The sequence below is a fragment of the Stutzerimonas kunmingensis genome, from assembly GCF_900114065.1.
Classification (GTDB): domain Bacteria; phylum Pseudomonadota; class Gammaproteobacteria; order Pseudomonadales; family Pseudomonadaceae; genus Stutzerimonas; species Stutzerimonas kunmingensis.
Genome location: NZ_FORS01000009.1, coordinates 113,539 through 159,418 on the forward strand (window position 1 = coordinate 113,539; position 45,880 = coordinate 159,418).

Here is a 45,880-nt window from a genome sequence, read left to right on the forward strand (position 1 = left end):
CCAGCGGCCCTTCGCTGGCCTTGCGCAGCGCCATGGAGATGGCCGGCTCAGCCAGCAGGGCATGATCGGTGCGGCGCATCAGCAATAGCTGCATGGCGTCGATGGGGGTGGCGACGTAGCGCAGACGCAGGTCTTTACGCACATCGATGCCGGCACGCTCGGCCAGCAGGCCGAAGAGGATGTCCGGCATGTCGCCACGGAACGGCATGGCGATCTCCTTGCCGCGCAGGTCGTCGAGGGTGCTCAGGCCCTGTTCGCGGGACACCAGCCAGAGCAGCCCCCAGGTCGAAACGTTGAGCATGCGCAGCTTGGCGCCGCGGTTGTACAGGTTGGCGGCGACGTTGACCGGCATGGCCAGCACGTCCGCCTGCTGGTTAAGCGCCAGCAGGCGCAGCTGGTCGGGATCGCGCCAGCTGACGAATTCCACCTTGTCCGCTAGGTCGTCCAGTGCGCCGGATTCGACCATGTGGATCAGCGGGTTCGATACCGACGAGGAAGGGCCGGCCAGGACCAGGCGCGGCAGCTTGTCCGCCAGCGCTGGTGCTCCAGCCGCCAGCAGAATGACCATCAGCAGATGGCGCAGCATCAGAAGCTCCCGCTCAGCGCGACGGTGATGCCGCGCCCGGGTGCTTGCAGCTCGTTACCGCTGATGCCGTCGGCCAGATGCTCGTGGTAGGCCTTGTCGAACAGGTTGCTCAGGCGCGCGTCGAGGTTGGCAGTCTGCAGCACGCCGATCCTGCCGAAGCCCCAGCCGAGGCTGGCATCGGCGGTAACGAAGCCTGCGGTACGATCCTCGCCACCGCGGGTGAACTCGGTCGCTACACGATCCTGCTCGGCGACCGCGCGCAGCTGGGCATGCCAGTAGAGGCCGCGTTCGGCCGGCTGGCCAATGCCCAGGGTCAGCTCGTGGGCCGGCATCTGGTGCAGTGGTTCGTCGTCCTGTTTGTTCTCGCCGCGCAGCCAGGTGAAGCTGCCGTCCACCACGAAGGCGCCGACACCCTTGCTGGCACTGCCTTCGAGACCGTAGATCACCACCTTGTCGAGGTTCTCGGTGCGCTTGATCGGCAGCCCGTTGGGCGCGTTGGTGCCGGTCACGCGGCCGGCGATGTAATCGTCGATGCGGGTGTGGAAGGCCGCCAGCTGATAGGTGAAATCGCCATCGCTACCCTTGAGGCCGAGCTCGAAACTGGTGGAGCGCTCCGGGTCCAGCTGCGGGTTGCCGACGTGGAAGTAGCCGTCGCCGCGCGGCGCGTCGTCGTAGCGCTCGCGCATGTCGGCGGCGCGGTAGGCCTGGCCGACGTTGGCGTAGAGGTTCAGGGTGTCAGTCAGCGGATGCAGCGCGCCCAGCGACCACGACAGGTTGTGGTCGGTGCTGTCCAGGCCGCTGGTTGTAAATGAAGGACCGTTGCCCTTGGCGCGGGCGTCAGCGCTGATGCGGTCGTAGCGGGCGCCGGCCGTCAGGCGCGTTTGGCCGAGGTCGAATTCGTCCTGCACGAACAGCCCGTAGGATTCGATCTCGGCATCCTTGAAGGGGTCGTTGCGCTGGTTGTTGTTGAAGGTCGGCGGGCCATCCACGTAGCGCTCCGGATCGCCGGTCATCTTCCAGCCGTCGACGCCCACCGTCAGCAGGTGATCGGCTACTGGCACCACCCAGCTCGAGCGCAGCCCGTGGGTGATGAAGCTGACGTCGTTGCGTACATAGTCGCGGTCGAGCCGCTCGGAGTAGGCGCGGATCTCCCGGTAGACCTCCTGACGATAGAGCTCGGTGGTCAGAGTGCCTTCACCGAGGCCGTTTTCCAGGCCGATCTGGAACAGCTCGCGCTGCTGTTCCGGCGAATGGATGGTCGCGGTGCCGAGTGGTACCGGGATGCCGGCGCCGCCGGGCTGCCCGCCGGTACGCGCCGAGCCCGGGTACCAGACGTCGCGGTCGGTGTGGCGCTGGACGTTCAGGTTGACGCTGACATCCTTGGCCAGACGCTGCTTGTACTTGAGCAGCAGGGTATCGGAGCTGTAGCCGGTGTTCTCTTCGGTACCGTTGGGGCTCTTGTAATCGTTGACCTTGCGCCCGGCAACGCCCAGCACCAGGGCATGATCGGAGCTGGAGTCGCGCAGCAGCGTAGCGCCGGTAAAGCCCTTGTCGACGCTGCTGGCGCTGGTGGAGAAGCGACCGCCGCGTTCGTCCTGCTCGGTGAAGCGTGCCTGTGGCGTGATCAGGTTGACCACCCCGCCCATGGCGCCGCTGCCGTACAGCACCGAGCCCGGACCCTTGACCACTTCGGCGCGTTCCAGCAGGCCGAGATCGAGCATGGAGGCCAGCGAGCCCTGTGGCTGGCCGGAATTGACCCGCACGCCGTCGACCATCAGCACCACGCTTTCCTTCTTCATGCCGCGCAACACCGGGTTCTGCCCCCAGGCGCCGTCGCTATGCACGGCGAGCCCGGGCTTGCCGCGGAACAGGCTGCCGACCGGCGCTGCCGTTTCGGCTGGCTGAGCCTGCAGCACCTCGATGGCTTGCGGAATGTCCCGCGTTGCGGCCTCGTAGCCCTTGGCGGTGACGACGGTTTCCTGCAGCTCCAGCGGAGCGGCGAAGGCGGACGCGCTGCTGACGGCCAGGCAGGCCAGGGCGAGTGGGTGAAGGCGGAGTATCATCGAACGGCTCCCGGATAATTCGTCGGCGGTGATGCCGACTTGGATGGGAGCAATTCTCGTTTAGGTGATAATAATTATCATTTGATCGCGATCAAGTTTACCTGTCGCAAGGGCGCTACTGCTGCCAGTCGCAGAAACAGGCCACCGCCAGCGAATGGGTGGCGCGCACCTTGCGCCCGGCCAGCACGGCATCAAGGATAGGCTCGACGAAGCTGTTGTCCGAACTGCACACCGCACCTTCACTGTAGGGGCCGATATAGACCAGCTCCCCGCTTTGATCCCAGATGCCGACAGCGGGGCTGGCCGGTAGTTGCTCGGAGCCGGGCGGGGCACTCAGCGGTTTCAGCGCTGCCAGCGGCTGCGGCAAGCGGCCCTTGCTGCCCGGCTTGCGTACTTCGTAGAAGTCCACGGGTTGTCCGGCAAAGCGCTTGAGCAGTTTTTCCAGGTGCTGCTGATTGCCGACGTTGCACGGGCATCCCGGGTCCCAGAAATGCACGAAGCGCACTGGTCCCGGGCCCTGCAGCTCGGCCGGCAGGCGAAGGGCGTCGCCGGAGAACAGCTCGGCGCGCTCGCCGTCGAAGGTGCGCAGGTAGCGCGCCTCGAACCACCAGAACGCAGCCAGCATGGCGCCGCCCCAGAGCAGGGTGATCAGTGCGGCGATCAGGTATTTGCGACGAGCACTCATGGCGGGCTCCGATGTGGGTGCGCAAGCTTGCCATGGGGCGGCGCAGAGCTGAATATCCCAGGTCAACGCAATCGAAGAATTTCCATGCCCTCGCGTATCGATCCCGAGCGCCTGCGTAACAGCCTGCCCGCCCTGTCCGAGGCGGTCGCCGCAAGCGCCGAAACTCTCCATTACCAGACCTATTACGGGCTCGACCTGCCGCATCGCACGCAGGTCCAGCGTCGCCTGGGGCGCTTTCGCGTGCATGACTACGATGTCGTCGCTCAGGCCTGGTGGCCGGAGCAGCCCCACGCCAGCCTGCTGATCCTGCACGGCTACTACGACCACATGGGCCTGTATCGCCATGTGGTCGACTGGGGACTGGAGATGGGGTTCGCCGTGCTCGCCTGCGACCTGCCGGGCCATGGGCTGTCCAGCGGTCCCCGGGCGAGCATCAACGAGTTTGCCGAATACCAGGCGGTGCTGAGCGGTCTGTTCGAACAGGCACGCCAGCTCGATCTGCCGCGTCCCTGGCACCTACTTGGCCAGAGTACCGGCGGTGCCATCGCACTGGATCACCTGTTGCATCAGGCCGAAAACCCCGACCTGGGGCGCACCATCCTGCTGGCGCCGTTGGTTCGCCCGCGCGCCTGGCTGCGCTCGCGCATCAGCTACGAGTTGCTGCGGCGCTTCGTTCAGCAGATCCCACGAACGTTCAGCGAGAACTCCGGCGACCCGGCCTTCCTCGAGTTCGTCCAGAGCCAGGACCCGCTGCAGCCGGACATCCTGCCCACAGCCTGGGTCGGCGCCCTGTCACGCTGGATTCCCCGTATCGAGGGTGCGGCTGACAGCAGGCACGCGCCGTTGATCATTCAGGGCGAGGCGGACATGACCGTGGATTGGCAGTACAACCTGCCGATTCTGCAGCGCAAGTTCCCAAGTGCTGAGGTGCTGCGACTGCCCGAGGCGCGCCACCATCTGGTGAACGAGCGCGAGGAATTGCGCCAGGCGTACTTCGACTTCCTGCGCGAGCGCCTCAGATAGCGGGATCAGATGCCCTGCTGCGGCTCCAGCTCGGCGCCGCTCATGCCAACCGCCAGGCCGGCGCGTAGCGCCTGCAGCGCGGCCTGGTAATAGGCCTTGCCTTCGTCCGACTGGGCGAATGTCACATATTCCTCCAGTTCGGCATCGGACAGGTCGCGATAGACGTACAGCAGCGTGTTGTCGAGATCGGCCTCTATCTGCTCGATCATGCGTTGGCGCTGGCTGCTCAGCAGGCTCTGCGCCTGATTGCCACCGAGCAGGCCGGGAATCATCTGGCTGAGACTGTCGGCGGCGACACCGGCCAGTGCCAGGCTGACTTCCGCGCCCGCTTCGCTGGCTGGCAGCGCCTGGGCCAAGTGGCGGATCAGCAGTTGTCGGTTGCTGCCGGCTTCCACCCGCGGCAGGCCGGCGGCGTGCTTGGCCAGCTGTTCGCGCCGTGCGGCGAGCACTTCGGCCGAGACGATCTTGCGTCCCAGGGTCGACTGGAAGAATTCCAGCGCCGGCTGCGGCTCGGCCAGGTTGCCGCGCAATGCCTGCTGCGCGCGCTGGTCGATGGCATGGGCGGCGAAGCGGCGGTTGCTGTTGGTCACCAGTGCCTGGAATACCGCCGGTGGCAGGGTGTCCTTGTAGCGTTGCTGGGCCGCGGTCAGGGCATCGCCGAAATTGGCGCGCTGTTCGGTCCAGCCGGCGGTTTCGTAGAGTTCCTGATAGGTGTCGGCGAAGCTGCTGACGCTCAAGGTCAGCAGTACACAGGTCAAGAGGGCGCGCATGGAAGCTCCTGTCTGGCGGGCGGTTCATTTTCCGTGCGTCGACGCGTGCTTGTCGAGGCGCACGGTTACTGCTGCCATTTGGCGCAGCGACGCAGCTTGTAGCGGAGTCTCAACAGACCCTAGACTCCTGCGGTATCACTTCGGAGTCACTTCCTTGCCGTTCTCTTCGATCATCGACGACCTGGCCGAGCGCGGCTGGTCGGTGCAGAGTTCTTTCCTTCCCAGTGATGTGACCCACAAGCTGGCCGACGAGTGCCGCAGGCGGGACGCCGAGGGTGCGCTGGCACCGGCAGGGGTCGGCCGCGGCGAGGCGCAGGCGGTGCGCGAAGGCATTCGCAGCGACCATATCCAGTGGCTCGAACCGGGCCAGTCTGCAGTCTGCGACGACTATCTCGAACTCATGGACGGCTTGCGCCAGCAGCTTAACCGCGAGCTGTTCCTCGGGCTGGAAGAGTTCGAGTGCCATTTCGCCTTCTACCCGCCGGGCGCCTTCTATCAGACGCACCTGGACCGCTTTCGCGATGACGACAGCCGCTCGGTGACCGCCGTGCTCTATCTGAACCCGGACTGGCAGCCCGGCCATGCCGGCGAACTGCGCATGCACATGCCCGACGGCTCGCAACTGGACGTCCCACCGCTGGCGGGTAATCTGGTGGTCTTTCTCTCTGGCGATTTCCCCCACGAAGTGCTGGTCACCCAGGCCGACCGCCTGTCGCTGACCGGCTGGTTCCGTCGGCGGCCGGCGGACGTGCTGGCGCTCTGACGAGCCCGCGTCGACATTCGCGCGGACGAAAAAAAGCCCGGCGCAGGCCGGGCTAAAGGGAAGTAACTGCTTCGGGCTACATGCCGAGCATGTTCGGCAGCGCCAGAGAGATCGACGGCACGTAGGTGATCACCACCAGGAAGCTCAGCATCAGTGCCAGCCATGGCAGCACCGCGCGAATCACCTGGGTCACCGGCATGCCCGTCACCGCTGAGGCGACGAACAGATTCAACCCCACCGGTGGCGTTATCAATCCGATCTCCATGTTCACCACCATGATGATGCCAAGGTGGATCGGGTCAATGCCCAGCTGTATGGCAATCGGGAACAGGATCGGCGCCAGGATCAGGATGATCGCCGACGGCTCCATGAAGGCGCCGGCCACCAGCAGCACGATGTTCACCACCAGCAGGAACATCCACGGCTGCAGACCTGCCTCGATGACCCAGGCAGTGATCGCCTGCGGAATCTGCTCGGTGGTCAGCACGTGGGCGAAGAGCATGGCGTTGGCGATGATGAACATCAGCATGATGCTCAGCTTGCCCGACTCCAGCAGTACCTTCGGGCATTCGCGCAGCTTGAGGTCCTTGTAGACGAAGATCGCGACGAAGGCCGAATACACCGCCGCGACCGCTGCCGCTTCGGTGGGCGTGAACATGCCCGAGTAGATGCCGCCGAGGATGATCACCATCAGCAGCAGGCCCCAGACCGCCTTGCGCGCGGCGGACAGCCACTCGCGGAAGCTGGCGCGCGGCAGTGCCGGCAGGTTCTTCTTCACCGCGATGATGTAGATCGCCAGCATCAGCGCGCCGCCGAGCATGATGCCCGGGACGACACCGGCCATGAACAGCTTGCCCACCGAGGTCTCGGTAGCCGCGGCGTAGACCACCATGACCACCGACGGTGGGATCAGGATGCCCAGGGTACCAGCGTTACAGACGATGCCGGCGCCGAAGGCCTGCGGATAACCGGAGCGCACCATGCCGGCGATGGCGATGGAGCCCACCGCGGCCACGGTGGCTGGCGACGAGCCGGACAGCGCTGCGAAGAGCATGCACGCCAGCACCGCACCGATCGCCAGGCCGCCACGGATGTGGCCGACACAGGCGTTGGCGAAGTCGATCAGGCGACGCGCCACGCCGCCGGTGGTCATGAAGGCGCCGGCCAGGAGGAAGAACGGGATCGCCAGCAGGGTGTAGTGCTCGGAGGTCTCGAACAGCTTGATCGCCAGCGAGCGCACCGAGTCCTGGCTGAAGATCATGATGGTCAGGGAGCCGGCCAGGCCGAGGGATACGGCCACCGGCACGCCGATGAACATCAGCACGAAGAGAGCGACGAACAGGAACAGGATGGTCATTACTTGGGCTCCTCTTCGCCGTGCTTGAGCGCATCGGCCGCTTCATCGGCGAGGCCGAGGCCGGTCTGCTCGTTGCGCAGGATGCGCACGAAGATTTCGGCGAAACGGATGAACACCATGGCGAAGCCGAACGGCACGATCATGCCGATGTGCCATTGCTTGACGCCGACATGGCCCAGGTCTTCCGCGCCGATGTTGGCAACGAACAGCGCCTGGATCCACTCGAAGCTGGCCACGGTCAGCAGACCGGCGTAACCCAGGCAGAGCAGGCAGGCGATGATGCCGATGACGCGCTGGATGTGTCGCGGCGCCAGCTTCACCAGTGCATCGACACCGATGTGGCCGGCGGTGCGCACGCCATAGGCGAGGCCGGAGAAGATCAGCCAGGCGAACAGCGCCTTGGTCAGCGCGGTGCTCCAGGTCATGGACTGGGCCAGGCCGATGATGAAATCACCGATGGCGAACCAGAAGTCGGCGCTTCCCTCGAACCGGTCGCCCAGGTCGTAGAAAAGTGTGTAGAGGTTGTTGAGGATCACGTAGACGAAGGTCACCAGTGTCATGGCGGCCAACAGAAAGGCGATGAAACCTTCCTCGAAGTGGTCCCAGACGCGCCAGAGGGCGTTCATGGATGACATCTCCCGATGGACTGCTTGTTGTATCGAAGGCAGCACGGAGGTGCGCCGTGAACCAGCCGGTGCAGGCTGGGAGACAGAGCAATGAAAAACTCTTGTTGTCGCCATCGAAGCGGCTCAGCCCGGGATCGCCTTGGCCTGACCTGTCTGCCCTTGGTGCGGGCTTCGTCTTCGCTAGCTGCTTTGTTTTTTCACTGAGCTGTCGGGTATCGCTGGGTGGTGCAGCAAAGGGGCGGAGTGTCCGCCCCTCGGCAAAGGCTTATTTAGCCTGGTTGGCAGCTTCGGCAGCCTTGATCAGGTCAGCACCGATTTCGCCTTCGAACTTCTTCCAGACCGGCTTCATTGCTTCGCGCCACTTGGCACGCTCTTCCGGCGTCAGCTCAAGGATTTCAGTAGTGCCGGCGGCAAGAATGTCAGCCTTGGCCTTCTGGTTCAGGGCGTCGGCCTGCTTGTTCACTTCAACAGTGACTTCTTCCACGATCTTTTCCAGCTCGCCACGTACATCGGCAGGCAGGCCGTCCCAGAACTTGGTGTTGGTGATCAGCATGTAGTCCAGCAGGCCATGGTCGGACTCGGTGATGTGCTTCTGCACTTCGTGCATCTTCTGCGAGTAGATGTTCGAGTAGGGGTTCTCGGCACCGTTGACCACGCCGGTCTGCAGGCCCTGGTAAACCTCGGCGAAGCTCATCTTGCGCGGGTTGGCACGCAGCGCCTTGAACTGCTCGTCCAGCACTGCAGAAGCCTGTACGCGGAACTTCAGGCCGCGCGCGTCTTTCGGCTCACGCAGTTCCTTGTTGGCCGACAGCTGCTTCATGCCGTTGTGCCAGTAGCCCAGGCCGGTGATGTTCTTGTCTTCCATGGAACGCAGCAGGCCTTGACCAGCTTCGCTCTTCTGGAAGCGGTCGACTGCCGCGATGTCGTCGAACAGGAATGGCAGGTCGAAGACCTGAACGCCCTTGGAGTAGTGTTCGAACTTGGCCAGCGACGGAGCGATCAGCTGAACGTCGCCCAGCAGCAGGGCTTCCATTTCCTTGCCATCACCGAACAGCGAGGAGTTCGGGTAAACCTGCACCTCGACCTTGCCGGGCAGACGCTCTTCCACCAGTTTCTTGAACATCAGGGCGCCCTGGCCTTTCGGCGTGTTTTCGGCGACCACGTGCGAGAACTTGATGGTGATCGGGTCAGCCGCGTGGGCCAGACCGGCGATGCTCAGCGACAGGGCGCATGCCAGCGCCTTGGCAGTCAGTTTGAACATTGATGTTTCCTCTTGTTGTGGGTGGGAGGCCACACGGCATCCCGGCAGTAACCAGCTGGACAAGTCTAGGCGCTGAAGCCCGGGTGCGATGCTCTATCGCGACTCGTTCCGTCCGGTTCATTGAGTTTCAGGAGCAATGCCTGTGCCAAGAGCTGGCAGAGCCGCCTGAGGGCAGCGAGTTTACCCAGCAATAGATGAAGGTTTGAATGGCCAATTGCCAACAAGCGCGTCTAGGTCGCACCTTAGCGCGGGATCGCCGGTGCTGGCGCGGGCCACGCACGTGCCGTGGTCTGTGCCGGCGAGTTCGACCCTTGGCCAGCATCGAAGATGGCGGATTTCCGCCATCTAGTCGTTTCATCGGGCGAGCTTCCGCCAACATCGGTAAAACTCAGCCCGTGCTTGCGCAGCTTGTCGTGCAGGGTCTTACGCGGCAGGCCCAGCGCTTCGGCGACGCTGCGCAGCGAGCCATGCGGGCGATTCAGCTCATCGGCGATCAGTGCGCGCTCGAAGGCCTCGACCTGCTCGCTCAGATTGCCACCTCCGGCTATCCCGGCAGCCGGTTCGCCGGCCGACTGGTCGAGCCCCAGGCCAAGGCCCAGGCCAAGGCCCAGGGCGAAGCGCTCGGCGGTGTTCTGCAGCTCGCGCACGTTGCCAGGCCAGGCGTGACGTAGCAGTGCAGCGCGTTGTTCCGGCTGCAGCTCCCGGATCGGCAGACCGTGGCGCTGGGCGGCGGCTTCGGCGAAATGCTGGAACAACAGCAGGATGTCCTCGTTGCGCTCGCGCAGCGACGGAATTCGCAGCGGCGCGACGTTGAGCCGGTAATACAGGTCGGCACGGAACCGGCCCTGATCCGCGGCCACCCGCAGGTCCTCCTTGGTCGCGGCGATGACCCGGATATCCAGGGCGATCGACTGGTTGCCGCCGAGCCGTTCGACCACCCGCTCCTGCAGCAGGCGCAGCAGCTTGACCTGCACATCCAGGCTCATGCTCTCGATCTCGTCGAGGAACAGCGTGCCGCCGTTGGCGAACTCGAACTTGCCGATGCGCCGCTTCTGCGCGCCGGTGAAGGCGCCCGGCTCGTGGCCGAACAGTTCGCTTTCCACCACCGATTCGGCGAGCGCCCCGGCGTTGATCGCGACGAAGGGGCCGTTGCGCCGGCTGGACAGGTCGTGCAGCGCCCGGGCAACCACCTCCTTGCCCGCGCCCGTCTCGCCGAGAATCAGCACATCGGCCTGGGTCCCGGCCAGCGCGCCGATCTGTTCGCGCAGGCGCAGCATCGCCTGGGATTGTCCGAGCAGGCGCGCCGACAGCTGCTGCCGGTCGGCCAGGGCCAGGCGCAGGGAGCGGTTGTCCAGTACCAGTTGGCGTAGCGCCAGGGCACGACGCACGCTGTCCAGCAGCGCTTCGCTGGGGAAGGGTTTTTCCAGGAAATCGTAAGCGCCGGCGCGCATCGCCTGCACCGCCAGCTGAATATCACCGTGCCCGGTGATGAGGATCACCGGCATCTCGCTGTCGCGCGTGCGCAGCTGTTGCAGCAGCTCCAGGCCATCGATGCCGGGCATGCGAATGTCGCTGACCACCACGCCTGGCCAGTCCGCTGGCAGCCGCGCGGCCAGGTCGCGGGCATCGCCCAGGCTGACGACCTTGAGACCGGCCAGGTCGAGGGTCTGGCTCAATGCCTGACGCAGGTGCGGATCGTCGTCGATCAGCAGCACCTGCGCCTGGGCGTTGATCGGCTGGTCACTGCTCATTGAAAATGGTCCTCGGTGGGGAAGGCGACGCCAGGCTCGGCGCAACGCAGAAACAGGCCGAGCTGCGCACCACCCTCGGGATGGTTGCTCATGCGCAGCTCACCGCCCAGGGCGCGGGTGAGGATATCGCAGATCGCCAGGCCGAGGCCCAGCCCCTGCGCGCTGGTCTTGGTGGTGAAGAACGGCTCGCGGGCACGCTGCAGCGCTTCCTCGCTGAAGCCCGGGCCGTTGTCGCGCAGGCTGAGCAACACGCCGTCACCCTGCAGCTCGGCGCGCAGCCAGATGCGTCGCGGCTGCGGCCGCTCGGCCAGCGCATCGAGGGCGTTGGCCAGCAGGTTGGCGAGGATCTGCCGCAGCCGCGTCTCGCCGGCCTGCACCCACAGGGTGGCCTCCGGCAGGTCGCGGATCAGCTCCACGCCCATTGCCTGGCGGCGCTTGGCGAGCAGGGCCAGGGCGTCGTCCAGCGCAGGCTGCAGCGCGACCCGCTCCGGCGCGTGCTGGTCGCGACGGGCGAAGGCGCGCAGGTGGGCGATGATCGACGCCATGCGCGCGGTCAGTTCACTGATCAGCCGCAGATTGTCGCGGGCTTCGGCGTTGCGCTGCTGGTCGAGCAGCACCCCGGCGTTGTCGGCATAGCTGCGGATCGCCGCCAGCGGCTGGTTGAGTTCGTGGCTGATGCTCGCCGACATGGTGCCCAGCGCCGACAGCTTGCCGGCCTGCAGCAGTTCGTCCTGGGCGCGCACCAGCTCCTGCTGGGCCTGCTCGCGCTCCAGTACCTCGACCTTGAGCCGGCTGTTCAGCGCTTCCAGATCACGGGTGCGTTCCAACACGCGCTGTTCGAGCTGCTGGCGCGCCTGGGTATCGAGGGCGAGCCGCTCAAGGAAATGGCGGCGGCGCTGCATCAGCAGGCCGATCCAGAGCAGCAGGGCGAGCAGTGTGGCAGCGCCGATGGCGACCACGGTGCGCACCGGTCGCTCGATCAGGTTGATCGGCGCGAGGATGCGCACCGTCCAGCCGGTCTCCTTGAGCTCACGGCTCTGGATCAGCCAGGCATCGATGTCCAGCGTCAGGTCCTGCGGATAGAGGGTTGGATAGGGCTGATCGAAGGCGATCTGTTCGCGCTCGTCGACGCCCAGCCCGCGGGTCGCGCGGAAACGCCACTCCGGGCGCGAGGTGAGAATCACCACGCCGAAGTTGTCGGTCACCAGCAGCTGCTCCGGGGTGTTGCCCCAGAGCGTCTCGGTATGGTCGAGGTCGACCTTGACCACCAGCACGCCGAGGATGCCGCGCTCGTCGCGCACGGCGGCGCCGAAGTAGTAACCGCGCTTGCCGGAGGTGGTGCCAAGGCCGAAGAAGCGGCCGAGGCGCCCTTCCATGGCCTGGCGAAAATACGGGCGGAAGGCGAAGTTGCGGTCGACGAAGCTGTCTTCCTCGTCCCAGTTGGAGGCCGCCAGGGTATTGCCGTCCGTGTTCATCAGATAGATCACGTCGGCCCCGGTCTGGTTGCGCAGGCGTTTGAGCAGGCGATTGGCATTGTCCCGCACGGCCGGCGCTTCTGCCTGCTGCAGGACGGCGCGCAACGCCGGCAGGTCGCCGAGGATGCGCGGCAGCACCTCGTAGCGGTTCAGCGTGCCGAGCAGGTTGGCGACGTAGAGGTCGAGGGTCTGGCGATTCTGCTCGGTCAGCTCGTTGCGGTAGTAGCGCTCGGCGAGCTGCTGCAGCGGCCAGAGCAGAGGCGCAAGCAGCAAGGCCAGCAGGGCGAGGTTGCGCCAGCGAGGGCGGCGGGGTGGATGCAGTGCAGTCATGCGTGGGCGCCTGGATGTCGGGCGCATTATGCACGCAGAGCGTGCCGGCGTTCAGCGTCGCTTATCGAGCTGGCCGGATCGGAGCAGAGTGGCAGAGGCAGCCGTGAGGCCTAGCCGCTGTTGCCTCAGCGGCCGGCTGCAGCGGTCTGGGGCGCGTTCGCCGTATCGAAGTGCCGGGATTGGGCAAGGCACTCGTGCAGTGCCGTCTCCCAGTCCGGCAGGCGGATGCCCCAGTCCTGTTGCAGGCGTGCGCAGTTCAGGCGGGAGTTGAGCGGACGCTGGGCGGCGGTCGGGTAGTCCTTGGACAGGATCGGCGTGATCTCGGCGCGCAGGCGGCCCTGCTGGCGAAGCTGCTCGGTAATGCTGCAGGCGAAGCCGTACCAGGAGGTCTCGCCGCTGGCGGTGAGGTGATACAGACCGCTGGGGCCTGCCTCGCCCGCACTTCGCTTGCGTACCATTTCTGCCGTGGTGCGGGCGATGGTGGCGGCCCAGGTCGGCGCGCCGATCTCGTCGCTGACCACCGACAGCGCATCGCGCTCCTGCAGCAGGCGCTGCATAGTCAGCAGGAAGTTCTTGCCGTGCTGCGAGTAAACCCAGCTGGTACGCAGGATCAGGTATTCGCCACCGACCGCCTGAATCGCTTGTTCGCCGGCCAGCTTGCTCGCGCCGTAGACGCTAAGCGGTTGCGGTACGTCCGCTTCGCAGTAGGGTTCGCCCTTGCGACCGTCGAACACATAGTCGGTGGAATAGTGGATCAGCGGCACGCCAAGACGTGCAGCCTCTTCGGCGAGCACCTGTGGCCCGCGTGCGTTGACCGCGAAGGCCAGTTCACGGTGGCTTTCCGCCGGATCGACGGCGGTGTAGGCCGCCGCATTGATGATCAGATCCGGCCGCAACAGGCGTACCTGCTCGCGAACCTGATCCGAGTCGGACAGATCCAGTGCGTTGTGCCCAAGCGCCAGCAGCTTGCCGGCGCCTGCCAGCTCCAACTGCAGCTCACGGGCGAGTTGCCCCTTGCTGCCGGTGATCAGGATTTTCATGGAAACAGCTCCGCATCGCTGAGGCGCTTGCCAGCCTGGTCCTTCGCGGACAGTTGTGGTGCTTCGTCGAACGGCCATTCGATGCCGAGCTCAGGATCGTTCCACAACAGGCTGCGCTCGTGCTCCGGCGCGTAGTAGTCGGTGGTCTTGTAAAGGAACTCGGCAGTTTCGCTGAGCACCACGAAGCCATGCGCGAAACCTTCGGGGATCCACAGCTGGTGCTGGTTCTGCGCACTCAGGTGAGTGCCGAACCAGCGTCCGAAGCTCGGTGAGCTCTTGCGCAGATCGACAGCGACGTCGAACACCTCGCCGGCCACCACGCGCACCAGTTTCCCCTGCGGCTGCTGGATCTGGTAGTGCAGACCGCGCAGCACGCCGCGCTGGGATTTGGAGTGGTTGTCCTGGACGAACTGGCGCTTGAGCCCCGTGGCCGCTTCGAAAGCGGCCGCGTTGAAGCTCTCGTAGAAGAAACCGCGTTCGTCGCCGAAGACCTTGGGCTCGATGATCAGTACGTCGGGAATGCTGGTTTCGACGACCTTCATGCGTCTTCACCCGCCAGCTTGAACAGGTACTGGCCGTAGCCGGTCTTGCCCAGAGCGTCGGCGCGGCGCAGCAGCTGCTCGCGGTCGATCCACTTGTTCTGGTAGGCGATCTCTTCCAGACAGGCGACCTTCAGACCCTGGCGATGCTCGATGGTCTGCACGTACTGCGAGGCTTCCAGCAGGCTGTCGTGGGTACCGGTGTCGAGCCAGGCGAAGCCACGGCCGAAGCGCTCGACGTTGAGGTCGCCGCGTTCGAGGTAGGCCATATTGACGTCGGTGATCTCCAGCTCGCCGCGTGGCGAGGGCTTGATCGACTTGGCGATCTCGATGACGTCGTTGTCGTAGAAGTACAGGCCGGTCACCGCGTAGCTGGACTTCGGCTTCTTCGGCTTCTCTTCGATGGACAGTGCCTTGCCGCTCTCATCGAAGTCGATGACGCCGAAGCGCTCCGGGTCCTTGACCCAGTAGCCGAACACCGTGGCGCCGCTTGGCTGGGCCGCGGCACGCTGCAGCTTCTCGGTGAAGTGCTGGCCGTGGAAGATGTTGTCGCCGAGGATCAGGCACACCGAATCATCGCCGATGAATTCTTCACCGATCAGGAAGGCCTGCGCCAGGCCATCCGGCGAGGGCTGCTCGGCATAGCTGAAGTTGACCCCGAACTGGCTACCGTCGCCCAGCAGGTTCTTGTACTGAGGCAGGTCCTGCGGGGTGGAAATCAGCAGGATGTCGCGGATGCCAGCGAGCATCAGCACCGAAATCGGGTAGTAGGCCATCGGCTTGTCGTAGATCGGCAAGAGCTGCTTGGATACGCCAAGGGTGATGGGGTGCAGACGGGTGCCGGAGCCTCCGGCGAGGATGATTCCTTTCATGCGTTCTCCAGGGCGCCAAGGCGCTCGCGTTGATAGCTGCCGTCCTGAACGCGACGGCACCATTCGAGGTTTTCCAGGTACCACTGCACGGTCTTGCGCAGGCCGGTCTGGAAGGTTTCCTGCGGCACCCAGCCGAGCTCGCGCTCGATCTTGCTGGCGTCGATGGCGTAGCGCAGGTCGTGGCCCGGGCGATCCTTGACGAAGGTGATCAGGTCTTCATAGCGCGCAAGCCCGGCAGGCTTGCTCGGCGCCAGCTCTTCCAGCAGTGCGCAGATACCGCGCACCACCTCGATGTTCTTCTGCTCGTTGTGGCCGCCGATGTTGTAGGTCTCGCCGACCACACCTTCGCTGACCACCTTGAACAGCGCGCGGGCGTGGTCTTCGACGAACAGCCAGTCGCGGATCTGCGAGCCATCGCCGTAGACCGGCAGCGGCTTGCCATCGAGGGCATTGAGGATGACCAGTGGGATCAGCTTCTCGGGGAAGTGATACGGGCCATAGTTGTTCGAGCAGTTGGTGATCAGCACCGGCAGCCCGTAGGTACGCTGCCAGGCGCGGACCAGGTGATCCGACGAGGCCTTGCTGGCCGAGTAGGGCGAGCTGGGCGCGTAGGGTGTGGTCTCGGTGAACAGGTCGTCGACGCCATGCAGGTCGCCGTAGACCTCGTCGGTGGAGATGTGGTGGAAGCGGAAGGCCTCGCGACGCTCGACCGGCAGGCTCTGCCAGTAGGCGCGGGTGGCCTCGAGCAGCTGATAGGTGCCGACGATGTTGGTCTGGATGAATTCGGCCGGGCCGTCGATGGAGCGGTCGACGTGGGACTCGGCGGCCAGATGCATGATGGCGTCCGGCTGGAACTCCAGCAGCGCCTCGCTGACCCGCTCACGATCGGCGATGTCGGCCTGGAGGAACTGATAGCGCGGGTTGTCTTCCACGGCTGCCAGCGACTCCAGGTTGCCGGCATAGGTCAGTTTGTCCAGGTTGAGCACGCTGTGCTCGGTATCGAGAATGAGATGGCGGATCAGTGCGGAGCCGATGAATCCGGCTCCGCCAGTAACGAGAATGCGCATAGTGATGGGGCTTCCTTGGCGCGCTGTCGAGCGTCAGGCTCTTAGCATGTCGGCACGATAGACCGGCCACTGATACAAAAATTCCCGAGCGCTTCGGGGCGTTGGGTAACCGTGTGGTTACCAACATAAACACAGGATGCTGGCGTGATGCCATAAAGCTCTGGAATAGAGCGGTTGGCCTGGCGACGCGGGCGTATTGAAGGAAGCGTAGCCGCTAGCGCAACGACACCCGTAGTCGCGATAGCGCGCCAAGAAAGAACACCGTGCCGATCACGCCCAGCGCGAGCAGCTGTGGCCAGACGATGGACGGGCCGGCGCTGCGGAAAAGGATCGCCTGCGCCAGTTCGACGAAATGCGTTGTCGGCGCCACCAGCATGATGTTCTGCACCAGCTCGGGCATGCTCTCGCGCGGCGTCACCCCACCGGAGAGGATCTGCAGCGGGATCAGCGTGAGGATCACCAGCAGGCCCAGCTGCGGCATGGAGCGCGCCACCGTGCCGAAGAAGATGCCCATGGAGGTGGCGGCGAACAGGTGCAGCGCCGCGCCGCCGGCGAACAGCCACAGCGAGCCCTGGATCGGGATGTCCAGCCAGCCTTCTACCACGAAGCGCAGGGCGAACGCGGCTGCGGCCAGCACCACCAGGCCCATCGCCCAGACCTTGCCGACCATGATTTCGAATGGCGTCACCGGCATCACCAGCAGGTGCTCGATGGTGCCGTGTTCGCGCTCGCGGATCAGCGCCGCGCCGGTGAGGATGATCGCCAGCATGGTGATCTGGTTGATCACCTCGTTCACCGCGCCGAACCAGGCGCGGCTCAGGTTGGGGTTGAACGCGGTGCGCACCACCGCCTCGACTGGCAAGGCATCGCTGCTGCGGTAGCGGCGGACGAACTCGGCGGTCTCGCTGGCGATGATCTGCTGGATATGCCCGGCGCCGGTGAACGCCTGGCTGACCTGGGTGGCATCGACGTTGAGCTGGATGGTCGGCTGGCGGCCGGCGAGCAGGTCCTGCTGGAAGCGCGGCGGAATGTTCAGGGTGAAGGTGTAGAGGCCATCGTCCATGCCGCTGTCCATTTCCTGCAGGCTGATCGCTTTCGGCTCGATGAAATAGGGCAGTTGAAAGGCGTTGATGATGCGCAGCGAGGCTTGCGAGCGATCCTCGTCGACCACCGCGATGCTCGCCCGGTGCGGTGCCTCAGGCACAGCGGTGGCACCTTCGTAGATGGCCAGGGTGAACGAATAGATGATCAGCACCAGCATCGCCGGGTCGCGGTAGAGGCTGCGCAGCTCCTTGAGGCCGAGCTGGAAGATGTTGCCGAGTTTGCGTCGCAGGCCGCCCATGTCATTTCTCCTGCTTGCGCAGGCCGGCGACGCTGAGCACGGTCAGCAGCGGGATCGCCAGCAGCATGGGAATGAAATAGGGGTACAGCTCGGCCAGCCCGAGCGACTTGGAGAATACCCCGCGGCTGATGATCAGGAAGTGGCTGGTCGGGTAGAGCTTGCCGATGAAAGCGCCGGCGCCCTCCATCGCCGAAACCGGGTGGATCAGTCCGGAGAACTGGATGGCCGGCAGCAGGGTGACGATGGTGGTGCCGAAGATCGCCGCGATCTGGCTGTTCAATATCGACGACATCAGCAGGCCAAGGCCGGTGGCGCAGGTCACGTAGAGCAGCGCGCCAAGGCAGAGGGTGAGGATGCTGCCCTTGATCGGAATACCGAAGACGAACACCGCCAGCAGCGCCAGGGTGGCGAAATTGAACATGCCCAGGGCGACATAGGGCAGTTGCTTGCCGAGCAGGAATTCCAGGCGGGTGGTCGGCGTGACGTAGAAATTGGTGATCGAGCCCAGTTCCTTTTCGCGCACCACGCCGAGGGCGGTGAGCATCGCCGGGATCATCATCAGGAGCAGCGGGATCATAGCCGGTGCCATGGCTGGCAGGCTCTGCACGTCCGGGTTGTAGCGATAACGAATGGCCACGTCAGCCGGTGCCAGCTGCCCGTCGACGCCCGCCTCGCGGGCCAGTTGCTGCAGGTAGCTCAGGTGGATGCCTTGCACATAGCCCTTGATGGTGTCGGCGCGCATCGGCATGGCGCCATCGATCCAGAACGCGACTTGCGGCACGGCGCCGCGCTTGAGGTCGCGGCCGAAATTCGGCGGAATCTCCACGGCCAGGCTGATGTCGTTGCTGCGCATGCGCTGATCGAGCTCGGCATGGCTGGCCAGCGGCGCCTGCTCGATGAAGTAGCGCGAGCCGGCCATGTTCAGCAGGTAGTGCTGGCTGGTGGTGGTCTGGTCGCGGTCGAGCACGGCGTAGGTCAGGTTCTCCACGTCGAAGCTGACCCCGTAGCCCATGATGAACATCAGCAGCACGCTGCCGAGCATCGCCAGCGTCGCCCGAATCGGGTCGCGGCGCAGCTCCATGGCTTCGCGGCGGGTGTAGCTGAGCAGGCGGCGCATGCTGAAGCGGGCCTGGCGGCCGTTATTGCCGGTCGGTTGGGTGGGATTTCCCATTGCGGCGGTTGTCGCTGCTGGCTGGTCGGCGGCATGCGCGGCTGCGGCCTCTTCCAGGTAGGCGATGAAGGTCTCTTCCAGCGTCGGCAGGCCGCGCTTGGCTATCAGCGCCTGCGGCGTGTCGCTATCGAGCACCCGTCCGGCATGCATCAGCGAGATGCGGTCGCAGCGCAGTGCCTCGTTCATGAAGTGGGTGGAGATGAAGATGGTCACGCCGTCCTCGCGCGACAGCTGCACCAGCAACTCCCAGAAGCCATCGCGCGCCACTGGATCGACCCCCGAGGTGGGTTCGTCGAGGATCAGGATCTCCGGGTTGTGGATCACCGCCACGGCCAGCGACAGGCGCTGGCGCACGCCCAGCGGCAGGCTGCTGGGCAGGCTTTCGGCATCGCCGGTGAGGTCGAAGCGGGTGAGCATCTCCTGAATGCGTGTGGCGCGCCGCTCCACCGGCAGGTGGAACAGTCGCGCATGCAGCTCGAGGTTCTGCCGCACGGTCAGCTCGCTGTACAGCGAGAAGGCCTGGGACATGTAGCCGACCCGCTGGCGGGTCTGCATGTCGTGCGGGTCCACCGGTTTGCCGAACAGCAGGGCGTCGCCCTCGCTGGCCGGCAGCAGGCCGGTGAGCATCTTCATGGTGGTGGTCTTGCCGCAGCCATTGGAGCCGAGGAAGCCGAAGATTTCGCCGCGGGAGATGCGGAAATTGACCTGGTCCACCGCGACGAAATCGCCGAAACGCATGGTCAGGCCGTGAGCCTCGATGGCGATGCTGTCACTGTGCGGCTGTGGCGGAATGACCAGTTCGCGATGCTGGCTGCGCTTGGCTTCCGGCAGGAGACGGATAAAGGCCTGCTCCAGCGAGTCGCTGCCGGTGCGCGCCAGCAGCTCGGCCGGTGTGCCGGTGGCCAGCACCTTGCCGGCGTCCATCGCCACCAGATGGTCGAAGCGCTGCGCCTCGTCCATGTAGGCGGTAGCGACCAATACGCTCATCTGCGGGCGCTCGCGGCGGATGCGTTCGATCAGTTCCCAGAACTGCGCGCGCGACAGTGGATCGACGCCGGTGGTGGGCTCATCGAGAATCAGCAGGTCGGGATCGTGGATCAGTGCGCAGCAGAGGCCGAGCTTCTGCTTCATGCCTCCGGAGAGCTTGCCCGCCGGGCGTTCGACGAAGGGCGCGAGGCCCGTGCTGCGGGTCAGTTCGGCGATGCGCCAGTGCCGTTCCTCGGCGTCCTGGCCGAACAGGCGGCCGAAGAACTCGAGGTTCTCGAACACCGTCAGCGTGGGGTAGAGGTTCTTGCCCAGCCCCTGAGGCATGTAGGCGATACGCGGGCAGACCGCACGGCGGTGGCCGGCATCGCCCATGTCGCCGTCGAGCACCTGCACTTGGCCCTGCTGCAACTTGCGCGCACCGGCGATCAGCGCCAGCAGGCTCGACTTGCCGACCCCGTCCGGACCGATCAGGCCGACCATGCAGCGCGCCGGCAGGCTCAGGCTGAGGTCATCCAGCGCGCGGGTCTTGCCGTACTGCAGGCTGACTCCGCTGATCACGGCGACCGGGTCAGGAGACTGGTTCATTTGCCGACATTGATCTGCAGGTGCGCCGGCCATTCGGTGTCAGCGTCTAGCTTCAGATAAGCCATGCCGGGCAGCCCGGTCTTGACCTGCTCCATGTGTTTTCTCAGGAGTTCCGGATCGATCCGCGCCTTGACCCGGAACATCAGCTTCTCGCGCTCGCTCTCGGTTTCCACCGTCTTCGGCGTGAACTGCGCGACGCTGGCGACATAAGTGACCTTGGCGGGAATCACGTACTGTGGCGCCGCATCGATCACCAGGCGCACCTCGCTGCCCATCGCCACCCGGCCGGCCTGGCGCTCGGGGAGGAAGAAGGTCATGTAGACGTCGGCCAGGTCGACCAGATTGAGCAGCTTGCCGCCGGCGCCGAGTACCTCGCCCGGTTGCGCCACGCGGTACTGCACGCGCGCCACGCGATCGGTCTTCAGTTCGCTATCCGTGATGTCCGCTTGCAGCCGAACCACGCTGGCCTGTGCTGCCTCCAGTGCAGATTGCGCTTCGATGACCTGGGACCTGGCGGCGGCGATACCGGCATCGGCGGACAGCACCTGTGCGCGGGAGGCGGCCAGCGCGGCCTGGGCGCTCTGCATGGCGGCAAGGTCGTCGTCCAACTGCTGGCGCGGCATGGCGTTGCGGTCGACCAGCGTCTTGGTACGTTGGTGGCGTTTCTGCGCGGCGGTCAGCTCGGCGCGCCGTTGCAGCACCACCGCTTCGGCCGTGGCCTTCTCGCTCTCGCGCTGGGTAACCAGCGCCTGGGCGGTGAGTATGGCGTTTTCCGCCTGGCGCACCTGGGCGCGGGCCTGGTTGAGCTGGGCGTCGAGCACTTCGGTATCCATGCGCGCGATGATCTGGCCCGGCTGGACGAAGTCGCCCTCGTCGACGGTGATCTCGCGGATGCGCCCACCGAGCTTGGTCGCCACATCGATCTCGGTGGCCTCGATCCGGCCGTTGCCGCTGGCAAAGCCCTCGCCCAAGCCATCCGTGCGCAACTCCGACCATGCCAGCAGGCCGATTACCACGAGCGCGACGAGCGCGAACAGCACCCGTCGAAGATTTTTCTGGGCTGGCGCTTTCATGGGCGTTCCTTACTTGAAGCGATAGTTCGCATGCTAAGCGATTGCCCTGAAGGTTACGCTTAGCCTGAGTCAATAAAACTGCGGTTCAGCGTCTTTAATCGACTTTTTCGCCGGTTTTCACTGCGCGGGATGGCTTTTCGCCACCTCGATCGTCCAGCTTTGCAGCTGGCGGCTGAGCTCGTCGCTGGCCTGGCCGAAGGCGTCCACCACGCTTTCCAGCTGCGGGCTCGCGCTGGGCTGACGGATTTCGAAGTGGCGGCTGGCGAGGATGCGTTGATCGACAGCGGATACCAGCTGGGCGTCCAGGCGGACCAGCACCCGCGGCTGGCCATCGACGTATTCGCTCTGGAAGGCGCGCAAATCGCTGAACAGCTCCAGCTCCGCGAACAGGTTGCTGTCCTCATTGCTCACCGCCACCGGTCCGCTCCGGCGGAACTGCTCGATCAGCCGATCGCGTAGCAAGGTCGGCGCGGCATCGCCCCAGCGCGCGCCTTGGTAGCTGCTGATCTGGTTGCCGTTCGGCACCACGGCGATGCGTGGCCCGGCAAGGATGCGGCTTGCATGGGGGGTATGAATACGCAGTGCCTGGCGCAAGGTGCCAGTGGACTGATTTGCCGGCACGTCGCCGGTCGGCAGCAGAAACACCCGGATTGGTTCGGCGTCGGGCAGCAAGGTGCAGGCCGAAAGCGTGCCGAACAGCGTCGCGAGGGCGAGAGGGCGGAACAGCACAAGGCGGCTCATGGGGTGAACTCCTGAATCTTCTCGCGGCCGAGCAGGAAGCCGCTGGGATTGTCTTCGAGGCGCTGGGTGACGCGACGCAGCGCGCCGAGGGTGCCGCGCAGTTCGTTGATCGCTGGGCCCAGATCGCTGAAGCCTTGCAGGCCGTTGTTCAGCGCGCCCTGGTTGTCCGCCAGCAGGGCGTCCAGCCGCGAGGTGGCGCGTTCCAGTGCCGCCATCGACTCGCCGGCAGTGCTCAGCAGCTGGCGACCTTCATCGTCGATGAGGCCGTTGGCGTTCTGTGTCAGGCGGGTGATTTCCTCCAGCGCAGTGTTGGTCCGCTGGCCCAATTGGGCGAGCTGGGTCAGCGCTTCGCTCAGATCGCCACGCTGTTCGGCCAGCACGCTGGTGGCCTGCTCCAGATTGGCCAGGGTGCGACCGATGCGACCGGCATTGTCCTCGGAGAGCATCAGGTTGGCGCTGCGCAGCAGGTTGTTGATGTTGGTCATCAGGTCCTCGCCGTTCTCCAGCAGCGCGCTCAGCGGCGACGGGTCTGCGATGATCAGCGGCGGCTCGCCGCGCTTGCCCTCTAGCGGCGGGCTCTGCGGCGTGCCGCTGTGCAGCTGGATGATCATGCTGCCGGTGATGTTGGCCAGCGCCAGGCGGGCGCGGGTGTCCTGCTTGATCGGCGTGCCGGAATAGACGCGGATGCGCGCCCGCACCTTGCGCGGGTCGTCCGGCTCGAGCCACAGCGCTTCGACGTCGCCGACCTTGATGCCGCTGTACTCCACAGAGCTGCCGTTGGACAGCCCGCTGACCGCGCGATTGAAGCTGATCTCGTAATAGTTGTATTCGCGATCCATGCTCGACTTACCCAGCCAGAGGGCGAACAGCAGGGCGCCGCCGACTGCCAAGACGGTGAACAGGCCGATCAGCACGTGGTGGGCACGGGTTTCCATGTCAGTTCTCCTGCTCTGGCAGGTCGTTGGAAACTACCTGCGTTGGCAATACTGCGTTAAAAACATGCTCGGAATGCTCATTTAGGAAACTAAACTCCGCTTCCTCGCCTGTTTTTGCCTTGTCTTGCCTGCCTCGCATACGTTTCAACTACCCGCCAGGGCAGCCTGTTGCGCCGCCCGGCCACGTGGGCCGTGGAAGTAGTCGCGAATCCAGGCGTCGTCGGTGGCTTCCACCACCTCCAGGCGATCGGCCACCAGCACGCGCTTGCGCGACAGCACGGCGACCCGGTCGCAGATGGTATAGAGCGTATCCAGATCGTGGGTCACCAGAAACACGCTGAGGCCCAGCGCGTCGCGCAGGGTCAGGATCAACTGGTCGAAGGCTGCCGCGCCGATGGGGTCGAGGCCGGCGGTGGGCTCGTCGAGGAACAGTACTTCCGGGTCCAGCGCCAGCGCCCGGGCCAGGGCGGCGCGCTTGATCATGCCGCCGGACAGCTCGTCGGGGTACTTGCAGGCGGCGTCCGCTGGCAGGCCGGCCAGCGCCAGCTTCAGTCGCGCCAGATGCTCGGCATCCTTGCGTTCGAGGCCGGCGTGCTCGATCAGCGGCAGGGCGACGTTCTCCTGCAGATTCAGCGAGGTGAACAGTGCGCCACGCTGGAACAGCACGCCGAAGCGTCGTTCCAGCTGTGAGCGGCGCGCGGCCGACAGTTCCAGCAGGTTCTCGCCAAATACCGTTACGCTGCCGGCGTTGGGCCGGCGCAGGCCGACGATGCTGCGCAGCAGCACCGACTTGCCGGTGCCAGAACCGCCGACCACGCCGAGAATCTCGCCACGGCGGATGTCCAGGTCGAGATTCTCGTGCACGGTCTGGCTGCCAAAGCGATTGACCAGTCCGCGTACCTGAATCAGCGAGTCGTTGCTCGTCACCAACCCATCTCCATGAAGAACAGCGCGGCGATGGCGTCCAGCAGGATCACCATGAAGATTGCCTGGACCACGCTGGAGGTGGTGTGCTCGCCCACCGACTGCGCGCTGCCGCTGACCTTGAAGCCTTCCAGACAGCCGATCACCGCGATGATGAAGGCGAATATCGGGGCCTTGCCCAGGCCGACGAGGAAATGGCTGACGGCGATATCGCGCGCCATGATGTTGAAGAACATCGTCGGCGAGATGTCCAGCGCCAGCACGCACACCACCAGCCCGCCAGCGATGCCGCTGAGCATGCCGACGAAGGTCAGGATCGGCAGGGTGATCAGCATCGCCAGCACGCGCGGCAGCACCAATAGCTCGATCGGGCTCAGGCCGAGGGTGCGGATCGCGTCGACTTCCTCGTTGGATCTCATCGAGCCGATCTGCGCGGCGAAGGCGCTGGCGCTGCGCCCGGCGAGCAGGATCGCCGCCAGCAGCACGCCGAATTCGCGCAGGAAGGAAAAGCCCACCAGGTTGACGGTGTAGATGGTCGCGCCGAAGTCGGCGAGCACCGTCGCGCCAAGAAAGGCCACCACCGCGCCGACCAGAAAAGTCAGCAGCGCGACGATCGGCACCGCGTCCAGCCCGGTCTGCTCGATATGTACGGCCAGTGAGGTCAGCCGCCAGCGCCGCGGCCGCGGCAGCGTCAGCAGCAACGTCTGCAGGGTCAGGCCAATGAAGCCGAGCAGCGCGCGCTGCTGCTTCCACACCGCCGCGACCGTGCGGCCGATATGCGCCAGCACATAGCCGAATTCATAACCGCGTGGCGACTCGGCGGCATCCGGTTGGTCCAGGGCGGTGGCGACTGTGCGCAGCAGCGCCAGGCGTTCGGCTGGCAACTGCGGCGCCCAGGCTTCGATGGCGGCGATCCGCTCGGGGCCCAGCAGCTCCACCAGCAGGCCGGCGCCCGCCGTATCCAGCGCCCCGAGCCCGCTCAGCTCGATCTGGCTGCGCTCGTCGATCCGCGCCCTGAGCCGCTGCACCTCTCGGCGCAGTGCCGCGTAATGGGCGAGGGTCCAGTCACCGACGATGCGCGCCCGCAACGGCGAAGCCCCTTGATCGAGGGTCACCGAACCGGGAGACGAGGACAGGGTGGCGCTCATCTTCTGCAAACGGGTGCCTATGTCGGGCGATGGAGTCCTGATTGATGCTAGCAGGGTTCCGCCCGGCAAGACAGGACCGGGTGGCCCGTGGTCGGCAACGGCCGGCGGATGGACCACGACGGTCGCGTCAAAGTGCGCCGTTACGCTCGAGCCGATAGCTGCTGATCGCCTCGTACACCGCCTTGCGCAGCCGATTGATGCCGCCGATGGGGCGATGCTCCGGCAGTGCGTGCCAGGGGTTGAAGCTGAGGTTGTCGCAGGCGAGATTCTGCTCGGGGCTGTCGAAGTCCTGCGGCGGGAGGCGGATGTCGGCGACCGTCTCGAATGGCGCGATGGCTTCGTCCCACTCGATGCTGGTGTCCTCAATGGGCATGTAGTGCTCGGCGTTCTGCCGCTGCACCTGCAGGGCGAAGCAGGCGGGCGCGCGGTCGAGGGACAGCTGCTGGTAGAGCGCACTGCGCAGGAAATTCGGCAGGTCGCGGTTCTGCTCGGGCAGCTGGTAGGTCGGGCAGTTCTCCGGCGTCGGGATGACCCGGTACTTGATGTTATGCGGGCCGAACTTGTAGGGCGCCACCGAGCTGTAGGTGGTGGCAACCGGGCTTTGCGGTGCAGGCGCCAGGGTCTGCAACGCGATAAACAGATGGCGCAGCTCCCAGCTGCGCGGATCAACGCTCGGGAAGAACGCCAGCGCCTTCTTGCCCTGCGCCTGGGCGGCGAAGTTGCTGCGGTATTCGGCAACGTCGCGGACGAAGAACACCGGATGGTTGAACATCACGAAGTCCTGCTCACTGGCGTGGCGCGGGTCGCGGCTGAGCTTTTCCCCCGGCACGTCGAGCAGCTTGATCGCCATCCCACGCGCGTCCCGGATGCGGTCGAACTGCGGATAGGCGTTGCCGTTGGACAGTCGCACCCAGGCCTGCCAGGTCTTGCCCGGTTCGCTGAAAACGCCCTGGCGCAGCGTCGGCTCCAGGTCAGCGCGCACGCTGACCTCGGCGCGCACGCAGCCGTGGGCCTTGGCATGGGCGTCGCGCAGCACACGGGTGTTCTCCCTGTGCTGCTCCACCACTGCAATGGCGTCGGCGATGATCGCCTGGGTGTCGGCCGCTTCGCTCGGCGCGATGACTTCTTCGCTGGAGACGGGGCCACGATGGGTGAGGTGAAAGTGGACGGCGGCAACCGCCCAGCCTGCCAGGCCCACGGCGGTGACGGCGAGCAGCAGCCGGCCCAGCAAGCGACCGATCCAGAGCCAGAGTCTTGTCAGCATGAAACAGATCCTTGTGCGGGGGCAGGTCAGGGGCAGCTTGGGCCGGGGTTGTGGGGGCGCGCCGGCAATTCCTCGAGACGCGGTTCGACGCGGGGGTCGCCGAGCACCTTGAGGTACTCGACCAGCGCCCAGCGCTCGTGCGGTGCCAGTGCCCGGCCGATCACGCCGTTACCGCGGCAGCCGGCGCGGAATTCATGGCCGCGGTTGCTGTTGCCGGTGATCGCGGTATCCAGCAGAAAGCCGCCGTCGAAACGCTCGGTGCGGATACCTACGTGCTGCGGGTCGTATTCGCGACTACCCACCCAGAACTGCTTCTGCCGTTCGGCGACCGGCGACAGCAGCTGGAACAAGGTGGGGACCGAGCCGTTATGCAGGAACGGTGGCGTCGCCCAGATGCCGTCCAGCGGACGTGCCTTGTAGCCGCGCAGTTCCTGCACGCCAATCGGCAGGCCGAAGCCGTCGAATTCCGCGCGCTCGGTCTCGCCGATGCCGGCGTCACGGTAGGCGCGCTCTTCGACATAGGCGGTGATATAGGCCAGCCCCTTGGCGCTGGACAGGCTGGCGAGATCGAGCGGGCTGGATGACGCGCCATACAGCCGCACATCCAGACGATCCAGCTCGTCCTGAGTCCAGCCCAGGCGGGTCAGGTCGAAGCGGTGGTCGGCGATATTGTCGGCCGTGGTCGGATCGGTACCGACGAAGGAGGTGGGGATCACCTTCATGCGCCACTCGGGGTCGCGCTCGGCAGCGAAGCGCTTGTCGACCGGCTTGGGCCTGGCGTCGTGGCAATGCGCGCAGTTTTCCTTGTACAGCGCGCGACCGAGGCTCGCCTGCTTGAGATCGATCGCGCCCAGCACATCTTCGGGCCAGCGAGGCGGGGCCAGCTGCATGAGCGTGGTTTCCAGCCTGTGCAGGTCGCGTACGCGAACGCCCGATGCGTAGCGCTCGGCTTCGGCGACGGGCTGGCCGTTCTCGTGTAGCAGCCGCAGTGTGGCGCCAACACCCAGCGCCTCGCCGATATTGCGTGCCATCGGCTGCATGGCCGAGCCGTTCCACTGCACCCAGTCGAACTTCCAGATATCCCACAGATGCGGGTAGCTCACCGGCGCGTTGGCCACGCGGTAGTTCGCCGGATCGATGGCATCGCCGAACACGCTGTTGGCGATGCGGCCGAACGCATCGGTACGGCCGAAGCCTTCTTCGGTGGGGTAGAGCCCGCGGTGCCAGTCGTTGTAGGCGGTGCCGAGCAGACGGTCGAGCACCTGCTTGAAGTCGTGGCGCAACTGCGCGCGGTCCTGCTCGTAACGCTCGCCCAGCACCTGCTCGGCGAAGCGACGGAACTTGAGCGGGTTGTAATAGGTGAAGGCCATGCTCATGCCCAGCGCCTGGCCAAAGGCGCCACCGCGCAGGGTCGGCACGGTGGAGGCCAGCGAATGCATCGCCGCGCCACCGTCGATACGAATGGCCTGCCCCTCGTAGCGCAACTCGCCGGTGTGGCAGGCCGCGCAGGTCACATCCAGATAGGCGCGACCGGTCTCGTCATCTTCACGGCGGGCAAAGCCGACTGGCAGGTTGCCGGGGTTCCGCGCGGTGGCCTTTTGCGCGGGATCGACCAGAAATCCGAAGCGGGCGAGGTAGTCGGGCGTGGCGAACCTATCCTGGCTGAAGGGCAGCTCCAGCGCGACGAACCACTCGTACTCCAGCCCTTTAACCTGCGTGCCTTGCGGCGTGTAGTAATAGGTCTGCCGGTCCGCCTCGCTCCATTGATCGAGGTAGTTAAGTCGAGCCGGAGGCTGATAGTCCGGCAGGTTCGGATAGGCCACGAAATACAAACCAACCCCGGCCGCAAGCAGGGCCAGCAACACCAGCCCGCGCAGGGCGCGTCGCAGCAATCGCATCGGTACTTCCTTGTAGCGTCATGGCGAAAGTGCGTTTATGGCAGGTTTGATGGGTGATAGCAATGTGCCGGTTGCTCGGTTTTGATGGCCAAAAACTAGCTAACCGTAGATCGCTTTGTTCGAAACCTATGGCCGTCACATAGACATCTCTGTATCACTGTGCTGCGGTCGACAATCGTGCGGTTACTCTGAAGGGTATTAGTTTATCCCTTCCGGATTTTTTCATTTTTGAAGCATACTTCGCGTAGTAATGTTTCGCCTTTTCTTGGAGCCCTTTTCCCCAAAAGCTATCAGCAATGTTCAGCATAAGGACAGTGCGTTCAGGTGCAATGTGTTCAACGTTTAGAAGCACTTCAAGCGCTAAGTCAAAATCACGCGCTTCAGCTAGCGCGTAACCGATATCGTTATAGATCGGGATTTCGGATTTGTTAACCGGTGGCTTACTGATTGTTATTTCGATGTTTTTATCGGAAGCATAAGCTCTGATTGCTCCATAGTCGTGATCTTCCAGTCTGTCGAGAACTACTTTATGGATAAGTTCTACAGAATCAATTTTTCCATCTTTCACTTTTCGTTTGGATAGTTCGCTTTTCCTATAAAAAAAATATTGTTTTTCTTCCTGCTCTGCGGTTCCCTCGTAACCAGAGATAAGCCGTTCAAGAGCCTCCGCCCTTACGATTGAGCCAGCAAGCTCTTTAAATACGTAACTGACATATTGCGTTCCTTTGATGTCTAAACCGCTATGGTTTAGATCATAAGAGCAGGTAATAACTAATGCAGCAGTCCCGTCGGGTAGCGCGAGAGAATAGGCGCTACTAAGCGAAGGTTGTCCACCCTCCGGGTCACATTGCGCAGGAAGAAACACCCGGCGCTCTCCCTCTAGGATTAACGCTGCCGTTAGGGCCTTTTCATCTCCGTCGGTGACGCTATAAGAAAACTGTATTTCATTGCTTCCAAAAAATCTGGGAGATAGGTGCTGGGTCAGGTCTTCGGCAAAAGAAGTATTAACTAGGAGGATCGAAATAAGTAATGATTTAAGTAGGTTCATTGTTCAGAAGTCCACGGAGCGACTTGAAGAGTCGGACGCGTTCGGGTAGTCCGATTGTTCCGCCGTTAACGATTGCAGAAACGTCCGCGACGTGATCGGTAATATTTCTCTCGGTTCTTGCATTATAAGAGTTAAGAATTCTTCTGTTCACATTATTGATTTCCCACCAGACGAAGGCGGATTCAATACCATATTGAAGATTGCTGGTAACCAGATCTGGATTTTTTACAAAGTCTTGGTGGTCTTGCTCATTTTTTTCATTATGTATGCGAGTGTAGGCGATGTAATTGTTTTTGCCGGTAAGCTGAATTATCCCACGGCCACGATATTTATATCCATCACGGCTTTCTTCATCACCGTTTCCGTTTCGGCCAGAATAAACATAGCTGCCTAGGTTTTCTGGGTTTCTTTCATATTTGGCGGGCTCGGTCCATAGCTTTGGCCTAAGCCTAGGGAATATCTTGCAGTCGTCCGTGCTCGTATCGTAACCGCGTATATTGTTCCGGCAGCCAAATACTTCTCGCATGCGCTTGGCAGAGTAACTTAGGTTCTCGGATTTCACTTTGAAGCCGCTTTCATGGCCTACTTGGCTTAGGAAATGCGCAATAAGCAGTGGCGTGTTTATGTTGTATAGCAATGCGTATTTGTTGAGGTGGGGAAGTATGGCTTTGGCATAGTCATCGCTGATTTGAGAATTTGCTGTTTTTAGCATTTCTAAAGTAATCAGATCTTTGGGCTTGCCGTTGAAGATAAGCGGCAGCGAGTAAGGCTGAACATGCCAAACATTCCCGGTCGGGCTAAAATCTAACGCTTCCGCAACAACAGCCCACCAGCTCAGCGTCTTGATCCGCTGCTTTTCAGTCTGCCAAATTAGATTCGGCTTTCCAGCATCTTCCTCTAGCAACGGATCAAGCTCATCCCACTTACTCTTGTTCCAGTGCCACTCGCTTTCATAGCGGATGATCAACTGACCGAGGGCCTGCGCCTGCCACGGCTTGGCTAGCGCGGTACGGATTTCCTTGCTGGTCAGCACACCGTCCTTATCGGTGTCGACGATGTCATGCAGCCGGGCCAGCGCCAAGATGGGACCGCCATCGGCCTTGCTGATCTTCGCCCGATAGTTGTGCTGTTCGTCCGCGCTCAGCAGGCCTCTGGCATTGAAGGCGTAGGCAAGCTTTTCGACGGGCGTTCCGGTTTCCTCGATGCACTGGAAGCCTTCCCACTCCCACGGGCTATGACGAGTAGTAATGAGCTCCTGCTCGGCGAGCCAGCCGTCGATGGGGTTGCCATTAGCGTCGGCGAACAGGCCCTCCAGCCGCCACCAGTGCATAGTGTTGTCCGCGCCATCCTTGGCCTGGATTTTTCTCGAAGTGGGGAGCCCATCCAGCAAGGACTGCGGAATGATCAGGTCGACGCCGATCTGCGTGCCATCTTCGTCCAACTTGGGCGGGTTCTCGGCATTGATATCGTCCCGATGGGTGATCAGTTTGCTCGCACCTTTGTAGACCTTGAGCAGGGTTTTCTTGTCGTCCGGCAAGCGGCTGGCCCAGGCGCGGCTCCGGGCGATAAAGGCGGGCACATCGTCGCAGCTGAACAGTTCGACATGGACCATGCGCTGAGCGGCGCTGTCGTGCTTCTGGTACAGGCCGGGATGGCCAATAAGGTCACCCGCCTTGATCGGCAACCCGCTGTCGAGAACGATGACCTTGCCGTATTCCGCTGGCGCGCTGTGCGGTTTGAGCAAGCTGGTGGATACATAGCCGGGCAGTTGCCCCTCGTCGTCGGCTGATAGGGCGGGTTGTGCCGTCCCGCTGATCAGGCTGACCAGCTTGGTGAACTCGCCTTCCGTCTCGCCGATGGTGATCTCGGCACCCTTGGATAGCTCCGACAGCTTGGTGGTGTGCTTGCTCGGGCCTGCGCGAACGCTCAGGCCATCGTGCTGCGTATTCACGGTATAGCGTTTGGTTTCCCAGAAGGAGGGGCGCGGAAGGTCCGCTTGTGCCTGGTAGCCCGCCCAATCCAGCAGGTGCATGTACAGGCTGTAGAGAGCGAGGCTTGGAGGGGTTTGTCCTTCGACGATGCTGCCGTCAGCGTTCTTCAGCGGCGGCGGCTGCAGGCTGTGCTTGACCAGAACGAACCCCGTGGAAAAGGGTGCTCGTTTGACCATGGGAATCTCGTCGGTGAATTCGCTGACCGGGTAGCGCTCATCGATGCGGTAGGCAATTACTTCTCCGTCGGCGATACAGCGCACGCTCGACTGGTCGAATGCAGCACTCGTGCCTTCGTCGAAATGCACGCCGCCATGCCATAAGCCGTTTTCGCCGGTGGGGTAGAACCCGCCTTTGGCCTGGGCCATATGTGTAAGCAGTTGCAGCGGATTGTGGCTGGTGTCCTTGCTGGGAAACGGGTAAGCCCAATTGATCGGCTTGTGTTCGGCCATGTTCGATGCTTCCTTGCGTTCGATCCGGCTGCGCAGCCGGCACTGTTCTTAGCCCGAGAAATTGAGCGAGCGCTTGCGTTTGCGGAGCAGGCTGTCCGCCTCGGCCGGCAGTGCCTGCTCCAACAAGCTCCCGGCCTTGTCGCTGTCCGCGACCCCTGGCAGTACCGGTGGCTTGATCTTGATCCCCGAGCCCTTGCCCGGTGCGCCGCCGGCGTTGATTCGCGCCAGCGGGCCGGAGACGGTGATGCCGCCCGGATCGAGCTTGATGAAGCTTCCTCCGGCCTTGAGGGTCAGTTCGACACCGGCTTCGATGACCATCTTTTGCCCGGCCTTGAGGTGGATCTCACGGCCGGCCTTGGTCAGTTGGGCGGTGCCGAGCTTGATGTGTTGGGTCTGGCCGACAGTGAGGTGGTCGTCGGGTTTGACTTCGACCTTGCGATCGCCGGCAACGATCAGGTGTTCTTCGGCCTTGAACTCGCTGTAGCTGTTGGCCTCCACGGTGTCGTGACGTTCGTGGCCGACGCGGATCTTCTGGTCGTGCTCGATGTTCTCGTCCCAGTCGCGCTGGGCGTGGAGGTAGATCTGTTCGGCGCCCTTGCGGTCTTCGATGAGCAGCTCGTTGTAGCCGCCACCACCCGGGCTGCTCAGGGTCTTGAACACCGTGCGGGTCTTGTTCGCCGGCAGGTCGTAAGGAACCTGATGCTCCTTGTGGTACAGGCAGCCGGTCACCAGCGGTTGATCGGGATCGCCTTCGAGGAAGGTCACCAGCACTTCCATCCCGACCCGCGGGATGGCGATGCCGCCGTAGCGGCCGCCGGCCCAGATGGAGGAGACGCGCAGCCAGCAGCTGGTCTTGTCGTCGGCCTGGCCTTCGCGATCCCAGTGGAATTGAACGCGCACGCGACCGTACTGGTCGCAGTGGATTTCTTCGCCCGCCGGGCCGGTGACCACGGCGGTCTGGCTGCCGAGGACTTTCGGTTTCGGATGGTTAAGTGCCGGGCGGAAAGGGATATCCCAGGGCGTAGCGGTGAAGTGGTTGCGGTAGCCCTGAGTGAAACCGTCACCGGTATCGACATGGCTGGTGACCGACTCTTCCAGCACCTGTGGCTGCTTGCCTTCGTGCAGCACTTCGGTAAGCAGCCACAGGTCGTTCCATTCGCGGCGCGGGTGGTCGGAGATTTCCAGCAGATGGCCACTGACCAGCCGCGGCTGGTCACTGTTGCCCTCGGCCAGGCGGTAGTCGTGGCGGTGGCGCTCCAGCGCGCGTTGCGAGAGGTGTTTGCCGCGGGCGCGCGCGGCAAAGCGGCCGGGGTAGTCGTAGTCCTCCAGGTCGGGCTGCGGCATGGCGTTTGCCGCCGGTTCGCCGCGGTGGGCTGCCTCCATCAGCAGCCTGGGTTGTTCGAAGTCGTAATCACGGCGGCTGACCCGGCTGGTGCGTGTCGCGACGCGCACGGCGAAGCGCTTGATCACCGGCTCGTCGGCCGTCATGCCGTTGTCCTGCAGATAGGCGGTCGGCTGGCCGAGTCGGGCGAAGCTGGTCTGGTCGTCGCCGAAGACCAGCACGTGGCCTCTGGTGCTGTGCTCGAAGTGGTAATGGATACCTTCTTCCTCGCACAGGCGTTGGATGAAGTGCAGATCCGATTCGTCGTACTGCACGCAGTACTCGCGCGGCGGGTAGATCACCGGGCCGAGCTGGAAGCGGTAGGCATCGGCCTGGATGCCGTGTTCCTCGAGTACCTGGGCGATGATCTGCGGCACGCTGAGGTGCTGGAAGATGCGCTGGTTGGTGCGATGGGCGAGGTAGGCCAGCTGCGGCACCAGCGTGAGCCGATAGCGGGTCAGGCGCTTGCCTGATTCACCCTGGGCGATGCGGTGGACCAGGCCGTGGATGCCCATGCCGGCGGGGTCGAAGGCAAGAAAGGCGGGTTTATGCAGCAGTGCCTGCAGGTCGAGGTCGGGGCGCTCGCTGACCAGTTCCAGGTCGAAACGATAGGGCTGGCTGATGGCCTCGCGGCCCCGGAATTCGAGCACCTTAAAGTCGTGATCGACGCCTTCTAGGGTCAGGCTGAAGTGGGTTTCATTGGCCGCGTTGAACATTGGGCTGTCCTTGTCCTGATGTCATCCGTGGGAGTGGCCGAACCAGCGCTGCCAACGGCTCGGTGCGGGGCGGCTGAAGGCGTGCAACAGGCCCGCCGCATCGATGCTGCGCTGCGCTTCGTCGAATGCCAGCGCCAGACGCAGCGCCGGCCAGCAGTGCGCGGGCAGCTGAGGCGGCCGTTGCAGCGCGCGATCCAGCTCCATGGCCTTGGCCTGGCGGGCGCTGAGCCTGCGATAAGGGTGGCTGCCGCTGGCCAGTTCATAGAGCACGCAGGCCAGGGCGTACACATCCGACGCGGCGGTCAGCTCGCCGCCGTCGAGCAGTTCCAGGGCTGCATAACGCGGCGTCCAGGCGGCGAAGCGCGTGCGGCACAGGCGCGGCAAACCGGGAAGCAGGCCTTCCAGCGGTTGGCCGAGGCCATAGTCGAACAGGCGCAGGCCGTCATCGGCGAGCATTACGTTGCTCGGTTTCAGGTCGCCATGCAGCACGCCCAGGCTGTGGGAGTAGGTAAGCGCTTCCAGCAGTGGTAGCGCGATGCCCTGCAGTTCGCTCCAAGGCATGCCCTGCGGGCGTTCGCAGAGCAGCTGGTCGAGGGTCGGGCCCTTAAGCAGTTCTAGAGTGATAAAGGCGCGCTGGCTGCTTGGGTCAATGTCGAAGTTATACAGGCGCACCACATGCCGATGGCTGAGGCGTGTGGTCAGCGCGTACTCGCTGTAGAGCAGGGCGCTGGCATCGGGGTATTCGGCGAAATCCTCGCTGAGCGTCTTCAGCGCCACGTAGGGTTCCGGATCGCCGAACTGTTCGCGCAGCAGGTCACGGGCGCGATAGACCGCACCCATGCCGCCGACGCCGAGCAGGCGTTCGATCCGGTAGCGGCCGCCGAGCACGTCCGGCAGTTCGCCGACAGGCGTCTTCGGTTCCACCGAAACCGGCGTGGCCGCGGTCGATGCGAGCGCAAAATAGGTGAGATCGCAGGCGGGCTGGGCATTCATCGGCGGATCACCACGGCGCTGAGATTGTCTCGCGCCGGGCCCTTGAGTGCCTGGCGAAACAGCCGTTCCAGCGCCAGCTGCGTGGACGGCAGGCTGAGTGCGGCGCCGAGCGCGTCGGCGGACATGCTCTGGTAGAGCCCATCGCTGCACAGCAGCAGCGTGTCGCCCGGGAATACGGCGAATTCGAGGATATCCAGCTCCAGCTTCTCGCTGGCGCCGATGGCGCGGGTCAACGCATGGGCGGCTGGGTGTTTGGCGGCTAGCTCGGGGCTGAGCTGCTGCTCGTCGATCAGTTGCTGCAACAGCGAGTGGTCGCGTGACAGCTGATAGAGACGGCCGCTGCGCCACAGGTAGCAGCGGCTGTCGCCGGCCCAGATGCACGCGGCGCGGTCACCTCCCATGAGCAGGGCGACCACGGTGCTGCCAATCACCGGGTCCGGGCGCTCTGCGGTGACCGTCAGTTCCTGGCTGAGCCGGCGATTGAGCTCGTGCAGACAGCGCCGCAACGCCCGCAGTCGCTCCGGCAGATCGCCGCCGCTGGAAAGCTCGGCCAGCTGCTCGATGATCAGGCGACTGGCCAGGGCTCCGTTCTGGTGTCCGCCCATGCCGTCGGCCACGGCCCAGAGCCCGGCCTGCGGCAGGTCGAGAAAGGCATCTTCGTTGCGCGCCCGCACCTTGCCGGTGTCGGTGCGCGCGGCGCTGCGCCAGCTGCATGCCGTTGCGTTCATCACAGCGTCGCCGGCAGCTTGAAGCCGCGCAGCAGCGCGAGGTCGAACGGATTCGGCGAGCGCTGCGCATGCAGCAGGTAATTGGCGCGCAGGCCGCCGAGATCGGCCTTGAGCATCAACACGTCGCGGCCGCTGTGGTAGTCGACCTGCATCAGGTCGATCAGGCGGAACAGCGACCAGGGCCCGGTGTTCTTCTCGATACCCACGCGACGGCCGCCGAGTTCTTCGACCACCAGGCTGGTGCGTCCGTCGTCGGCTTCGGCCGGCCAGCGGAACGCGGTCTGCACAATCGGCCCGTGGCGGTATTCCATCTGCTGGTTGCCGAAGCGGAAGTCGGCACGACCCAGGCTTGAATCCAGCGAATAGGGCTCGAGTTTGAACAGGATCAGCGGCTCGTTGGGGTTCTCGGCGAAGAAGCTGCGGCGAATGGTCTGCGCCCGGCTCATCTGCGCGAGGAACTGCTCGGACAGCGGCAGACCGCGACCGTCGACCCGGCGCAGCTGATACTGGCCAGCGCTGCCGCTGACGAAGGGTTTGAGGTAGCGCTCGAAGAAGCTGTCCGCCAGACCCTGGGCCTTGAAAAACTCGCGGAAGTCGGCGAGGGCGACGTCGCTGGCGCTGTGGGCGCTGAACGGATAACGCTCGCGCAGCGAACCGCGGTAGCTGGCGTAGAGCTCGTTGCGATAGCGCTGGTTGAGGTAGTGGTAGGCGTCGGTGAGCACCAGCGACCAGCTGTCTTCGGCCAGCAGCCCCAGCCACTTGCCGACCGGTTGTGGCAGGCGTGCAGCGCTGCCGCGCAGCTGGTTGATGGCGTCGCGCTGGCCGCCCATGCGTGCCTTGGCCATTTCGAAGGCGGCCTGTTCCGGTGCGCTGGCATGGGCCAGGGAAGCCAGCTGCAGCTGCAGGGCGTCAAGGGCGTGCAGACTGGCACTCAACTCGGGGCCGGCCGCGCCGTTTTCATCGAGCAACTGGTGCAGCGGTGCGAAGCGGCGCTCCAGGGTCTTGCGCGCGGTGTCCGGGATATTCTTCAGCATGGCGGCCTGGGCCTGCTCGGCTGCAGCGGTGGCCAGCTTGGCCGCCTTGCCGAGCTTGCCGCCCGCGCCTTGCGCCGCTTCGGCCAGCTCGCCGGCCCCGGCGGTCGCCTCGGCCAGACCGGCGAAGCGGGTGTTCTCGCGTACTTCCAGCAGCAGTTGCAGCAGCGGCGAGTTGGCAGCGGTGAGCCCGGCGAGCTGCGCGGCACCCAGGGCCGCACTACCGGCGGGGAGGATGTTCAGCTGGGCGATCGCTTCACTCCAGTGCGCGGCATAATCGCGGAAGTACAGCTGCTCCATTTCCACCAGCAGACGGCCGAGGTCCTTGGCGCTGAGGCTGTCGCCTTCGCCCAGCACCCAGTTGTCGCGGAGGATTTCGCTGACCAGATCGGCGCCCTGAGCGACGAACAGTTTTTGGTAGCCGCGCTGGGTATAGAAGCCGGGAATCGTGTAATCGCCACCGACGAATAGTGGCGCCTGCGGGCCGAGTCGCGTGTTGAGCCGGTAGTCGGGAAGGTTGCGCGCCTGATCGCGCAGCATGCGGTACACCACCGCCGCCAGCGATTCGCTGCGTAGCTGGGCACGGGCCTTGGCCACCAGATTGTCGTTCAGCTGATACGGCGCAAAGGATTCTTCCAGCAGCCGCGCAAAGTGCGTGTTGAGTCCCTGCTGTGCCACGGCATTGCCGGGATGGCGCAGCGACCAGTCGGCGGCCAGCCAGTCCTTGAGAAACGCCGCATCACGGCGCTCGGCCAGGTTCAACATGAGGTACGCGCGCAGGCTGCCGAGCAGCTGTTCGCGGTCGTTCAGGTTGGCGCGAATCTGCGCTTCCAGCTGCCGACCGACCCGTGGAAGCAGCAGCGTTTCCAGATTGCGACGGTAGGCGTCGTGCAATGTCGGGTCGACCGCCTCGCCCTGATACAGGCCACCACGGCGTAGCCAGGACACATCGTCCCTGGGCGGAAATATCTGGGTCGCCGCGTAGCTCGCGTCCAGCGCCTTGAGGGTGCGCAGTGCCTTGGCTTCCGCCTCGATGGTCTTGCGTTCGCCACCCAGCGTCTGGGCGATGCCGCGCAGCTGTTCCAGGCGCTCGTGGTTGCTGGAGAAGTTCAGTGCCCAGGCGCCGCCGAACAGCACCAGGCAACCGAAGGCGCCTGCATAAAGCGCGCGCTGGCCCCAGTCGATGCGGCGGACCTCGCGCTGATCGAGGCCCGCCAGTTCGGCTTCGGGAAAGATCACCCGGCTGAGCAGTTGATTGATGAAGCGTGCACGACCGCTGCGGAAGGTCGGCAATGCGCTGCTGGCCAGGCCGAGCTGGCGGCCGATGCCGGCAGTGAGCGGGTCGAGACCTTCGCGTAGCTGTGGCGCGCTGGTCAGGTAGAAGCCACGTAGCTGGCTGGCACGCTGATAGCGGTTGCCGGCAAACGCGAGTTCGATGAACAGGCTCAGGCGCTCGCCGATCTGCCCCAGCTGATGCGGAAAGTCGAGGATGCGTCCGCGGCGCTGGGTGTCACGTTCCTGGTGCATGCGCATGATTACCTGGCTGTTCAGCCGGCGCAGCAGTTCCTCGAACTCCTCGCGTACCACCTGCGCATCGCTGCCGTTCTGCTCCTTACGGAAGCTGACGCCGAGCACCTGATCGCTTTCCTCGCGGGACAGCTGATCGAAGAACTCGTCGAAACCGAGAATCCGATCGGCCTTGCTCAGCACCAGATAGACGGGTACATCGACGCCCAGGCGCTGGTGGATCTCATGCAGGCGCTGGCGAGCCTGACGGGCAAGGTTCTCCAGCTCCAGTTCATTGCCGCCTAGCAGCTGATCCACCGGCAGGTTGACCAGTACGCCGTTGAGCGGTCGGGCACGGCGCTTGCGCAGCAGGCCGAGCAAGGTGTCCCAGGCGCTACCGTCGACGGCGGCGTCGGGCTGGGTCAGATAGCGGCCGGCGGTATCGATCAGCACGGCATGATCGGCGAAGTACCAGTCGGCGTAGCGAGTGCCGGAGACGTCCTTGGTCAGGCGCTGCTGCTCGCTGCGATTGAGCGGGAAATCCAGCCCGGAGAAATCCAGCAGGCTGGTCTTGCCGCTGCCCTGCGAGCCGATCAGCAAGTACCAGGGCAGCTCGCTGCGCCATTTCTCGCTGCGCCCGCGGTAGAGGCTGGAGGTTTTCAGGGTGCGCAGCGCCTGTTTGAAGCGATGGCGCAGTTCCTGTTGCTCCTCGCCGATCAGACCGTCGCGGCGCAGCTGCTCCTGAACGTCCTGGTCCTCGGCATCGCGCTTCTTGCGCGCGCTGGCGCGCCAGCTGGCGAAGACCATGGCCAGGCCCCAGCCGAGGAACAGCACGCTGATGCTCAGCAGTCGGCTGCTGGATGACTCCCAGAAGCGGTGGTCATTCACCGCCAGCAGCGGCCCGACGAACCACACCAGAACCGCCAGCAGCAGGACCAGCAGCAGGCTCCAGACCCAGGTTCGGCGCAGCACGGCGCCGACTTTGCCGAAGAACGTCTTCATCTCATTTCATCCCTGAAAAGGTGGAATCGCCGGCATCCATGTCCAGCGAGCGATAGGGTTGCAGCACGCTCTCGCGTTGTTCGCCCAGCACCCAGGCGAAACCGCCGTAGATCACCCCGAGGCACATCAGGGTGAACAGCGCGACCATCCACCAGGGCACGATGCGCACCAGGCGCCGGCGGGTGTCCTTGAGGCCCTCCCAGTGCGGCGACAGCTCGCGCGGTATGTCGCCACGCATCTGCCTGATCTGCCGGTAGAGGCTGTCGCGCACCGCTTCCAGCTCGAGCATGCCGCGCGGCAACACGCGGTACTTGCCCTCGAAGCCGAGGGACAGGCACAGGTACATCAGTTCGAGCATCGGCAGGTGCTTGACCGGGTTGCGCGATAGCCGCTCGAGCAGCTGGAAGAACTTCTCGCCGCCGAAGGTCTCGTTGTGGAAGGAGGACAGCAGACTCATCTGCGACCATTCGCTCTCGTTGCCCCAGGGCGTGGTCACTACGGCCTCGTCGAGAATGGTGCAGAGCACGTAGCGCGCCGCCATCACCTGACTGCTCTCGGCGCCGTCGTGCAGGGCGCGGTGCTCGAACAGCTTGATCGCGCTGCTCAATTGCCGGTGCAGTGCCTGCAGGTCTTCGCTGTCCAGGCTGTGCTTGAGCCGTACCACTTCCGAGAGCAGCGGCGAGGCGGCGGCCACCAGCGGATTGAGACTGATGTTGAAGGTTTCCGCCGGGCGCAGGCGGGCGGCGTAGATCATCCGCTCCTCCAGCTGCTCGAAGCGAGGCGGGGTGTCGAAGTCGGTCAACGGGCTCTGTGCCGGGGCCTCGCCGGCGCGGTTGACGATGACCGTGTGGTCGTCCTGTCCGTAATCCATTTCCTTGATCATGTCGCTCAGTCCCTGACCGCCCAGAATTTCAGTTCGAGCCCGGTGAAGTCACCGGACACATGGAAGGCAAAGCCGCCGGAGCGCTCCAGCTGCGCCTGGTCCTCGGCGCTGAGTTCCAGCGCGAAATAGGTCTTGCCGGCATGGAAGGGGATCTGCCGCGGCGCCACCGGCAGCGGCTTGATGCGGATGCCCGGCAGATGCAGGTTGACCAGCTGGCGGATGCGCTCCACCGGGCCGATCTTCAGGTGCGCCGGCAGGCGGGTGCGCAGGGTTTCCGAATCGCACTGGGCGCTGGCGGCGAGCACGAAGGATGCCGTGCCGAGCAGCTTGTGATCGTGCAGTGGCGATACCTGGATGCCGTACTGGCGCTGCTGCAGCAGCAGTTCGATGGCGTGCTGCTCGAGCACCATCGACAGCACCTGGCGGATCGCGTCCATCAGCTTGCGGAAGCTCGCGCCCTGGTCACTGTGCTGGTAACGACCGTCCAGGCGCGGACGCTTGCTCTCGCTGGAGAAGGTCGCCAGCTCGCCGAGCAGGCCAAGCAGGTCGCGGTAGATCTGCTCCGGGTGCACCTGCTCCACGCCCAGGTAGTGGCGCAGCACCGGTTCGTGACGGTTGATCAGCTGCAGCATCATGAAGTCGCCGACCTCGGCGCCACCGACCTTGCCGGTGGCGCTGATGCGCTCGGCGAGGGTATCGCCGCGGTGGGCGAGCATGCTGATCACTTCCTTCAGGCAGGACAGCAGATAGCCTGAGGCCTGGAAGTTGACGTAGGTCGGAATGAACTCGGGGTCGAGGCTAATGACCCCGTCCGGCGTGGTGTCGAGCACCTCGCACAGCTGCAGTTTCACGTAGGCCTGGTCGCTCTGCTGCTCGCTCAGCAGCAGGTGGAAATCCGGCAGCCCGGTGCTGACCTGGCTGGTGCTGCTGTCGCCGGCATTGGAGTCGGCGACATCCAGCTCATGGGCGGTGTAGCGCGCCAGCACGTCCTTCTGTTCGGGACGACGCGTTTCGATGTGGTTGCCGGTAACCAGTGGCAGCGCGAGGTATACCGGTGTACTGCCGGTGTTCGGCGGAATGTCCAGCGCCAATGGCTCGCGCTCGCTGCCCAGCTCGAACAGCGTGCCGTCCGGGAGGATGCCGCTGGCCTGGCTGAGCACCAGCTTGCCCATGTTGAGGAACTGGCGGTCGATCTCCAAATTGAAGAAACCCCAGGCATAGCTGCCCAGCTTCTGGGTGCGCGCCTTGAGTTGGTGATCGTAGTAGCGATCGTTCTGCTGGAAGTGTTGCGGACGCAGCAGCATGCCTTCCTGCCAGACAACCTTGTGCAGGCTCATGCTTATTTTCCTTCTTCGGCGAGCGGGTCGAACAGCGCGATGCCGCGCTCATCCAGGCTTAGGGCGACACGGGTGCGCTCTTGCGGCGGCACGGCGATGACGTAGCGCCAGCTGGCTTCCGGCAGGTCGCGGTAGGCGGCCAGCACGCCGACATAGCGGCTGCCCTCCTGCACCGATAGCTTCAGCTCGCGGCTTTCGCCGGGACGCAGTTCCAGTTCCTCGGAGGTCACCAGGTCTGGCGCCAGGGCTTCCTTGGGCCGCTGGTAGAGGGCGAAGAAGTCGCCGTTTTCGAACGCCACCGGATGCTTGAGCTCCAGCAGGCGCAGCACGATCGGCGACGGCCGGCCGTTGAGGTCGGGATTGAGATGGTCGCTGCCGTGCAGTTCGAGGTCGAGCTTGGTCAGCTTGGAGTACGGCGACAGCGCCGAGCAGCCGCCCAGCACGAGCAGCGAGGCCAGCATGGCCAGGGTGATGCGACGAGGCATGGGATCATCCTTGATGGGTTGAATCGAGCGTGGCGATCAGGCGCACCTGCTCCTCATAGGTCTTGGCGAAGTCGCGGGCGAACAGCCGTTCGCTCCAGTCGGCGTCCTGGCCGAGGCTGTGATGCAACCGGCGGTAGGCGCGCCAGCGACTGCCGGCGGTGGCGATCAGCGGCTTGCGGCCCTCGCGTTCGAAACGCAGTGCCAGCTGCTCCGGCGCCAGCTGTTCGAACATGGCGTGAACGGCGGCGCGGCTGGCCGCCAGCAGTGCCACCTGATGCGCCTGCAGGTCGCGGAAGGCGCGTCCGATGGCCTGTTCGGCCGAGAGCTGGCCGGGCTTGCCACCGCGCAGCAGGGCGCTCACGGCCTCACCCATATCGGCACTGTGCTTGAGTGGGTTGTTGCCGGCGCTCTGCACAGTGGTCAACGCCAGGCGCAACTCGTTCTTCAGCTCGCTGCGGGTGCGTAGGCTCTGCTGCAGGCCGCCGACGCTCTGCTTGAGCAGGCGAGCGGCAGTCAGTGCCAGGGCCTGGCGCTGGTCCTCATCGAGATCGTCGAGATCGATGCCCAGCGCCTCGCCGAAACGCGCCCAGAATCCCTGCGGCTGTCGTTCGGGCTCGGCTTCGCGCTTGGCTTCCGGCGCTGCCTGAGGCATGACCAGCTCCGGCAACGGCAGGCTTTCTATGTCGATGCGCGCGTAGTCGCGCTGCTGCGCCTGGCGCTGTGGCGCTACCAGGGCGAGGTCGAGGTCGTCTACCTCGGCATAGACGCGCTCCTGCTGATCCATGGCAACCAGCGGATCGAGGTCGAGAAAAGCGTCGTCGGGGATGATGCTGCCGGCCGGCTGCGGGCGGCCGATGTCGCCTTCGAACAGCGCCGGGTCCTGAATCAGCCGGGCGCGGATCTCGAAGTCGCCCAGGCAGTAGACGCTGCCATGCTCGATGCGCTGCGGCTGGCCCTTGACCAGGCTGGCGCCACTGTCCTTGAGCTGGACGCCGTTGCTGCTGGTGTCGGTGAGAAAGAAGGCGCCGTCGCGGTAGCTGATCACCGCGTGACGCCCGGAGAGGACGCGCTTGCGATCCGGGATCACCCAATCGCAGCCTTCGGCCCGGCCGATCACGCCGCCGGCCTGCTTGAAGGTTTTGGTGGTCAGCAGACCCGGCACGAATTGCTGGGCGCCCACCATATCGAAGACCAGTTCCATGGTCGTGTCGCTCCTTGCGGTCACTGGCCGCGATTCAAAGCCTGCGGGTCGCCCAGCGGACGATATTGGTCATCGTTGAATTTGTAGTTGCCGGTGCAGCCGGTGAGCAGGGCCGCGGCGAAGAGCGAAACGAGGGCGTAATAGCGCACGGGCACGCGATTTCCTCCTTGAAGTCGTGTGTGGGGGGCAAGGTGCGCATGGCGCGACCTGGTCGGCGCATTGAAGTTCAGTTGTCCTGCAGGCTCGGTGATCGGGTTCACAGAACACCCGTTGGATGCGTCTAAAACGAGCGTGAGGTCAGGTTGGCGCAGGCCGATGGCGCCGCATGGCAGGTTTCCCTTGCATCAGCATCCCGATGCAGGCAGGGCGGCCTGCACTTGCCTGTATTGGCTTTTGGCCGATCGAGGGCAACGGTCTGAAGATGGTGCGCAGAAACGACAAAGCCCGCAGTGAGCGGGCTTTGTCGGAGCGTTTCGAGCGGGACTCGAAACGACTATCTATATGGCGCATCCGGCGGGATTCGAACCCCCTTCGGAGGCCAATACGGTACAGGAATCTTGGTTGACTAGTAATGCTCTTGAACGTCTCTAAGTGCCGTGAAATCGAGGCTTTGCCCTGTGTCGTTGTCTACAGTTTATGGCTCTTGACGCTACCTAAGGGCGGTTACCTAAGGCACAAAACACGAAATCTGGATTCTCGGTTTTTGACCACTAGCTCGCCGGGCTTCGTCCTGCCGCTGGAACTTGTTGAGGTCAGCCGCCATGCGGCGGAGTAATCCTCGGGAGCTGGAAGCAGCTCATCCATCCTTGGAGCCCAAGTCGCTTGCGATCTTGCCGAAGGACTCCCAGTGGCCAACCAGCTCATCAACGCGATCAGGAATGCGTGGAGTCTTACTGAGTACCAGGCAACGGGTGGTGCCTACATACTCCTCGAGCAGGTAGAGCGTGCTTCCAACATCGACTCCCATTTCCTGCAGAACGTCGTGGGGCAGGCGAATGGCACCATCGCCTTCCCAGTCTTCGATCACTACATGATGTTTCATCGCGACTCCAAAAGACGGTTGGATGAGGTGTCCGCAAGGGGAGGCGGCAGGCTGCTGCCAACTAAATCCCGCGGCGTAGACCGGCAGCATAGCAAAGAGCGAGCAGGCTCGAGAAAGGTAACGAACGCGTCTATCCCAGCCATTGCTGTCGGTGGACGAAAACTCACCCGAGCAGCTCAACTGCGCAAGTCGGGAACGAGCACCCGGAATGGGGCGTCAGGAATGCGCACAATCGATTCAGACCACGAACAGAGCGATACCAGAGGCACTTACCTGCCGCATGACGCGCCAAATGACGCTACAATAATGCCATATGTCGCATCTGGAGGAATACGTTATGGTTTCCGCCGACACTCGCACCCGCAAGGCAGCACCCGCCGCCCGTAGGCCAACGGAATACCTTTTCCAAAGTGACTCTGACCAGCTCAGTCCGGTCATGGTCTACAGGCTCACGGTCAAAGGCTTCAACCTGAAAGACGTGCAAGACATGCTTGCGATTTCTGATCTGTATTCGACGAAGAAGATCATGAGTCGCATTGTGGGCAAGTCCATCAGGACGATTCAGCGCCAGGGCAGCAAGCAACCAGCACACCTCAACTCCCAACAGAGCGCCGTGGCCTTCCAGTACGCGAAGGTGCTGGAGCACGCGATCAATGTATTCGGCACCCAAAAGCTGGCCGAAGAATGGCTAGGGCGCCCTTGCAAGTATCTGGACGGTGACGTGCCGCTGGACGTTATCGACAACCCAGTGGGGTTTCAGGCAGTCGAGGACTATCTAGAGCGCATTGAGTACGGGGTCTATCAGTGAACCCATTACCCTGGTCTGGCTCATGGTACGCATGGCGCCTCGACCGTGAGCTCTACAAGGACACCTGGGACAGTGGCATTGGTGCCCACAAGCTGGGTGGCCGCTGGAACGTTCCGGGGCGAAACGTTGTATACGCATCGGCAGATCCCTCAACCGCCATCTTGGAGGTGGCGGCGCATGTCGGCTTCGATGCGTTGGATACGGTTGCGCATGTGCTCACATGCTTCGAGGTGCTCGATCAAAGCCTTATCAAGGTCGTACAGCCTGAAGATGTTCCCAATCCTATCTGGCTGACGAGTGCATCCGCTTCACCTAACCAGCAGAAATTTGCAGACGCCCTGCTGGCCGAGCATCCGTTCGTACTGATCCCATCCGCCGTCACTCGCCACTCTTGGAACTTGCTTGTCAGTCGCGAGCTGGCCGAGGGCAGGTATCGAATGATCAGCCAAGAACGCTTCGGCCTGGATACGCGCCTCGTTAAGGTCTGAGCCGCTTTGCGCTGGCTGAGCCAGCAGTGTCTTTCAGGTGAACGCCTTTAGATTGCGTGACAGCTCTTCACGTAGCCGTAGTACCAGGACGTGTACCGGCCAGAACAAAAGGCCCTACCTGTCCCCCTGATTTACAACTCATCTCTAGCCGCAGCTTCTGACAATTGAACTCGCCCCAGGTCTATTAGTGTTGCCGCTGACCGAAAACTGACCCAGTAGAGGCTGTTCTGCCGACTGAAAACTGACCCAGGTGTTCAACTGCTTCTGCTCAATTTTTGAGCAGGAGAACACAGGGTGATCAGTATGGAAATGATGGGCAAAATCCGCCGGATGTATTTCCGCGACAAGCTGTCGCTGCATGAGATAGCCAAGCGCACCGGGTTGGCGCGCAACACGATTCGCAAGTGGGTCAGAGCACCTGAGGCCAAGCCGCCGGTCTACCAACGCCGCGCGATCTTCAACAAACTCAGCCCTTTTCACGCCACGCTGGAGCAGGCGCTAAAAGCCGATTCGCT

The 45,880-nt window shown here is 64.0% G+C and carries 37 protein-coding genes and 2 pseudogenes (1 of these 39 cut by a window edge); 5 read left to right on the forward strand and 34 right to left on the reverse strand.

Annotated features, from left to right (window positions below):
• The 3 genes from BM275_RS18615 to BM275_RS18625 form a co-directional block, all read right to left on the reverse strand.
• Nucleotides 1-586, reverse strand: partial view of an ABC transporter substrate-binding protein gene (locus BM275_RS18615; protein WP_090522866.1) — the 5' portion only. 407 nt of this gene lie to the left of the window's left edge; only the first 586 of its 993 coding nucleotides appear in the window; it begins with the start codon at nucleotides 584-586; its stop codon lies off the left edge, out of view.
• Nucleotides 586-2,649 carry a TonB-dependent receptor plug domain-containing protein gene (locus BM275_RS18620; protein ID WP_090522868.1) on the reverse strand — a complete coding sequence of 688 codons (2,064 nt, stop codon included), beginning with the start codon at nucleotides 2,647-2,649 and terminating at the stop codon, nucleotides 586-588. The genes BM275_RS18615 and BM275_RS18620 overlap by 1 nt, the downstream gene beginning before the upstream one ends.
• A 115-nt stretch (nucleotides 2,650-2,764) precedes the next feature.
• Complete coding sequence (locus BM275_RS18625; RefSeq protein WP_090522870.1) at nucleotides 2,765-3,334, reverse strand: DUF6436 domain-containing protein; 570 nt, start codon at nucleotides 3,332-3,334, stop codon at nucleotides 2,765-2,767.
• A gap of 84 nt (nucleotides 3,335-3,418) precedes the next feature.
• On the opposite strand from BM275_RS18625, the gene bipL reads away from it, so the two are divergent.
• Entirely contained in the window at nucleotides 3,419-4,357 is a 939-nt protein-coding gene (gene bipL, locus BM275_RS18630) for a phospholipase BipL (protein ID WP_023445781.1), read from the forward strand.
• A 5-nt stretch (nucleotides 4,358-4,362) separates the two neighbouring features.
• Here the strand turns inward: bipL and BM275_RS18635 are convergent, their stop codons facing one another.
• Nucleotides 4,363-5,127, reverse strand: coding sequence for a hypothetical protein (locus BM275_RS18635; protein ID WP_014822154.1), 765 nt, complete (start codon nucleotides 5,125-5,127; stop codon nucleotides 4,363-4,365).
• Nucleotides 5,128-5,281: 154 nt separating this feature from the next.
• Between BM275_RS18635 and BM275_RS18640 the strand changes: the two genes are divergently transcribed.
• A complete protein-coding gene (locus BM275_RS18640) occupies nucleotides 5,282-5,890 on the forward strand; it encodes a 2OG-Fe(II) oxygenase (protein ID WP_090522872.1) in 609 nt (202 codons plus the stop codon).
• A 76-nt stretch (nucleotides 5,891-5,966) separates the two neighbouring features.
• On the opposite strand, the gene dctM is transcribed toward BM275_RS18640, so the two are convergent.
• The 30 genes and pseudogenes from dctM to BM275_RS18785 all read right to left on the reverse strand — a co-directional run bounded on the left by dctM (nucleotide 5,967) and on the right by BM275_RS18785 (nucleotide 44,069).
• Complete coding sequence (gene dctM / locus BM275_RS18645) at nucleotides 5,967-7,247, reverse strand: C4-dicarboxylate TRAP transporter large permease protein DctM (protein ID WP_090522874.1); 1,281 nt, start codon at nucleotides 7,245-7,247, stop codon at nucleotides 5,967-5,969.
• A complete protein-coding gene (locus BM275_RS18650; protein ID WP_023445785.1) occupies nucleotides 7,247-7,873 on the reverse strand; it encodes a TRAP transporter small permease in 627 nt (208 codons plus the stop codon). The genes dctM and BM275_RS18650 overlap by 1 nt, the downstream gene beginning before the upstream one ends.
• A gap of 265 nt (nucleotides 7,874-8,138) precedes the next feature.
• Nucleotides 8,139-9,134 carry a C4-dicarboxylate TRAP substrate-binding protein DctP gene (gene dctP, locus BM275_RS18655; protein ID WP_090522876.1) on the reverse strand — a complete coding sequence of 332 codons (996 nt, stop codon included), beginning with the start codon at nucleotides 9,132-9,134 and terminating at the stop codon, nucleotides 8,139-8,141.
• A gap of 353 nt (nucleotides 9,135-9,487) precedes the next feature.
• Nucleotides 9,488-10,885: pseudogene (locus tag BM275_RS18660) on the reverse strand (sigma-54-dependent transcriptional regulator); the annotation flags it as partial.
• Complete coding sequence (locus BM275_RS18665) at nucleotides 10,882-12,690, reverse strand: sensor histidine kinase (RefSeq protein ID WP_090522878.1); 1,809 nt, start codon at nucleotides 12,688-12,690, stop codon at nucleotides 10,882-10,884. The gene BM275_RS18665 and the pseudogene BM275_RS18660, both read right to left, overlap by 4 nt.
• Nucleotides 12,691-12,815: 125 nt before the next feature.
• Nucleotides 12,816-13,730, reverse strand: a complete 915-nt coding sequence (rfbD, locus tag BM275_RS18670) for a dTDP-4-dehydrorhamnose reductase (protein WP_090522880.1) — start codon at nucleotides 13,728-13,730, stop codon at nucleotides 12,816-12,818.
• Nucleotides 13,727-14,272, reverse strand: a complete 546-nt coding sequence (rfbC, locus tag BM275_RS18675; protein ID WP_023445790.1) for a dTDP-4-dehydrorhamnose 3,5-epimerase — start codon at nucleotides 14,270-14,272, stop codon at nucleotides 13,727-13,729. The genes rfbD and rfbC overlap by 4 nt, the downstream gene beginning before the upstream one ends.
• A complete protein-coding gene (rfbA, locus tag BM275_RS18680) occupies nucleotides 14,269-15,141 on the reverse strand; it encodes a glucose-1-phosphate thymidylyltransferase RfbA (RefSeq protein WP_014822145.1) in 873 nt (290 codons plus the stop codon). Before rfbA ends, rfbC begins: the two co-directional genes overlap by 4 nt.
• On the reverse strand, nucleotides 15,138-16,208 hold the full coding sequence (rfbB, locus tag BM275_RS18685) for a dTDP-glucose 4,6-dehydratase (RefSeq protein ID WP_090522882.1): 1,071 nt from the start codon (nucleotides 16,206-16,208) through the stop codon (nucleotides 15,138-15,140). Before rfbB ends, rfbA begins: the two co-directional genes overlap by 4 nt.
• A gap of 214 nt (nucleotides 16,209-16,422) precedes the next feature.
• Entirely contained in the window at nucleotides 16,423-17,550 is a 1,128-nt protein-coding gene (locus tag BM275_RS18690; protein WP_014822143.1) for an ABC transporter permease, read from the reverse strand.
• A 1-nt stretch (nucleotide 17,551) separates the two neighbouring features.
• On the reverse strand, nucleotides 17,552-20,293 hold the full coding sequence (gene rbbA / locus BM275_RS18695; RefSeq protein WP_090522884.1) for a ribosome-associated ATPase/putative transporter RbbA: 2,742 nt from the start codon (nucleotides 20,291-20,293) through the stop codon (nucleotides 17,552-17,554).
• Nucleotides 20,290-21,366, reverse strand: coding sequence for an HlyD family secretion protein (locus tag BM275_RS18700; protein WP_044314265.1), 1,077 nt, complete (start codon nucleotides 21,364-21,366; stop codon nucleotides 20,290-20,292). The genes rbbA and BM275_RS18700 overlap by 4 nt, the downstream gene beginning before the upstream one ends.
• Before the next feature lie 117 nt (nucleotides 21,367-21,483).
• Nucleotides 21,484-22,107 (reverse strand): ABC-type transport auxiliary lipoprotein family protein, encoded by a 624-nt coding sequence (locus BM275_RS18705; protein WP_090522886.1) that lies wholly within the window; start codon nucleotides 22,105-22,107, stop codon nucleotides 21,484-21,486.
• Entirely contained in the window at nucleotides 22,104-23,042 is a 939-nt protein-coding gene (locus BM275_RS18710; RefSeq protein WP_023445796.1) for an MlaD family protein, read from the reverse strand. Before BM275_RS18710 ends, BM275_RS18705 begins: the two co-directional genes overlap by 4 nt.
• Before the next feature lie 144 nt (nucleotides 23,043-23,186).
• On the reverse strand, nucleotides 23,187-23,969 hold the full coding sequence (locus BM275_RS18715; RefSeq protein ID WP_090522888.1) for an ABC transporter ATP-binding protein: 783 nt from the start codon (nucleotides 23,967-23,969) through the stop codon (nucleotides 23,187-23,189).
• Nucleotides 23,966-25,114 carry an ABC transporter permease gene (locus tag BM275_RS18720; RefSeq protein ID WP_090522890.1) on the reverse strand — a complete coding sequence of 383 codons (1,149 nt, stop codon included), beginning with the start codon at nucleotides 25,112-25,114 and terminating at the stop codon, nucleotides 23,966-23,968. Before BM275_RS18720 ends, BM275_RS18715 begins: the two co-directional genes overlap by 4 nt.
• Before the next feature lie 127 nt (nucleotides 25,115-25,241).
• The gene (locus BM275_RS18725; protein WP_090522892.1) at nucleotides 25,242-26,378 is read right to left on the reverse strand and encodes a catalase family protein; all 1,137 of its coding nucleotides are present in this window, start codon (nucleotides 26,376-26,378) and stop codon (nucleotides 25,242-25,244) included.
• A gap of 26 nt (nucleotides 26,379-26,404) precedes the next feature.
• A complete protein-coding gene (locus BM275_RS18730; RefSeq protein ID WP_090522894.1) occupies nucleotides 26,405-28,276 on the reverse strand; it encodes a di-heme-cytochrome C peroxidase in 1,872 nt (623 codons plus the stop codon).
• A gap of 154 nt (nucleotides 28,277-28,430) precedes the next feature.
• Nucleotides 28,431-29,324 carry a tetratricopeptide repeat protein gene (locus BM275_RS22140; protein ID WP_139229587.1) on the reverse strand — a complete coding sequence of 298 codons (894 nt, stop codon included), beginning with the start codon at nucleotides 29,322-29,324 and terminating at the stop codon, nucleotides 28,431-28,433.
• Nucleotides 29,311-31,764 (reverse strand): hypothetical protein, encoded by a 2,454-nt coding sequence (locus tag BM275_RS18735; RefSeq protein WP_090522896.1) that lies wholly within the window; start codon nucleotides 31,762-31,764, stop codon nucleotides 29,311-29,313. Before BM275_RS18735 ends, BM275_RS22140 begins: the two co-directional genes overlap by 14 nt.
• 48 nt (nucleotides 31,765-31,812) lie before the next feature.
• Complete coding sequence (locus BM275_RS18740) at nucleotides 31,813-33,861, reverse strand: type VI secretion system Vgr family protein (RefSeq protein ID WP_090522898.1); 2,049 nt, start codon at nucleotides 33,859-33,861, stop codon at nucleotides 31,813-31,815.
• Nucleotides 33,862-33,882: 21 nt separating this feature from the next.
• Nucleotides 33,883-34,854 carry a serine/threonine-protein kinase gene (locus BM275_RS18745; protein ID WP_090522900.1) on the reverse strand — a complete coding sequence of 324 codons (972 nt, stop codon included), beginning with the start codon at nucleotides 34,852-34,854 and terminating at the stop codon, nucleotides 33,883-33,885.
• Nucleotides 34,851-35,582: a PP2C family protein-serine/threonine phosphatase gene (locus tag BM275_RS18750; protein WP_090522902.1), complete on the reverse strand. Its 732-nt coding sequence runs from the start codon at nucleotides 35,580-35,582 to the stop codon at nucleotides 34,851-34,853. Before BM275_RS18750 ends, BM275_RS18745 begins: the two co-directional genes overlap by 4 nt.
• The gene (gene tssM, locus BM275_RS18755) at nucleotides 35,582-39,121 is read right to left on the reverse strand and encodes a type VI secretion system membrane subunit TssM (RefSeq protein ID WP_090522904.1); all 3,540 of its coding nucleotides are present in this window, start codon (nucleotides 39,119-39,121) and stop codon (nucleotides 35,582-35,584) included. Before tssM ends, BM275_RS18750 begins: the two co-directional genes overlap by 1 nt.
• Nucleotide 39,122: 1 nt before the next feature.
• A complete protein-coding gene (gene icmH, locus BM275_RS18760; RefSeq protein ID WP_041015473.1) occupies nucleotides 39,123-40,004 on the reverse strand; it encodes a type IVB secretion system protein IcmH/DotU in 882 nt (293 codons plus the stop codon).
• A 5-nt stretch (nucleotides 40,005-40,009) separates the two neighbouring features.
• Nucleotides 40,010-41,341, reverse strand: coding sequence for a type VI secretion system baseplate subunit TssK (gene tssK / locus BM275_RS18765; protein WP_090522906.1), 1,332 nt, complete (start codon nucleotides 41,339-41,341; stop codon nucleotides 40,010-40,012).
• Between the two features lie 2 nt (nucleotides 41,342-41,343).
• Nucleotides 41,344-41,826: a type VI secretion system lipoprotein TssJ gene (gene tssJ, locus BM275_RS18770; RefSeq protein WP_090522908.1), complete on the reverse strand. Its 483-nt coding sequence runs from the start codon at nucleotides 41,824-41,826 to the stop codon at nucleotides 41,344-41,346.
• 4 nt (nucleotides 41,827-41,830) lie between these two features.
• Nucleotides 41,831-43,027 carry a type VI secretion system-associated FHA domain protein TagH gene (gene tagH / locus BM275_RS18775; RefSeq protein WP_090522910.1) on the reverse strand — a complete coding sequence of 399 codons (1,197 nt, stop codon included), beginning with the start codon at nucleotides 43,025-43,027 and terminating at the stop codon, nucleotides 41,831-41,833.
• Nucleotides 43,028-43,047: 20 nt separating this feature from the next.
• On the reverse strand, nucleotides 43,048-43,182 hold the full coding sequence (locus BM275_RS18780; protein ID WP_014822124.1) for a hypothetical protein: 135 nt from the start codon (nucleotides 43,180-43,182) through the stop codon (nucleotides 43,048-43,050).
• Nucleotides 43,183-43,823: 641 nt separating this feature from the next.
• On the reverse strand, nucleotides 43,824-44,069 hold the full coding sequence (locus BM275_RS18785; protein WP_017676523.1) for a hypothetical protein: 246 nt from the start codon (nucleotides 44,067-44,069) through the stop codon (nucleotides 43,824-43,826).
• A gap of 337 nt (nucleotides 44,070-44,406) precedes the next feature.
• On the opposite strand from BM275_RS18785, the gene BM275_RS18790 reads away from it, so the two are divergent.
• From BM275_RS18790 to BM275_RS18800, 3 genes and pseudogenes are all read left to right on the forward strand, one after another.
• Entirely contained in the window at nucleotides 44,407-44,877 is a 471-nt protein-coding gene (locus tag BM275_RS18790; RefSeq protein ID WP_003288362.1) for an antitoxin Xre/MbcA/ParS toxin-binding domain-containing protein, read from the forward strand.
• Nucleotides 44,874-45,365 carry an RES family NAD+ phosphorylase gene (locus BM275_RS18795; protein ID WP_017676524.1) on the forward strand — a complete coding sequence of 164 codons (492 nt, stop codon included), beginning with the start codon at nucleotides 44,874-44,876 and terminating at the stop codon, nucleotides 45,363-45,365. Before BM275_RS18790 ends, BM275_RS18795 begins: the two co-directional genes overlap by 4 nt.
• A gap of 312 nt (nucleotides 45,366-45,677) precedes the next feature.
• Nucleotides 45,678-45,880: pseudogene (locus tag BM275_RS18800) on the forward strand (IS21 family transposase); the annotation flags it as partial.

What these genes read in the sequence shown, in the direction of transcription:
- BM275_RS18620 (WP_090522868.1), bottom strand. Translation starts at nt 2,649, where the DNA reads ATGATACTCCGCCTTCACCCACTCGCCCTGGCCTGCCTGGCCGTCAGC.
- BM275_RS18625 (WP_090522870.1), bottom strand. Translation starts at nt 3,334, where the DNA reads ATGAGTGCTCGTCGCAAATACCTGATCGCCGCACTGATCACCCTGCTC.
- bipL (WP_023445781.1), top strand. Translation starts at nt 3,419, where the DNA reads ATGCCCTCGCGTATCGATCCCGAGCGCCTGCGTAACAGCCTGCCCGCC.
- BM275_RS18635 (WP_014822154.1), bottom strand. Translation starts at nt 5,127, where the DNA reads ATGCGCGCCCTCTTGACCTGTGTACTGCTGACCTTGAGCGTCAGCAGC.
- dctM (WP_090522874.1), bottom strand. Translation starts at nt 7,247, where the DNA reads ATGACCATCCTGTTCCTGTTCGTCGCTCTCTTCGTGCTGATGTTCATC.
- BM275_RS18650 (WP_023445785.1), bottom strand. Translation starts at nt 7,873, where the DNA reads ATGAACGCCCTCTGGCGCGTCTGGGACCACTTCGAGGAAGGTTTCATC.
- dctP (WP_090522876.1), bottom strand. Translation starts at nt 9,134, where the DNA reads ATGTTCAAACTGACTGCCAAGGCGCTGGCATGCGCCCTGTCGCTGAGC.
- BM275_RS18665 (WP_090522878.1), bottom strand. Translation starts at nt 12,690, where the DNA reads ATGACTGCACTGCATCCACCCCGCCGCCCTCGCTGGCGCAACCTCGCC.
- rfbD (WP_090522880.1), bottom strand. Translation starts at nt 13,730, where the DNA reads ATGAAAATCCTGATCACCGGCAGCAAGGGGCAACTCGCCCGTGAGCTG.
- rfbC (WP_023445790.1), bottom strand. Translation starts at nt 14,272, where the DNA reads ATGAAGGTCGTCGAAACCAGCATTCCCGACGTACTGATCATCGAGCCC.
- rfbA (WP_014822145.1), bottom strand. Translation starts at nt 15,141, where the DNA reads ATGAAAGGAATCATCCTCGCCGGAGGCTCCGGCACCCGTCTGCACCCC.
- rfbB (WP_090522882.1), bottom strand. Translation starts at nt 16,208, where the DNA reads ATGCGCATTCTCGTTACTGGCGGAGCCGGATTCATCGGCTCCGCACTG.
- BM275_RS18690 (WP_014822143.1), bottom strand. Translation starts at nt 17,550, where the DNA reads ATGGGCGGCCTGCGACGCAAACTCGGCAACATCTTCCAGCTCGGCCTC.
- rbbA (WP_090522884.1), bottom strand. Translation starts at nt 20,293, where the DNA reads ATGAACCAGTCTCCTGACCCGGTCGCCGTGATCAGCGGAGTCAGCCTG.
- BM275_RS18700 (WP_044314265.1), bottom strand. Translation starts at nt 21,366, where the DNA reads ATGAAAGCGCCAGCCCAGAAAAATCTTCGACGGGTGCTGTTCGCGCTC.
- BM275_RS18705 (WP_090522886.1), bottom strand. Translation starts at nt 22,107, where the DNA reads ATGAGCCGCCTTGTGCTGTTCCGCCCTCTCGCCCTCGCGACGCTGTTC.
- BM275_RS18710 (WP_023445796.1), bottom strand. Translation starts at nt 23,042, where the DNA reads ATGGAAACCCGTGCCCACCACGTGCTGATCGGCCTGTTCACCGTCTTG.
- BM275_RS18720 (WP_090522890.1), bottom strand. Translation starts at nt 25,114, where the DNA reads ATGAGCGCCACCCTGTCCTCGTCTCCCGGTTCGGTGACCCTCGATCAA.
- BM275_RS18725 (WP_090522892.1), bottom strand. Translation starts at nt 26,378, where the DNA reads ATGCTGACAAGACTCTGGCTCTGGATCGGTCGCTTGCTGGGCCGGCTG.
- BM275_RS18730 (WP_090522894.1), bottom strand. Translation starts at nt 28,276, where the DNA reads ATGCGATTGCTGCGACGCGCCCTGCGCGGGCTGGTGTTGCTGGCCCTG.
- BM275_RS22140 (WP_139229587.1), bottom strand. Translation starts at nt 29,324, where the DNA reads ATGAACCTACTTAAATCATTACTTATTTCGATCCTCCTAGTTAATACT.
- BM275_RS18735 (WP_090522896.1), bottom strand. Translation starts at nt 31,764, where the DNA reads ATGGCCGAACACAAGCCGATCAATTGGGCTTACCCGTTTCCCAGCAAG.
- BM275_RS18740 (WP_090522898.1), bottom strand. Translation starts at nt 33,861, where the DNA reads ATGTTCAACGCGGCCAATGAAACCCACTTCAGCCTGACCCTAGAAGGC.
- BM275_RS18745 (WP_090522900.1), bottom strand. Translation starts at nt 34,854, where the DNA reads ATGAATGCCCAGCCCGCCTGCGATCTCACCTATTTTGCGCTCGCATCG.
- BM275_RS18750 (WP_090522902.1), bottom strand. Translation starts at nt 35,582, where the DNA reads ATGAACGCAACGGCATGCAGCTGGCGCAGCGCCGCGCGCACCGACACC.
- tssM (WP_090522904.1), bottom strand. Translation starts at nt 39,121, where the DNA reads ATGAAGACGTTCTTCGGCAAAGTCGGCGCCGTGCTGCGCCGAACCTGG.
- icmH (WP_041015473.1), bottom strand. Translation starts at nt 40,004, where the DNA reads ATGATCAAGGAAATGGATTACGGACAGGACGACCACACGGTCATCGTC.
- tssK (WP_090522906.1), bottom strand. Translation starts at nt 41,341, where the DNA reads ATGAGCCTGCACAAGGTTGTCTGGCAGGAAGGCATGCTGCTGCGTCCG.
- tssJ (WP_090522908.1), bottom strand. Translation starts at nt 41,826, where the DNA reads ATGCCTCGTCGCATCACCCTGGCCATGCTGGCCTCGCTGCTCGTGCTG.
- tagH (WP_090522910.1), bottom strand. Translation starts at nt 43,027, where the DNA reads ATGGAACTGGTCTTCGATATGGTGGGCGCCCAGCAATTCGTGCCGGGT.
- BM275_RS18785 (WP_017676523.1), bottom strand. Translation starts at nt 44,069, where the DNA reads ATGAAACATCATGTAGTGATCGAAGACTGGGAAGGCGATGGTGCCATT.
- BM275_RS18790 (WP_003288362.1), top strand. Translation starts at nt 44,407, where the DNA reads ATGGTTTCCGCCGACACTCGCACCCGCAAGGCAGCACCCGCCGCCCGT.